The 57,671-nt window shown below is 33.5% G+C and carries 53 protein-coding genes and 2 tRNA genes (1 of these 55 running past the window's edge); 23 read left to right on the top strand and 32 right to left on the bottom strand.

What is annotated here, in order from left to right; all coding sequences use genetic code 11:
- The 13 genes from avs4 to H7350_RS16765 all read right to left on the bottom strand — a co-directional run.
- A protein-coding gene (gene avs4, locus H7350_RS16825; RefSeq protein WP_204347091.1) for an AVAST type 4 anti-phage nuclease Avs4 crosses the window boundary here: on the bottom strand, nucleotides 1-4,375 show its 5' portion. It extends 314 nt beyond the left edge of the window; 4,375 of the gene's 4,689 nt are visible here — the first part of the coding sequence; it begins with the start codon at nucleotides 4,373-4,375; the stop codon falls past the left edge of the window.
- A 186-nt stretch (nucleotides 4,376-4,561) separates the two neighbouring features.
- A complete protein-coding gene (locus H7350_RS16820; protein ID WP_204347090.1) occupies nucleotides 4,562-4,807 on the bottom strand; it encodes a hypothetical protein in 246 nt (81 codons plus the stop codon).
- A 50-nt stretch (nucleotides 4,808-4,857) separates the two neighbouring features.
- Complete coding sequence (locus tag H7350_RS16815; protein WP_204347089.1) at nucleotides 4,858-5,136, bottom strand: hypothetical protein; 279 nt, start codon at nucleotides 5,134-5,136, stop codon at nucleotides 4,858-4,860.
- Between the two features lie 690 nt (nucleotides 5,137-5,826).
- The gene (locus H7350_RS16810) at nucleotides 5,827-6,435 is read right to left on the bottom strand and encodes a hypothetical protein (RefSeq protein ID WP_204347088.1); all 609 of its coding nucleotides are present in this window, start codon (nucleotides 6,433-6,435) and stop codon (nucleotides 5,827-5,829) included.
- A 153-nt stretch (nucleotides 6,436-6,588) separates the two neighbouring features.
- A complete protein-coding gene (locus H7350_RS16805) occupies nucleotides 6,589-7,044 on the bottom strand; it encodes a hypothetical protein (RefSeq protein ID WP_235989384.1) in 456 nt (151 codons plus the stop codon).
- Between the two features lie 11 nt (nucleotides 7,045-7,055).
- Complete coding sequence (locus H7350_RS16800; protein ID WP_204347087.1) at nucleotides 7,056-7,631, bottom strand: hypothetical protein; 576 nt, start codon at nucleotides 7,629-7,631, stop codon at nucleotides 7,056-7,058.
- A gap of 145 nt (nucleotides 7,632-7,776) precedes the next feature.
- Nucleotides 7,777-8,424 carry a hypothetical protein gene (locus tag H7350_RS16795; protein ID WP_204347086.1) on the bottom strand — a complete coding sequence of 216 codons (648 nt, stop codon included), beginning with the start codon at nucleotides 8,422-8,424 and terminating at the stop codon, nucleotides 7,777-7,779.
- A gap of 614 nt (nucleotides 8,425-9,038) precedes the next feature.
- A complete protein-coding gene (locus H7350_RS16790; protein ID WP_204347085.1) occupies nucleotides 9,039-9,458 on the bottom strand; it encodes a hypothetical protein in 420 nt (139 codons plus the stop codon).
- Between the two features lie 148 nt (nucleotides 9,459-9,606).
- Nucleotides 9,607-10,215, bottom strand: coding sequence for a hypothetical protein (locus tag H7350_RS16785; RefSeq protein WP_204347084.1), 609 nt, complete (start codon nucleotides 10,213-10,215; stop codon nucleotides 9,607-9,609).
- 596 nt (nucleotides 10,216-10,811) lie between these two features.
- On the bottom strand, nucleotides 10,812-11,975 hold the full coding sequence (locus H7350_RS16780; RefSeq protein ID WP_204347083.1) for a tyrosine-type recombinase/integrase: 1,164 nt from the start codon (nucleotides 11,973-11,975) through the stop codon (nucleotides 10,812-10,814).
- Nucleotides 11,976-12,083: 108 nt separating this feature from the next.
- Nucleotides 12,084-13,937 carry a M1 family metallopeptidase gene (locus H7350_RS16775; RefSeq protein WP_204347082.1) on the bottom strand — a complete coding sequence of 618 codons (1,854 nt, stop codon included), beginning with the start codon at nucleotides 13,935-13,937 and terminating at the stop codon, nucleotides 12,084-12,086.
- Nucleotides 13,938-14,033: 96 nt separating this feature from the next.
- On the bottom strand, nucleotides 14,034-14,270 hold the full coding sequence (locus tag H7350_RS16770; protein WP_204347081.1) for a hypothetical protein: 237 nt from the start codon (nucleotides 14,268-14,270) through the stop codon (nucleotides 14,034-14,036).
- Nucleotides 14,263-14,718 carry an SRPBCC family protein gene (locus tag H7350_RS16765; protein ID WP_204347080.1) on the bottom strand — a complete coding sequence of 152 codons (456 nt, stop codon included), beginning with the start codon at nucleotides 14,716-14,718 and terminating at the stop codon, nucleotides 14,263-14,265. The genes H7350_RS16770 and H7350_RS16765 overlap by 8 nt, the downstream gene beginning before the upstream one ends.
- A 311-nt stretch (nucleotides 14,719-15,029) precedes the next feature.
- Between H7350_RS16765 and H7350_RS16760 the strand changes: the two genes are divergently transcribed.
- The 5 genes from H7350_RS16760 to H7350_RS16740 are packed head-to-tail and all read left to right on the top strand — an operon-like array spanning nucleotide 15,030 to nucleotide 20,831.
- Nucleotides 15,030-16,973: a peptidylprolyl isomerase gene (locus H7350_RS16760; protein WP_235989383.1), complete on the top strand. Its 1,944-nt coding sequence runs from the start codon at nucleotides 15,030-15,032 to the stop codon at nucleotides 16,971-16,973.
- Between the two features lie 4 nt (nucleotides 16,974-16,977).
- Complete coding sequence (locus H7350_RS16755; RefSeq protein ID WP_235989382.1) at nucleotides 16,978-17,829, top strand: peptidyl-prolyl cis-trans isomerase; 852 nt, start codon at nucleotides 16,978-16,980, stop codon at nucleotides 17,827-17,829.
- Nucleotides 17,813-19,252 carry a peptidylprolyl isomerase gene (locus H7350_RS16750; RefSeq protein WP_338105789.1) on the top strand — a complete coding sequence of 480 codons (1,440 nt, stop codon included), beginning with the start codon at nucleotides 17,813-17,815 and terminating at the stop codon, nucleotides 19,250-19,252. The genes H7350_RS16755 and H7350_RS16750 overlap by 17 nt, the downstream gene beginning before the upstream one ends.
- A 1-nt stretch (nucleotide 19,253) precedes the next feature.
- The gene (locus tag H7350_RS16745; protein WP_204347077.1) at nucleotides 19,254-20,207 is read left to right on the top strand and encodes an AAA family ATPase; all 954 of its coding nucleotides are present in this window, start codon (nucleotides 19,254-19,256) and stop codon (nucleotides 20,205-20,207) included.
- Nucleotides 20,208-20,249: 42 nt separating this feature from the next.
- Nucleotides 20,250-20,831 carry a hypothetical protein gene (locus H7350_RS16740; protein WP_204347076.1) on the top strand — a complete coding sequence of 194 codons (582 nt, stop codon included), beginning with the start codon at nucleotides 20,250-20,252 and terminating at the stop codon, nucleotides 20,829-20,831.
- 53 nt (nucleotides 20,832-20,884) lie between these two features.
- Here H7350_RS16740 and H7350_RS16735 read toward each other — a convergent pair whose 3' ends face one another.
- Both H7350_RS16735 and H7350_RS16730 read right to left on the bottom strand, forming a co-directional pair.
- The gene (locus H7350_RS16735) at nucleotides 20,885-21,445 is read right to left on the bottom strand and encodes an SCO family protein (RefSeq protein ID WP_204347075.1); all 561 of its coding nucleotides are present in this window, start codon (nucleotides 21,443-21,445) and stop codon (nucleotides 20,885-20,887) included.
- Between the two features lie 43 nt (nucleotides 21,446-21,488).
- Nucleotides 21,489-22,631, bottom strand: coding sequence for a hypothetical protein (locus tag H7350_RS16730; protein WP_204347074.1), 1,143 nt, complete (start codon nucleotides 22,629-22,631; stop codon nucleotides 21,489-21,491).
- 77 nt (nucleotides 22,632-22,708) lie between these two features.
- Between H7350_RS16730 and H7350_RS16725 the strand changes: the two genes are divergently transcribed.
- The 5 genes from H7350_RS16725 (at nucleotide 22,709) to H7350_RS16705 (ending at nucleotide 28,728) form a co-directional block, all read left to right on the top strand.
- Nucleotides 22,709-23,845: an acyltransferase family protein gene (locus H7350_RS16725; RefSeq protein ID WP_204347073.1), complete on the top strand. Its 1,137-nt coding sequence runs from the start codon at nucleotides 22,709-22,711 to the stop codon at nucleotides 23,843-23,845.
- Nucleotides 23,846-24,036: 191 nt separating this feature from the next.
- Nucleotides 24,037-26,307 (top strand): aconitate hydratase, encoded by a 2,271-nt coding sequence (locus H7350_RS16720; protein WP_204347072.1) that lies wholly within the window; start codon nucleotides 24,037-24,039, stop codon nucleotides 26,305-26,307.
- A 122-nt stretch (nucleotides 26,308-26,429) separates the two neighbouring features.
- The gene (locus tag H7350_RS16715; protein ID WP_204347071.1) at nucleotides 26,430-27,101 is read left to right on the top strand and encodes a Crp/Fnr family transcriptional regulator; all 672 of its coding nucleotides are present in this window, start codon (nucleotides 26,430-26,432) and stop codon (nucleotides 27,099-27,101) included.
- A gap of 72 nt (nucleotides 27,102-27,173) precedes the next feature.
- Entirely contained in the window at nucleotides 27,174-28,055 is an 882-nt protein-coding gene (locus H7350_RS16710) for an anti-sigma factor (protein WP_204347070.1), read from the top strand.
- Nucleotides 28,056-28,101: 46 nt separating this feature from the next.
- On the top strand, nucleotides 28,102-28,728 hold the full coding sequence (locus tag H7350_RS16705; protein ID WP_235989381.1) for a TlpA family protein disulfide reductase: 627 nt from the start codon (nucleotides 28,102-28,104) through the stop codon (nucleotides 28,726-28,728).
- Here H7350_RS16705 and H7350_RS16700 read toward each other — a convergent pair.
- The 7 genes from H7350_RS16700 to H7350_RS16670 form a co-directional block, all read right to left on the bottom strand.
- Nucleotides 28,715-29,860 carry a lycopene cyclase family protein gene (locus tag H7350_RS16700; protein WP_204347069.1) on the bottom strand — a complete coding sequence of 382 codons (1,146 nt, stop codon included), beginning with the start codon at nucleotides 29,858-29,860 and terminating at the stop codon, nucleotides 28,715-28,717. The genes H7350_RS16705 and H7350_RS16700 overlap by 14 nt on opposite strands.
- Before the next feature lie 15 nt (nucleotides 29,861-29,875).
- Nucleotides 29,876-30,325, bottom strand: a complete 450-nt coding sequence (locus tag H7350_RS16695; protein WP_204347068.1) for a sterol desaturase family protein — start codon at nucleotides 30,323-30,325, stop codon at nucleotides 29,876-29,878.
- A gap of 5 nt (nucleotides 30,326-30,330) precedes the next feature.
- Nucleotides 30,331-31,170 carry a phytoene/squalene synthase family protein gene (locus H7350_RS16690; RefSeq protein ID WP_204347067.1) on the bottom strand — a complete coding sequence of 280 codons (840 nt, stop codon included), beginning with the start codon at nucleotides 31,168-31,170 and terminating at the stop codon, nucleotides 30,331-30,333.
- A 1-nt stretch (nucleotide 31,171) separates the two neighbouring features.
- Nucleotides 31,172-32,638 (bottom strand): phytoene desaturase family protein, encoded by a 1,467-nt coding sequence (locus H7350_RS16685; protein WP_204347066.1) that lies wholly within the window; start codon nucleotides 32,636-32,638, stop codon nucleotides 31,172-31,174.
- Between the two features lie 53 nt (nucleotides 32,639-32,691).
- Entirely contained in the window at nucleotides 32,692-33,591 is a 900-nt protein-coding gene (locus H7350_RS16680) for a MerR family transcriptional regulator (protein WP_204347065.1), read from the bottom strand.
- A 123-nt stretch (nucleotides 33,592-33,714) separates the two neighbouring features.
- Nucleotides 33,715-33,798, bottom strand: a tRNA-Leu gene (locus H7350_RS16675).
- A gap of 55 nt (nucleotides 33,799-33,853) precedes the next feature.
- Nucleotides 33,854-33,926 (bottom strand) — tRNA-Lys (locus H7350_RS16670).
- Between the two features lie 129 nt (nucleotides 33,927-34,055).
- Here H7350_RS16670 and H7350_RS16665 point away from each other — a divergent pair.
- The gene (locus H7350_RS16665) at nucleotides 34,056-34,574 is read left to right on the top strand and encodes a shikimate kinase (RefSeq protein ID WP_204347064.1); all 519 of its coding nucleotides are present in this window, start codon (nucleotides 34,056-34,058) and stop codon (nucleotides 34,572-34,574) included.
- Here H7350_RS16665 and H7350_RS16660 read toward each other — a convergent pair.
- The gene (locus H7350_RS16660) at nucleotides 34,566-35,069 is read right to left on the bottom strand and encodes a phosphoribosyltransferase family protein (protein WP_204347063.1); all 504 of its coding nucleotides are present in this window, start codon (nucleotides 35,067-35,069) and stop codon (nucleotides 34,566-34,568) included. The genes H7350_RS16665 and H7350_RS16660 overlap by 9 nt on opposite strands.
- Nucleotides 35,070-35,123: 54 nt before the next feature.
- Entirely contained in the window at nucleotides 35,124-35,507 is a 384-nt protein-coding gene (locus H7350_RS16655; protein WP_204347062.1) for an RNA-binding S4 domain-containing protein, read from the bottom strand.
- A gap of 127 nt (nucleotides 35,508-35,634) precedes the next feature.
- On the opposite strand from H7350_RS16655, the gene H7350_RS16650 reads away from it, so the two are divergent.
- On the top strand, nucleotides 35,635-36,582 hold the full coding sequence (locus H7350_RS16650) for an FKBP-type peptidyl-prolyl cis-trans isomerase (RefSeq protein WP_204347061.1): 948 nt from the start codon (nucleotides 35,635-35,637) through the stop codon (nucleotides 36,580-36,582).
- A gap of 69 nt (nucleotides 36,583-36,651) precedes the next feature.
- Here the strand turns inward: H7350_RS16650 and H7350_RS16645 are convergent, their stop codons facing one another.
- The 3 genes from H7350_RS16645 to H7350_RS16635 all read right to left on the bottom strand — a co-directional run bounded on the left by H7350_RS16645 (nucleotide 36,652) and on the right by H7350_RS16635 (nucleotide 39,208).
- On the bottom strand, nucleotides 36,652-37,242 hold the full coding sequence (locus H7350_RS16645) for an outer membrane beta-barrel protein (RefSeq protein WP_204347060.1): 591 nt from the start codon (nucleotides 37,240-37,242) through the stop codon (nucleotides 36,652-36,654).
- Between the two features lie 142 nt (nucleotides 37,243-37,384).
- Nucleotides 37,385-38,341 (bottom strand): transketolase family protein, encoded by a 957-nt coding sequence (locus H7350_RS16640; RefSeq protein ID WP_204347059.1) that lies wholly within the window; start codon nucleotides 38,339-38,341, stop codon nucleotides 37,385-37,387.
- A gap of 21 nt (nucleotides 38,342-38,362) precedes the next feature.
- Nucleotides 38,363-39,208: a transketolase gene (locus H7350_RS16635; protein WP_204347058.1), complete on the bottom strand. Its 846-nt coding sequence runs from the start codon at nucleotides 39,206-39,208 to the stop codon at nucleotides 38,363-38,365.
- Nucleotides 39,209-39,430: 222 nt separating this feature from the next.
- Between H7350_RS16635 and tgt the strand changes: the two genes are divergently transcribed.
- From tgt to H7350_RS16580, 11 genes are all read left to right on the top strand, one after another.
- A complete protein-coding gene (tgt, locus tag H7350_RS16630; RefSeq protein ID WP_204347057.1) occupies nucleotides 39,431-40,561 on the top strand; it encodes a tRNA guanosine(34) transglycosylase Tgt in 1,131 nt (376 codons plus the stop codon).
- A 1-nt stretch (nucleotide 40,562) separates the two neighbouring features.
- Complete coding sequence (locus tag H7350_RS16625) at nucleotides 40,563-41,633, top strand: LptF/LptG family permease (RefSeq protein ID WP_204347056.1); 1,071 nt, start codon at nucleotides 40,563-40,565, stop codon at nucleotides 41,631-41,633.
- On the top strand, nucleotides 41,620-42,519 hold the full coding sequence (locus H7350_RS16620) for a DMT family transporter (protein ID WP_204347055.1): 900 nt from the start codon (nucleotides 41,620-41,622) through the stop codon (nucleotides 42,517-42,519). The genes H7350_RS16625 and H7350_RS16620 overlap by 14 nt, the downstream gene beginning before the upstream one ends.
- 75 nt (nucleotides 42,520-42,594) lie before the next feature.
- Nucleotides 42,595-43,548 carry an acetyl-CoA carboxylase carboxyltransferase subunit alpha gene (locus tag H7350_RS16615; RefSeq protein ID WP_204347054.1) on the top strand — a complete coding sequence of 318 codons (954 nt, stop codon included), beginning with the start codon at nucleotides 42,595-42,597 and terminating at the stop codon, nucleotides 43,546-43,548.
- Nucleotides 43,549-43,714: 166 nt separating this feature from the next.
- Entirely contained in the window at nucleotides 43,715-45,253 is a 1,539-nt protein-coding gene (gene dnaB, locus H7350_RS16610) for a replicative DNA helicase (RefSeq protein WP_204347053.1), read from the top strand.
- The gene (locus tag H7350_RS16605; RefSeq protein ID WP_204347052.1) at nucleotides 45,231-46,142 is read left to right on the top strand and encodes a hypothetical protein; all 912 of its coding nucleotides are present in this window, start codon (nucleotides 45,231-45,233) and stop codon (nucleotides 46,140-46,142) included. Before dnaB ends, H7350_RS16605 begins: the two co-directional genes overlap by 23 nt.
- 101 nt (nucleotides 46,143-46,243) lie before the next feature.
- Nucleotides 46,244-47,290, top strand: a complete 1,047-nt coding sequence (locus H7350_RS16600; RefSeq protein WP_204347051.1) for an AI-2E family transporter — start codon at nucleotides 46,244-46,246, stop codon at nucleotides 47,288-47,290.
- 192 nt (nucleotides 47,291-47,482) lie between these two features.
- Nucleotides 47,483-48,667, top strand: a complete 1,185-nt coding sequence (locus H7350_RS16595) for an asparagine synthetase B (RefSeq protein ID WP_420825374.1) — start codon at nucleotides 47,483-47,485, stop codon at nucleotides 48,665-48,667.
- A gap of 58 nt (nucleotides 48,668-48,725) precedes the next feature.
- The gene (locus H7350_RS16590) at nucleotides 48,726-49,028 is read left to right on the top strand and encodes a hypothetical protein (RefSeq protein ID WP_204347049.1); all 303 of its coding nucleotides are present in this window, start codon (nucleotides 48,726-48,728) and stop codon (nucleotides 49,026-49,028) included.
- Between the two features lie 83 nt (nucleotides 49,029-49,111).
- Nucleotides 49,112-49,390 (top strand): EF-hand domain-containing protein, encoded by a 279-nt coding sequence (locus tag H7350_RS16585; RefSeq protein WP_204347048.1) that lies wholly within the window; start codon nucleotides 49,112-49,114, stop codon nucleotides 49,388-49,390.
- A gap of 11 nt (nucleotides 49,391-49,401) precedes the next feature.
- Nucleotides 49,402-50,478, top strand: a complete 1,077-nt coding sequence (locus H7350_RS16580; RefSeq protein WP_204347047.1) for an adenylate/guanylate cyclase domain-containing protein — start codon at nucleotides 49,402-49,404, stop codon at nucleotides 50,476-50,478.
- 36 nt (nucleotides 50,479-50,514) lie between these two features.
- Here H7350_RS16580 and H7350_RS16575 read toward each other — a convergent pair whose 3' ends face one another.
- From H7350_RS16575 to thrS, 5 genes are all read right to left on the bottom strand, one after another.
- Nucleotides 50,515-53,772 (bottom strand): amidohydrolase family protein, encoded by a 3,258-nt coding sequence (locus tag H7350_RS16575; protein ID WP_204347046.1) that lies wholly within the window; start codon nucleotides 53,770-53,772, stop codon nucleotides 50,515-50,517.
- Between the two features lie 162 nt (nucleotides 53,773-53,934).
- On the bottom strand, nucleotides 53,935-54,279 hold the full coding sequence (gene rplT / locus H7350_RS16570; RefSeq protein WP_204347045.1) for a 50S ribosomal protein L20: 345 nt from the start codon (nucleotides 54,277-54,279) through the stop codon (nucleotides 53,935-53,937).
- Between the two features lie 103 nt (nucleotides 54,280-54,382).
- Complete coding sequence (gene rpmI, locus H7350_RS16565) at nucleotides 54,383-54,580, bottom strand: 50S ribosomal protein L35 (protein ID WP_040250651.1); 198 nt, start codon at nucleotides 54,578-54,580, stop codon at nucleotides 54,383-54,385.
- 54 nt (nucleotides 54,581-54,634) lie between these two features.
- Complete coding sequence (gene infC / locus H7350_RS16560) at nucleotides 54,635-55,180, bottom strand: translation initiation factor IF-3 (protein WP_420825373.1); 546 nt, start codon at nucleotides 55,178-55,180, stop codon at nucleotides 54,635-54,637.
- A gap of 33 nt (nucleotides 55,181-55,213) precedes the next feature.
- Nucleotides 55,214-57,157 carry a threonine--tRNA ligase gene (gene thrS / locus H7350_RS16555; protein ID WP_204347044.1) on the bottom strand — a complete coding sequence of 648 codons (1,944 nt, stop codon included), beginning with the start codon at nucleotides 57,155-57,157 and terminating at the stop codon, nucleotides 55,214-55,216.
- Nucleotides 57,158-57,671: the final 514 nt, after the last annotated feature.

Genomic DNA, 57,671 nt, shown 5'->3' with positions numbered 1-57,671 from the left:
ATGCATTTGCATAGAGCGATAAGCTATCCATTTTTAAACTATGCCATTCTTCAATTCCATCATTCCACCAACGCCATGCTAAAAAGTAGTTTATAATTACTTGTTCTAAATAGTAATTACGAGATATTGAGCATATTGATATAATTTTTGGATAAAAACTATTCCATACATACCAAAACTGCTCATATCTGTTTAATTTGTCTTCTGCTGACACAAATTCTCCTATGAAAGAAGCTGCTTCTTCAGTGGCCTCAAAAGAATTAATAATAGGATTAAGATATAAATCTATTTCTTCTGTTTTTCTAAGTAAAATAAAAGTTGTTAGTTTCTTGAAAATTTGATTTCGTAATGAGTAGATTTTAGTATTATCTCCATATTGTCTTTCATATTCTCTTCTGTCCATCAAGAGACGAGAAGCTAACAATGGTAGTGTTTTATTAATTATATCCAGATGAATTCTGTCTTTTGTTTTAGAAGGAATTAATTGATAGACGATTCCTAAATCATGTATGTCTAATTGGTCAATATCCTCAATATTAAATGATAGCTTAGTAAAGGCAAAATCCGATGTTTTTTTATCAAATTCTTCTAGTATTGAACTTTTAGATATACCTCTTCCAAACCCTATTTCTTTTCTTTTTTCAGATTCTATGCTTTTATAAATAGGCGTAAGTTTTATATAACCCAAAAATATTGCTTGAGCTTCTTTTGGGTTTTCTTCCCATAATTTTGATTGATTGATTGATTCAATCACATAATCGCATACTCTTTTATAGTTACCGATAGGTGATTTATCAAATAATGCCATGAGCATAAGTGAAAGATAGTCTTCTTTTTTATTTGGCAATTCTTGGATTAATCTAGGTATAGCATGTAAAGAAGCTTCAACTCCATCACTTATTTGATAGTTGTAATCATCAGAAAACAATCTGGATATTGATGAAAGAATAATATTTTCGCAGAAATGTTTGTCTTCCTTTGATAGTATTTTAGAATGTTCAATTATTAGTTTTGAACAAACAAAAAATGGAATATCACTATCTAGTCTAAATATCCTTTTGCCTAATTTTAGTTCTTCAATGAGTTGTTTAGTTTCAATTAGAGCCTGCTGTGGATTGGTTTCATATTTTTCATATTTATTTTCACCTGAGCTATGCATAAAATTAGCCCATAATTTTAGAGGAGTATATTTAAATTCTTCATTAATTTGACTAATAGTATCTTCACTATTTTTCCTTATTTTTTCTGGTAATTCTTTAGGTGAGAATTCAACTAAAAGCTTGTTATTTTCTTGTTCAGTAACTTTTGATTTGAGATTTCTTCTATCCACTCTGGATAGAACTAGAATGAAATAATCGTTAGAAACGGAACTTTCTGAATACTTAATTTTATGAGTATCAATTATATCATAAATTTTATTTATGAAATTTGTATTTTCTTCAGGTGTAAATCCTTTTACACCATTAAATTGGTACATAAGGCATAAGCTTTCTAAACTTATTTTTCGGTGCTCATATTCTGATGATTTTATTCTCTCATCTGTGTAAAGTACGTCTCTAGTTCTGTCTAACCCGTATCCAATAGAAGTGGTTGATTTTATATGAAATTCAGATGAACATCTGCTTAAATCGAACCTAAATAGTTCTATTGTTTTAAATAGAATTAATGATGTTTCATGAAATTTATCTGGATTTGCTAAAGTTAAACTACAAATTATAGAAGTTAAAGAAGCCGATTTTGATTCAGTAAGAATTTTAAAAATAATAGGCCATAATACTTTCGGTTCTAAAACATTTGCAAACTCTAAAAGAGTTTTTTCGAGAGCCATATGGATACATTGTAATATACTTGGGCCTGAAATCCCTCTATACAATTCCCATAATGTCGAATTTATATGTTGCTCAATAATTTTACCATCTACTTCTAATTTTATTTCTAACAAATCACCATTTCCATAAGATGATTTTTTATAGTTTTCTAATGCTTTATTAGTAAAACGAATTATGAAATCTAGAGTGTTCCAAAAGTCACTTTCAAGTAGCCAGTATATTGGTGTTTGATTTGCACTTGCTGGAAAATAATCAAAACTACGATGTTTAGATATTAAGCCATACTTGTTTTCAATACTATCTCTATCATATCCAAAATCATCACGTTTTTTCTCACGTTTTTGCCAAAACAGATTACATAATTCTATAACTGACAATGGAAGCACTTTTATGACTTCCTTTGCTAAGTAGGGTTTTACTAAAATTTTCGAACACAGACCATGGTATGGATCATTATGATACAGCCACTTATTTTCTAAAACTTTATCGAAAGTTTCTTTTAATTCTGACTTTATCTCGTAGGCAGCATTAAAAACTACTTTTAATAAATTTTCTTCAGCCTTGTCATGTATATAAAAGTTTTGCTCAGTTTCAGTCTTTTTAATGACGCTGAATGCCAGTAATCCAGAGTGTTTAGTGGTTTCTCCTTTTTTATTATAATTACACCAATCCGTAATAAGTGGTAATACTAAGTTTAGATTGGCATCTAAAAATTCAACTTTATATTTAAAAACAAAGGCTATGGTTTCTTCCCAGCCTTTACCTTTTGGCTTTATTATATCAATACTTTCAAAAGAAGAAATATCAGTACAGGCAATTCTTAAAAGGAAAAGAATTCTTTTTAGAATTTGGAATTCCTGAGCTTTAATCTCATTTTCAAAAAACTTAAAGAACGTCTCTGAATAATCTGAAAGCAAGACAGAAATTAATAACTCATCTTTCCAAAATTGTACAATTGAACTTTCACTAAAAGCTTCTTTTATAAAAGCTTCAATTTTCTGATTGTTTTCTGACAATTTATTGGACAACCAGAATCTGAACGCCCTTCGTATTGGCAAAGAATCTCCTAGCTCGACAAAAAAACTTTTAATATCTGTATAGTTGATATAGTTGCGAGAGATAATTTTATCTAACGTCCATTCTTCGTAAATATCATGGGTAATAAAATAACCATTATGGCTTTCATCATACCCTAATATTTCATCTTGTTTCAATTGAAATATTGCGGTTTGAGGTAAATCATCTGCATTTATATAAAAGTGACCTGACTCACATCTTTTTTTTGCTATATGGATAATACATCTTTCTCTTTCTAAGTGTAAGTTGTCTATTTGAATAAGATTGTTTTGAACTCTTTTTTTCCAAAGCAAATCAACAAAGGATTGAAGACTACCGTTCTTATCAATATTTGGATAGAATTCGATATAATCACTTAGATAAAATAGATTTCTTAGTCTTTCAATAAATTTATGGTTCTCAGGTAAAGAAAAATCAAAAGTTTTTGAAATTGATTTTAATTCATCAATAGTTATTAAAGGAATGTCATGAACTATAAATGACAACTTATAATTCTCTCTTATATGAAAGACTAAATCATTCAGATAGGAATAGCGGGTCGTAAAAATTATATTCCATCCAGCCTCATTCAGCTTCTGCAATAAAGTATTTAAAACATCACTGTTTTTGACTTCAGCGAGTTTTTCAGCTGAATCAATTACGAAAATTTTATTCGGTTCATTTTGATAAGCTTCAATAAACTTGGTAAAATTATAATTGTTGTCAAATTTGAATAATTCATTGATATGGTTAACATTCAATTCTGAAGCCTTAAAAAGGCAAATAGGAATAACCCTGTTTTGTAGACTATAATATTCTTTAAGAAGAGCGGTTTTTCCACAACCTCCTTCACCGGAAATAATTATATTTTCTTTACTATTTGAAGCTTTTACGATTTCTTGTACTATCTCACTTCTATCAATCTTAATTTTTTTATCCCCAAAGGGAATTTCAGTTTGAATTGCTTGTAAAATATTATCATTATGACTTTTTACTTCATCAATTAAGGTTCCTTCATTTGGTTCGAGGCTAAAAAAATCTTCGTAGATGTATTTATTTTCGGGTAATGCCAGTTGAAGTTCGAAATGACTTGGTACACGCCAAATTATTTCTAGTTTAAGCTTTTTAGCTTCGGACTCAATATCGATATGATATTTTGACTTTTTTTTTCCTTTTTTTGTGCTTTCAGAGAACTCTTTATTCAAATAGAATAGAATCTTATTCAATTTTGGGTTTTCTCTTTTAGATTTCCTAATTGATGAAATTATTTCTGATTTTTTACCAGAAAGAGGAACTGTATAATACTTGGCCTGAAATCCATAAAACTCTCCATCTTTTTCTAGAGGTTCTGTTTCAATTCCAGTTTGATTTTTAAAACGAAATAATCCAATTCTATTTCCCAACTCAGCACAGAAAAGCAGATAAGACATTTGTTCAAATGCCCACTCTTCTCGTTTATCATATTTTAAGCGGAAAATATTCCAATTCATATTTCAATTAACTTGCCTTTTGATTATCTCAAAGTTTGAGTTTGCCACTTGCTGCCAACGTGTTAGTGTATGGCTTGTTGCGTTGGCGAGAACTAAGTTAACAAAAGAAACCGAACCAATAGGAAAATCCGCTAGGATTTTCCGAGTACACACAAACAAAGCAATTGGTTATACACGTTGTTGTGGTTATGTGCGAACCAGTTTAGGTTTCCAATATAGCCAAACTATATGAGTTGTAATTCCAGCAAATGTTCCAAAAATCCAGCTACCTAATGTTATTCCAAGAATTGGTAATCCACAATTAATTCCATCTTCAGTAGTTTCTGGAATAAAATAAGCAGGAAAAACAAAGTAATATATAATTAGTATTCCAATCAAAATAAAGGCAGAAATAGAATCATTTCTGAATTTTTTATAACTAAAATAATTCAATAGAAATTGAATTAAAGAAAATCCTATGATAAAAAGTAAAATCATTTAATTCAGCTTTTGTTTACGTAAAATCCTTTTTCTTTTGTTTCTAGATTTTCTATTATTAGTTCTTTACCATAACAGAAAATTACTTTGGCTTTTCCTTGATTTGTTTCAATTATTCCACTGTTAACTTTAAAAGAGTTTTTTGATAACCAATCTCCAATATGGTTTCCTTCAGTATATTTCCAGTCTTGTTTTTCAATGTAAGCCGAAGAATTACTGTAAAAGCCTAAAACAAAAACAATTCCGATTATTACACTTAATATTTTAAAAATCCATTTCTTCATTTTTTCGAAAAGGTTCTTTAGAGTTCATTCTTTAGCATTAACTACAACGTATTGTGTATGATTTCGTGCGATAGAAAATCGATAGATTTTCCGTTGCCTCGAAATTATAGATTAAATATAAGAATTAAAAATTGAAGCAATTTTTAAGCATGAATTATACACGCTGTTAGCCACTTTAGGGCAACACGAACCTTTGGATGTGAAAAAGAAAACTGATTATCACATGCAACCGAATCAGAAATGCTTTGATGAATTTGGCAGATACACCCAAGAACCCGTTACGATCATAAAAAAGTACAGGTCACATTCAAGCATTTAGGTTGCAACATTGATTTAAAGACAGACACCTTTTTTGGAAAAGAACGAATCATAACGCACCACTAAAATTGGCAAGTATGTATAAGATTCCGACAAGTTTGAAAAATACACGAACCACAGAGCGTTTGGTTCTTCAAAAAAGGATAGAAGGGAAGTTTTTAAATCAAATCCGAAACATTTGTGCTAGAAACTACTTTAGATAAAACACCAGAATTTTGCTCATGCACTATTGTTGCTAACGTATTTGTGTATGGCTAGTTGCGTTGGCGAGAACTAAGTTAATAAAAGAAACCGAACCAGTAGGAAAATCCGCTAGGATTTTCCGAGTACACACAGACCAAGCAATTGGTTATACACGTTGTTGTGCATAGTTTATTTTTTATTTTCCTGAATTGCTAAATAACACCTGTAGCTAAATTCGTTCATGATATTATTTATTATTTTATCAAGGTTAATTCCAGCGTTTGTATAAGCCACAGTACCTTTTATGATATAGCCTTCTCTTGGTTCTTGAGAAAATTGATATTCCGATAAAATTCTACTTTTAATATTATCACTTAAATATAAGTGACCAATTACTTTGATTTTTATCTCATTTTTTTCAAAATATCCCATAATTCCCTCACTTGGATCATTATATAAAACTTGAATCATTTCAGTTTCATCAGAGAATATTATTGAGTCAATGACTATGGATTTACTTTTGTCTAATTCAACTAATTCGAAATTTCTCTTAGTAAGTTTCTTTCTAAGAGTTTTTTCCGCTTCTTCAATTTTATTTGAATCTTCAAAGAAATATTTAAGAGTTGAACTTGAATCAAATTCTTTAACCACAATTGGGTTAAACATAAATTTTATTTCTTGTTTTTCAGGTAACTTTTTATTCTTCCATTTGAAATCGTTCTTTACATTATGAAAATGTAGCAGATTGCAAGATGTTAAAATTAAAAGCAATATTATTAAGGCAATATTTTTTTTCATCAAAAATTGTGCACAACGGTTTTGTGTATGGCTAGTTGCGTTGGCGAGAACTAAGTTAATAAAAGAAACCGAACCATTAGGAAAATCCGCTAGGATTTTCCGAGTACGCACAGACCAAGTAATTAGTTATACACGTTGTTACCTACAGTATTTTTATTCCGTAAATAATTCCTTAGGTACGCCGTAAGTTGCCGCATACATTAATTCTTTTTCGCTCTTTTTGAATTCTGAGAATGCCTTTCTGTACCAATTCGGATTTGTAGCTAAGCTATTGTATTCCTCAGCAACTTTTACTCCATAATAATGTCCGTTAAACCAAGGTTCGATTCCATAAATTGCTATTCCGTTTTTTTCTATTCGGTTGAGTACAATTTCAAAATCTGATTCTGAGAAATAATATATAGATTCAGAGTCGAATCCGTCATTAAGGTTTTTCAATCCGTTAAATATGTTTGCTTTTAAGAATTCATATTCTTTTTCTTGATCTTCCTCACTATAATCTGCTAATTCCAATTCTGCTTGTTCAAAAGTTAAAGATTCGGTTTTCTTTTTATCGTTACAACACAATATTAAAAAGGCTATTAATGTTAAAAGAAGTGATTTTTTCATAAACCGTAATTCTAATTCAAATGTGCATATATTAAATTCAAGAATACTTTTCGATACATAATCATTTGGAATTTTTCATCTGGGATTTCATTCATTCCTTTTATTAATTCAGTGATATCAGAGATGAAAAATCCGTTTGCTTCAGATTTCCAATAACCGTCTCTGAATTTGTATTGCCAACTATTTTCATCAATTATTTTCAAATTAGTTATTAAATAATCATAGCAACGACTGTGACCTCCTCTTGGGAAAAGTATATTTGGATCATAACCAAGATGATTTTTGAATTTTTCAAAGAATTCTGGCTTAATCAAGTTTAACTTTACATTATTTAATAAATGAGTGTATCCTTTCTTTGAGATTTCTTTCAAATAATCTTCTTGAATTAAATAGTTTTCTAGTAGACTGTGAATGTTCCTTATGTATGGAAGTTTTTCTTCATCAAGTTTATATAAAGTAATAAGTTCTTCATTTCTTAATTTAGAACATAACTCAAACTTTTCGTCTGCAATTGATTTAGTACTATGATTAGTTGTACCACAAGCTGTGATTAGAGTTAGAACTATTATTTGAAAGATCTTTTTCAATATTGTAGGTAACGGTTTTGTGTATGATTTCGTTGTGTTGGCTAGGTCTAAGTTAGTAAAAGGAAACGAACCTATGGAAAATTCCGCAGGAATTTTCCGAGTACACATGAACCAAACAATGAATTATACACGTTGTTGTAAGTAGTTATTTCTTTCTAGTGATTTTGTATATAACAAATACAATAATAATAAATACTAAAAAGTAAGGAGTATAGTATCCTACAAGGTAAGATAATTTAAAAGTTTTCGACTTTCCTTTATATTGACTAATTTCTACTTCTTTGTTAATTTCTTTTGAATTGAAAAAGAAATCTTTTTCTTCAAGATCAAAGAATTCATTATTAATATAATTAAAAGAATAAGCGTAATTATTTAGAATAAATATTTCAAACTCCGTTGAATTGTTAGTTTTTATCTTCATTCCTGAAAAGCTATCTAGCTCGATTTCAATTTCATTTGTGATTTCTAAGTTTCTACTTTTACTTATCCCATTAGCAAATCCTTCATAATATTCTAAAAGTGATTTTTTATCGTGAGGAAGATTTGATAAATTTTTGTCGCTTGAATTACTTTCAATTAAAATTCTTTGAGCTATATAGGTCGAATTATCAGCTGTTGTATAAACTAGACGCATTTTTTTTCCTTGCGTAATTGTATCTAGTATATAAATATTTTCACCAGGCATTTTTACAGAAAAAATTGAATCTATTTCATATCTATTCCATTCTTCTTCCTGAGAATAAAGAGAAACTGAACATAATATAATTAATAAAAAAAGCAGACAATTTTTCATAAATTACTTACAACGGTTTTGTGTATGGCTTGTTGCGTTGGCGAGAACTAAGTTAACAAAAAGAAACTAGCCAATAGGAAAATCCGTAGGATTTTCCGAGTACACACAGAATAGCAATTAGTTATACACGTTGTTGGCAACTGGCTTTTTTTTATTAGTGATTTTCTTAATTATAATTCCGCTAATAAACGTCGAGATTATTGACAAAAATAAAATCATTCTGTAATTCACGTTATTTTGATGATATTTTAAAACTCCGTTATTTATTATTGGATTGGTTATGGTTGTTTTTATAAACTGACTTTCGAGATAGCAAAAAAGACAGTAAAAAGTCGGAATTGAAATCAGATATACTAAATTCAGCCCGATTATTTTGGTAAGAGAACTAACTTTTCGAGATGTGAAATAAATTCCGATTGGGATTAAAGTCAAAATGAAAGCAATGTCCGTTTCAAAAAGTCTAAAGTCCTTTCCTCCATAAAATCCTAGTTCATAATTCGCTAAATATTTTACTGTTCTACGAGTCAAAATCCGATAATCCAATTCGTATCGCATTCCGAAAATAAAAGTCAGAATTATGATGAATATTAGTATAATTAGTTTTCGATTGTTTTTCAGCATTTTCTTTTTAAGAATAAATAGAAGCCAAACTGAACGAGTAAATTTGGAATCAAAAAAAATAGAAGAATTATTGTAAAAAAGTATAAATATTCAAAATCAATTGAAATTTCGTTTTGAGAAATACTTATCCACGTCACGATTATTACCATTAATAATAAAAGAGTAATTCCAATTTTAATACTCGGTTTGAATATCTTTTTTATGACGTCTTTTGTAATCTCGAAGTTTTTATATTTTCCATATCCATCTCCATAAAAAGCAAGAGCAGCAAGAGGTATTAAAGCTCCTGCAATAACTCCAAAACTAGAATGACCTTGAAATGATGAATAAATCAAAATTCCGCCAACAATTGCGTTAATTATTCCAGCAATAACTATCGCTAGATTTATGTAATGATTTTTCAGTAATGCCATTTTACAGCTTGTTGCCAACGGTTTTGTGTATGGCTCGTTGCGGAAAATCCGCGAGGATTTTCCGCCGTAAAACGAAGATAGCAAATTGCAATGAATTCCGATTAGGAATTCAGCCGCAATGAGCTATACACGTTGTTACCACACGTTTTTATTTTTTTAATTCAGTCAACTTATAATTGTCATTCGGGTTTTCAAACCTTTTTAATTCAATACTATTTTTATCTTGTTTTGTTATAACAAAGGGTGGAAATTCTTCGATAAAGAGGATTTGAAATCCACTATGCTCAATTAATTCCCATTGATGATTGAATTCGTATGATGAATCCTTAAATATGGAATCATTCCTAAAATAAACCGTATCCGTTTTTTTTCCATTACTAAATAAAAATTTCTTCCCAGCAATATTTATTTTCTGACCAAATTTAAGTGAGTCATCTATTCTATGAAAAGTTCGGAAACCAGATTCGTATTGTTTTGATTTAACTCTTAGAGAATCGTTTTCAATTCCGATTATTTCGTAAGTGTTAAATTCCGATTTGATTAGGTTTAGAGCATTTAGGTAAAATCCATTTCTCTTTTTAGTCAGTTCGTATTTTGGTCCTTGTTCTGAATATGAATAATTGGCAAGTGTGAATATGCGTTCATTCGCCATATATAATTCCATATCAGGATATTCGTTATACATACCAATCCAAGTCCCTTTCAGTTTATTATTAGTTAGTAAAATAGAAAGAAAAAGAATTGCGATAATACTCAAAAAGATTACTGATATGTACTTTATTTTTCTCAAATGTGTGGTAACGGCTTCGTGTTATGATATGTTGCGTTGGTAAGGAACTAAGTTAGTAAAAAGTCACGAACCAGAGGAAAATCCGCAGGATTTTCCGAGTAAGCTATTAATAGCAATATATTATACACGTTGTTAGCCACTTTAGGGCAACACGAACCATTGGATGAGAAAAAGAAAACTGATTATCACATGCAACCGAATCAGAAATGCTTTGGCGAATTTGACAGATACACCCAAGAACCCGTTGCGTTTATAAAAAAGTACAGGTCACACTCAAGCATTTAGGTTGCAACATTGTTTTAAAGACAGACACCTTTTTTGGAAAAGAACGATTCATAACGCACCACTAAAATTTGGCAAGTATGTATAAGATTCCGACAACTTTATAAAGGTACACGAACCACAGAGCGTTTGGTTCTTCAAAAAAGGATAGAAGGGAAGTTGTTTAAATCAAATCCGAAACATTTGTGCTTGAAACTACTTATGATAAAATACCGAAATTTTGCTCGTGCACTATTGTTGCTAACTAGTTATATCAAAACAAATATAACCAAAATTGGATGCTATTTTCCGGATATGACAAGTTTTTGCTTTTCATTTGCGGTTGACATAAACTGCTTAACAGCAATGTCTAACGGACTCTTAATATACAATAAATCCTTTTTTGCGACATGAGTATAAATCATCGTCGTTTCTGGCTTCGAATGCCCTAAAAGTTCCTGAATATACCTCAAGTCAATACCATTTTCTAATAAATGTGTTGCATAACTATGTCGTAAAGTGTGAGGCGTCACACGCTTGTGTATATTTGCTAACCTACAGGATTGCCTTAAAAATTGACGAACGCTCTCTGCGCTGTATCTTTGTTGATTACGACCTTCAACAAAATAACAACTAGGAGCATAGGTGCCTAAATAGTTTCGCAACAACGGCAAAAAGCTCTCAGCAATAATCACGTAACGATCTTTACGTCCTTTTGAATTTTTAATTATGATTTGCCGTCTGTTAATATCAATATGCTTAAGCTCCAAATTAATTAATTCACTAATCCGCAATCCGCAAGAATATATGATTGCTATAACCGCTCTGTGTTTTAAGTTTTTGGTAACTCTTATCAAATAAATCACTTCTTCTTTAGATAAAACAGTGGGTAAATAACGGTCTCTGTTAGGACGTATAAGATCTATTGCACTAAATGTAACTTCAGGATAATAAACTTTGAAAATCTTTAAGGCACTTATAAATTGCCGTTGCTTGCTTATCGAATATTTCCGTTTTATATAAACATCTTCAATATATAATTCTATTTGTCGATTGGTTAATTCTGGAGTTAATACCTGATGATAATACGCTAAAAAATCACTTATCAAAAAGGTATAGGTGCTAATTGTACTATCACTATAACGTTTCCCTTTTAAATAGCTATAAAACCCATTTAAAATTTGGCGCTGTGTATTTGTTAATTGCGAAGTATCATGTTCAAGTACTATAGAAGGTGTTTGCTTGACTTCCAAATCATCAATAGTATATTCATGAAATGTATTGTGAATAGTTTGTAAAATTTCCGGTGAACGTTTAACATACCAGCAAGACATTGATGCACTCCATTTTCTGTTCGGAATTGTACGTGCTAATTCGATAATTTTCCAGTTGAAATCAAAGTAAATTAAAATCTGTTCTGCTTTATTATAATATTTGGTTTTCAGTGTAATAACAGCATTTTTCATAGGATAGGGTAAAAATTTCTAACCTATAAATATAGGAAAAAATCGACACTTATGCAATTAAAGTGAGTCTTAATTATTACTGCGGAAATGGGCTGAAATCAGTTAAATTTACTCATTATAACCTAACATCTCATCAATGGTATTTGCAGTCACCGAATGGTAGTTTGGTCTGGATTTTTTATATATCGCTAAAGCTTCATCAACCTTATCATTTCGTTTATAGGCTTTAAACAAAGTCGAAACATACCAACGTCGACCGACACGAATTAAAAAATCTTCAATATTTTGGTCCACGTTATTGCCATGATAATCATGATTAATAGCCTGCTCATACCATACCATTGCAATATGAGTATTGCTCGAATTGGTAAAATTAAACGCCTTATCAAAACGTTCTAAATCTTCAGTAGTGATAGTTTCAGGGAAATTTCTAATAAAATACACCCATTCTTGTGTCGTCCAGTCTTTAGTTTTCGAAACATCGACAACCTTATTCGCTATAAATTCATTTAAAACACGTTCGGCATTGTCAAATTTATCAGAAACTATCTTAGCTTGATTTTCAGGTACACCTGGTTCGTAAACCCATTCGTTAACGTTAAAATCAACATTGTTGGGTTCTAAAAGATTCGTGTTGAGGTAATCAATAAATCCTTCGGTTGTCACTGTTGAAAAAGCATTGGTTTTAAAATAGCCTTTTAGGAACGCATCAAATTTTTCGCGACCAACAGTCTCTTCAAGGGTTCTTAAAAACAAATAGCCCTTATCGTAGGCAATGCTATTCATACCATCATCTGGATTTTTATTAGATAAATCGAGCTTTAATTTTGTCATTTCAGGCTCATCCTTAAATCCTTCAACTTCTTCTTCTAAATCTTGTCGTCCGATAAGCGCAATCATATTGGCGCGATCTTTTCCGTATAAAGCTTCCATAATTCTAACTTCAAAATAAACCGTAAACCCTTCATTAAGCCAGAAATCGTTCCAGGTCGCATTCGTAACAAGATTCCCAGACCATGAATGTGCTAACTCATGTGCAATTAAGGATGTTAAACTCTTGTCTCCAGCAATAACAGTTGGAGTCGCAAATGTGAGACGCGGATTTTCCATGCCTCCAAACGGAAAACTAGGCGGTAAAACAATCACATCAAATTGCTCCCAGTCGTAAGCTCCGTATAAATTTTCGGCTGCAACGACCATTTTTTCCATATCACTAAATTCAGAATGTGCTTTGTCAATCATCGATTTTTCGGCATATACTCCAGTTCGGTGACTTACCGCTTTATATTCTAAATCACCTACAGCTAAAGCCATTAAATATGGTGAAATGGGTTGATTCATAGTGAACTTATAAACACCATCTGCAGTTTTTTCTTTCGGATTTTGAGCACTCATAACTGCCATCAACTCTGAAGGTACTTTTACAGTAGCATTGTAGGTGATTCGAATTTGCGGACTATCTTGAATTGGAATCCAGCTACGTGTTAAAATGGCCTGACCTTGGGTGAATAAAAACGGATGGGTTTTGTCTGCAGTTTGTTGCGGATTCAACCATTGTAAGGCTTCTGTTTTAGACGTTGTTTGATAATGAACAGCCACTGTTTTTGTGTCTTCGGAAATTTTAATTGTTAAAGCTTGTCCTAATTGTTCATCGAATGCGCCTAACTCAAATTCGGTGTTTTGTCCGTCAGCTTCAACAGAAGCAATGTTTAAAAACTTAGCGTCTAATACGATTTCCGTAGCATTATTATTTTCAATAGTATACGTCGCTACACCATCGATAATTTGCTTGTCAAAATTAACATCTATGTCTAAGTCTAAATGCTTGATTGCTGAGGTATTAGGTTTTGCGTATGAATGTAGTTCTTCAACGTATTTCGGCGTTGTAGGTTCTGCTTTTTTATCATCGTTACAGCTAAAGGTTAATACCAGTAAGGCATATAATAGTGTGCGTGTTTTCATAATGTGTATTTGAGTGTCTTTAGTCATTTTAATAGTGCAACGTAAAATAGAATTTTATGTTGAGTTACGTCTTGTGTTTTTAAGAAAAAAGTAAAATTATTCAGAATATAATTGCCCTCTATGCGGTTTTAGTGCATCTCTAATCGGTTTCATTTCATCATCTGTTACAACCATAAATGCAATGCTATGAGCCTCATTGATGAGCTCAAATCCTGTAATATTAAGTTGGGTATTTTGAATAGTGATATATTCCTTGAGGTGCTTTTCGTGATGTTCAGCAATCTTTAGGGCATCAGGACCACGAAAGTCCCAAATAAGTTTAAGTTTACGCATTGGCTACAGAGGTTCCGTTTTCGGCGAAGTTTTTAAAATCCTGCATGTATTTTAAGGATTGCTTTTTAAATGTTCCTGGCATAATAAAAAGTAAAATTCGCATCACCAAATTTAGTGGTAAAAATTCACTTTTGGAAGTCCATTTCGTAAATCCTTCACTGGTTTTTTCAAAATAATTTTCTTGTACGTTATGCATACTTTTTGTTGTGTAGTTTGCATGGAATTCGTGAGGAAAATTACGTTTGGTAATGGTTTCAATGAGTTCCATTTTACGATTCCCAAACTTGTATTTGAGTTTCATTTTTGCGCCTAATTCACCAGGATCACCCGATATGTGTTCGGCAGAAACCAATCCGCGCTGCCAGTGCTTCATGTTTTCAACATTGTCCATCTTTTTTATGAACTCATCTAAAGGAACATTAACCTTTATTTCTGTAGTATATTTCATTTTGAATTTTAGAGGGATAATTCTTCACTAATATAAGTAGATTCCTATGAATTAAAGCGATTAAAAGTTTAATAGCAATAATTTTAGTTGAGTGGTCATTTTCTTTGAACTTTAAAATCTTTAGACCATATATTTTCAATACTAAAACCAAATCGTATACGTTTGCAACATGCCACTTGTTTTATATATGAATTGTATTATTTTTGCTGAAATTAGCATGTCAATTCAATTATAGAATACAGATAACTATAAAAACATGTTTTTGATTTTAATAGTTGTATTTAACTCATAAAAAGAATAAATAAATGCAGATGAAATTAATAATAACCACAGTTTTTCTTTGCTTTGCTTTGATGTCTCACTCACAGGTAAAAAAGGATGATGTACTGTTTACAGTAGATGACACGCCTGTTAAAGCAACCGATTTTATTAGAGTTTATAATAAAAACTTGGACTTAGTTAAAGATGAGTCTCAAAAGGATATCGATGCCTATTTAGAGCTTTTTGTAAGCTACCAGCTTAAAGTTAAAGAAGCGAGACGATTAGAACTTGACAAAGATGCGAAGTACATCAGAGAGTTTAATAATTATAAAAAGCAGCTGACCAAAAACTACATGTCTGATAACAAAGTTACAGATGCCTTAGTTGAAGAAGCTTATGAACGCACCACTAATGATGTTAAAGTATCTCATATTTTAGTTCGTATTGATGAATCTGAAACTGATACTCTTGCTGTTTATAACCAATTATTACAATTGAGAGATCGAGTCATTAATGAAGGTTATGCCAATGTTCAAAAGTCTGTACATAACGGAAAAACAATTTTTGCTGAAGACTTAGGATATTTTGGAGGTTTTAAAATGGTCTATCCTTTTGAGTCCGTAGCTTTCAATACTCCAGTAGGAGAGGTGTCAATGCCATTTAGAACCCGTTTTGGATATCATATCTTAAAAGTATTTGATAAACGACAAGCCTTAGGTGAAGTCACTGTAGCGCATATTATGGTGTCTAATAAACAAAAGGATAGTACAGTTGTTCCTGAAACGCGTGTTCGTCAAATTTATAAAAAGCTTGAACAAGGGGAAACATTTGAGGCCTTAGCTAAGCAGTTTTCAGATGATAAAAGCTCAGCAAATAAAGGCGGAACTTTATCACCATTTGTAGGCGGACAATTAGGTTCTAAAGCCTTTGAAGATGTGGCGTTTTCATTAGAGCAACCAGGCGATGTGTCTACACCGTTTGAAACCGATTATGGATGGCACATTGTTAAATTGATTCGTAAAAAAGGAATTCAGCCTTTTGAAGATGTTAAAGCAGAACTCGAAAACCGAGTAAAACGCGACTCGAGATCTAAGTTGATTAACTCAGCGATGGTAAAAAAGTTAATGACCAAATATAATGTAAAACAACATTCAGAAGGTTTAGATTACTTTAAAACAATTATAACTGAGGCCTATTTAAATCAGGCCTGGAAAGCTCCTGAAGATATGAATGCAAAACAACCTCTCATTACTATCGACGGACGAAAAGATGTTGTGTATCAGGATTTTGCTAACCACCTTCTTAAATCCCAACGGCAATATTATAATAGAAAAGTGGAGTTGAACACTATTATAGACACGGAATATAAAACATTTTTAGAGAATGAAGTTTTAAAATTCAGAGAAGATAATCTGGAGTTTGAAAATGAAGATTTTGCTTTTGTATTAAAAGAATATAGAGATGGATTGTTGTTATTTGATCTTATGGAAAAAGAAGTATGGAATGCTGCTTCTAAGGATTCTGTTGGGTTAGAGGAGTACTACAATGCTCATAAGTCTGATTACCTTTGGGATGATCGCGTTGAGGCTGTCATCATGTCCTCGGCATCTCATGCTGTGATTGAAAAAGTGAAAAATGAATTGTCTAAAGGTGTTTCCGAAGAAGATATCTTATCAGATATGAATACAAAAGACGATTTAAAGGTCATTTCTACATCAGATGTATTTGAAAAAGGCCATCGTGCACTACCCGAAAATTTCCAGTTTAAAGAAGGCGTTTCTGAAATCTACAAACACAATGATGCTTTTCATGTTATTATAGTCAATGCTGTGTTGCCTGCCGGACAGAAAACCTTAGAGGAATCCAGAGGAAAAGTTGTAAGCGATTACCAAAACCACATCGAAGAAAACTGGGTTAAATCCTTACATGAACGTTTTAAAGTTAAAATTAACGATTCAGTATTAAAACGTGTAAAAAAACAAATCTTAAATTAAACTATTGAAAAAGCTTTCGGTTGTTATTATTAGTCTGTTTTGTTTAGCATCATGTGATTTTTTTAAAGAGTCAGATGATCGAATTCCTGTGGCCAGAGTTGGTGACGTTTACTTGTATGAAGATGATATTGAAGGTCTGGTAATCGAAGGCGCTCCTGCTCAAGACAGCACTCAAATAGTAACGAGTTTTATTAACCGATGGGCAACACAACAGCTTTTGTTGGATGGTGCAGAGCGAAATTTACCCGAAAGCAAACAAACCGATTTTAATAAGCTTGTAGATCAATACAAAAATGACCTGTATACCAAAGCATATCTAGAAGCATTGGTTAATAAAAGTATTGATACAGTTATGGATGAGGCTCAAGCTAAAAAAGTCTATGAAGCCAATCAGGAATCCTTCAAACTCAATGAAGAATTGGTAAAATTTAGATACATAACAATTCCTCAAAACGCTATAAACGAAGACGAAATAAGGACACGATTTAAACGCTTTGATGCGGACGATAAACGCTATTTAGATTCTATTTCAGTTCAGTTTAAAACCTATTCACTAAATGATTCTATTTGGGTCAAAGCTTCGCAAATCACTGAAAAAATTAGTGTGCTCAATTCTGAAAACAAAAAAGAACTGTTAAAAAAATCTAATTTTGTACAACTCAAAGATTCATTAGACCTATATTTGATGCAAATAAAAGACGTGCTGTCTCAAAACGATTTAGCGCCTTTAGAGTACGTAATGCCTACAATTAAACAGATTGTAATTAATAAAAGAAAATTAGAGTTGATTAAACAACTTGAAAAAGATATTACCAAAGATGCAATTAAAAACAAACAATTTGAAATCTACAATTAAATCGACATTTGCGACACTAGTATTGTGTGTGTTAGCAGTGAATTTATCTTCTGCTCAAGAAATTATTGAAGATGTCGTAGATACGTCTAAAAAACAATTGGATTCTACCCAAACTACTACAGGTCGAAAAAAAGTTGATGGTGTTTCGGCAGTAGTTGGTGATTTTGTGGTTTTAGATTCTGATATAGATAAAGAATATATTCAGCTTCAGGCAAGAGGTGTATCTATTGCAAGTATTACCAGATGTGAGTTATTTGGAAAGTTGCTGGAAGATAAATTATATGCACACCACGCAATTCAGGATAGTATCACAGTTAACGAATTAGAAATTCGCTCAAATATTGAACAGCAAATAAATGCATTCTTAGAACAAAAAGGTGGTTCTATGCAGCAGTTGTTAGAGTTCTACAAAAAGGATACAGAGCAGAGTTTGCGTGAAGAAATGTTTGAAATTAATAAAAATGCCAAACTAGCTGCCGACATGCAACGTAAAATTATTGAAGATGTTGAGGTAACTCCAGAAGAAGTTAGAGAGTATTATAATAGTATCCCAAAAGATTCATTACCAGAGTTTGGAACCGAACTTAAAGTCGCTCAAATTGTAGTTATTCCTGAAATTACTGAAGCATCAAAACAAGCTGTTATTGACAGGTTAAAAGAATTTAAAGCAGACGTTATTGAAAATGGAGCAAGTTTTACGACTAAAGCTGTATTTTATTCTGATGATAAAGCAGCGCGAAGTAAAGGAGGAATGTACACCTTAAACAGAAAGCGTCCTCAAATGGTTAAGGAGTTTCGCGATGTGGCATTCTCACTTCAGGAAGGCGAAATTTCAGAGCCTTTTGAAACCGATTTCGGATACCATATCATCTTACTTGAAAAAATCAGAGGACAAGAATATGATGTCAGACATATCTTATTGCGTCCTGAAATTACCGAAGCATCTATTCAGGCTGCAAAAGAAAAAATCACTAAGGTTAGAGAGCAAATTGTTGCTGGTGATTTAACCTTTGCTGATGCTGCTCGTGAATTTAGTGACGAAGAAGAAACTAAATATGAAGGCGGACAACTGATAAATCCATATACTCAAGATTCTAGTATGGAATTGACAAAAATGGATCCAGAACTTTACGGACAAATTCAGGATTTGAAGGATGATGAAATAAGTCTTGTACTCGAAGATCAGGATAGAATTAATCCGGTGAAATTTAAAATCCTAACCGTTACTGATAGAATCGATGAACATCAAGCTGATTTTGCACGTGATTATCTAAAAATTAAAAACCTGGCTTTACAGGAAAAACAATTTGAAGAAATCAAAAAATGGCAAGAAGAAAAAATATATGATACCTATGTTAAAATCAATGACGATTATAAAGGATGTGATTTTAATAGTAACTGGTTAAAAACAGAAAAGAAATAATATGTCTGATGTCGCTGCAATAGAACAGTTTGTAAAAAAGTATAATGCCCTAAAAACCGAAATTGCCAAAGTTATCGTTGGTCAGGATGAGGTTGTAAATCAAATTCTTATTTCGATATTTTCTGGAGGTCATTCCTTACTCATTGGAGTTCCTGGTTTGGCAAAAACCTTAATGGTAAATACGATTGCTCAAGCCTTAGGATTAGATTTTAAGCGTATTCAATTTACACCAGATTTAATGCCTAGCGATATTTTAGGTAGTGAGATTTTAGATGAAAACCGACAATTCAAATTTATAAAGGGACCTATTTTTGCAAATATCATTCTTGCAGATGAAATTAACCGTACACCACCAAAAACGCAAGCCGCTTTATTAGAGGCAATGCAAGAGCGTGCTGTAACTGTTTCAGGACATCATTATAAATTAAGTTTACCCTATTTTGTATTGGCAACGCAAAACCCAATTGAGCAAGAAGGAACCTATCCGTTACCTGAAGCGCAATTAGACCGTTTTATGTTTGCTATTAATTTAGAATATCCGTCGTTCGCTGAAGAAGTTCAAGTGGTGAAATCGACAACTACAGATGTTCAGCAGACTGTAAATGCTTTGTTTTCAGCTCAAGAAATTATCGATTTTCAAAATGTGATTCGACGTATTCCTGTTGCAGATAATGTGATAGAGTATGCCGTAACGATGGTGAGTAAAACCAGACCGAAAGCATCAACAGCTTCAGAGTTAGTTTCCGAATTTGTAGATTGGGGAGCAGGACCAAGAGCTTCTCAAAACTTAATTTTAGCGGCAAAAACTCATGCTGCAATAAACGGCAAATTTTCTCCGGATATTGAAAATATTCAGGCTGTGGCATCTGGTATTCTACGTCATAGAATTATCAAAAACTACAAAGCTGAAGCCGAAGGCATTACAGACGATCAAATCATCAAAAGCTTATTCTAATAACTTTTGTATTTTAGACCCTAAATCTAAAACACAAAATTTATGAAATTTAAATTACTTGCCTTAGCCTTAGTTGTATTCACATTCATGTCATGTAGTAGTGATGATAGTAGTGGTGATTCGCCATCAGGAGGAACAGAATCCTTTATTGTTATTAAAAATGGTGTCACATTTGAAGGCGAAAATATTAATAACACACTAATTATCACGTCTCAAGGCGATCAAGGAGCCAGACGTTTAGACTTGCGTTGTGACATAGATGGCGGAACGTTTATTTTGTCGATTTCAAACTGGGAATTTCAAAATCCTCCTGCAGATGGCGTGGTTGTAAAATCATATAATACCAATACCGAAATGGGACCAGATACAGATTGTGAATCTATTAATGGTACAACGTATTGCGATGAAGCTTTAGTAACCTTTCTCATTGGTCAGGAAGTCTTTATTTCAGAATTAAACGATCTTGAAGATATCGGAGATATCACTATAACAAGTAATGATGCTTCAAACTTAGAAGTGTCTGGAACTTTTGATGTGCTCTTAAGAAATTTTAATTCTCAAGATGAAGAATATATGACGTATACAGGAACATTTACAAATGTAAGTTATTCGGTATTTCAATAAGTAATACCTTATATAGACCAAAAAAACGATTATCATTTCTGGTAATCGTTTTTTTATTGCTTCAATAATTGAGCTATATCTGATTTTAAAAGCTGAACTTCGTCATCAATAAGAATATTATAAAATCCGCGTATATATTGATTCTTGTCAATTAAAGCCACATAGCTCGAATGGTAAAAGTCGGTACCATCCTCATCATTGGGTTTAAAATTTGTTTTCAGCTGTTGTGCTATCTTTTCTAATTCTGTTTCTGACACTGCTCGTAATAACTGCCACTGCTTGGTATTTATATCATGTCGCTTAGCGTATTGCTGAAGTCGCGCTAAGGTGTCATTTTTAAAATCTATAGAAATCGAAAATTGTTTAAACTGGTTTTCTTCGGAAAAGGCTTCTGAAAGTTCCTGTTGCTTGATACGCATTGGCGGACAAATAGAAGGGCAGGTCGTAAAGAAAAAATTCATAGTATGCACAATACCTTTGGTAGATTTACCCGAAATAGTATCTCCATCCTGATTTACTAGCGAAAAGTCATCAATGGTATATAGTTCTTTGTTTCCGTCTTTAAAATTGTAGCTTAAAATAGGAAGTTCTGAAGCTGATTCCTTGCAAGCCATTACGCAAAAAAGAGTAAGTAAAAGGATTTTAAATTTCAAGAGGTCAAAGTTTTAGTGCACTTATCTTATCATGCATTTCAGGATCGTAATAAAAAATAGCCATACTCGCCATCATTTCTTGATTCTTTTCAGTGGTGTTATCAACATCAAGTAACATTTCATATTTATGATCTTCATATAGCCAAACACCTTTCTGACTAGAAAATGAAGGTGTAGTTTTTAATCCGATTTTATCTGTGAAATTTTCACTTTTACAATCATAAATGACTTCACCTGTAGTTTTGTCTCGTAGCTGAAAACGATTAGCAAACGGGTGTAAATGCGATGTGATTTGATGTAATCGTATGCTGTCTTTAATTTTTAATTGTTCGGTAGTGTCGTATACATAATTATAGGCTCCTGGTTTGATAATCCAGTGACCAGATAAGGGATTTCCTTTCGTGTCTATGTAAGTGTGATTTTTTGTTTCCACAGGAATACAGGCATTAGGAAGGAGTTCTGTCGGACCTTGATACGGGTTTTCAGGATCAAAAGGAAACATCATAAATACCGTTTTTGGCTGTAAGGGAATTAATGTTTTTTCACTGTTTTTTACATAGCCAATTTTGATTTTATGCTTGATGTGAAATGTAGAATCTGTGATGTTATGGTTAAGTGCCTGTGCATTAATAAATAAACGTTCATTTGAAAATACAGGGAAACCAAATCCGTCAGGTAATTCGAAATCTTCTACACCATTACTTATCGAAGTGATTCTTGGATATTGAGAATTGATGCGATTGGTCATATTCCAACGGTTATAATGCTCGGCATCGCGATATTCAAAATTAGTATGACAAACAAAATCATTAGACATTTGACGCGATTCATCCGAAGACACCGCATTAGTTTTAAATGCTGTTAAAAATAACAACTCCTCTTTTGTGTCGTCAATAACGACATACTGATCTGATTTAGGACCTTCCATAGATTTATAAATATTACTAATTACAAAGGTTGGAGAGGTAAATACAACACTGTTATCGCTGAGGTCTTTTTTCCATTCAGAATCTACTATATTTAACGTGTAATAAATTTTAGACTTGATGAGTTCCTGGTGTCTTGTTTTTAAAGATTTGAAATAAATAAATCCGCCAGCGAGCACCAGAACAAGAAAAATTAATATAAATTTAAACGTCTTACGCATCAGTTTTGTGTATAATCAAATGTAATGAATCGTCTAGTATAAAAAAAATATAGCTGGGCATAGGTTGAATCATATAAATGAAAATAGATTACGAAAAGCGCATTTTTGGTTTAGATATTATGAGAGCTGTTGCTATTTTGCTAGTTGTAGCCTCGCATGCAGTTTGGATTTTTCCGCCAGCAAAAAATGTACTTACTGACTTAATGAGTATTGCAGGTGTTTTAGGCGTAGAAATATTCTTCGTACTGAGTGGTTTTTTGATAGGAAGATTGATTTATCGTCTGTTTGTAAATGATGATTTTAATTTTAAAAGTGTAAGCTATTTTTGGGTAAGACGCTGGTTTAGAACGTTGCCCAATTATTATTTAATTCTGTTATTTAATCTGGTTTTAGCTCTGTTTTTAGGAACTGTTTTGCCTGATCACGTATGGCAGTATGCCTTCTTTATTCAGAATTTTGCTTGGGAAATGCCGCTCTTTTTTGGTGAATCCTGGAGTTTGCCTATCGAAGAGTTTGCGTATATCATCGGACCATTATTACTATACCTTGTACTATTTTTTAAACTGAAAATTAACAGATCCAGATTATTCTTTTATGTGACAGGTGTGATTCTACTGTTCTTTTTTATCACCAAAGTGTTTTATAACACTAGTCACCCAAATGCGAATATGATATTTTGGAATGTAAATTTAAAAGCGGTGACCATATATAGAATCGATGCCATTTATTATGGTGTTTTAGCAGCTTATGTATCGATTAATTGGGTTTCATTTTGGAAACGTTATCGTTATTTATTTTTAATACTTGGAGGTCTTATGTTTTTAGGGTTGAATTTTGTAGTGCCTATGAAACAGATCTTTATAGAAAGTCATCCCTTTTTTTGGAATGTACTTTACCTACCGATTAACTCCATAGCAATTGCATTCACACTTCCGTTTTTATCACAGCTGAAATCGGCACCTAAATTTATTTTGATACCAGTAACTCTCATTAGTTTGATTTCTTATTCTATGTATTTAATTCACTATTCTGTAGTGATGCAACTCATGAAACATTTTTTTCCTACGGAAGCGTTGTCAACATCAACACTTACAATCTATCTTACCATATATATTGTGGTGACAATAATGCTATCGTATATATTGTATATACTTTTTGAACGACCAATGACCAATCTTCGTGATTCTGATAGAATTAAGAATCATTTTAAATAAGATGTATTTGTTAATTTAATAATTTTGACCTATTTTTTTTGTTAATATTTCATTTTAAGTCTAAAAAATAATGGTTTTAGTGAGTTATGTTTAATGTTTTTAGCATTTTGTTACATATTTTTAAATATGTTTTAAAATTCGTAATTTTGCGAGACTTTTTAATACGATAATTAACCCTTTAATAAATATATATGGCTTTTGATATAGACATGATAAAAAAGGTTTATGCTAATATGACTGAGCGTGTAGATGCAGCTCGTGATATTGTTGGTAAACCATTAACACTTTCAGAAAAAATATTATACTCACATCTTTGGGATGGCAATCCAACAAAAGCTTTTACTAGAGGTAAAGACTATGTCGATTTTGCACCAGATAGAGTAGCGTGTCAGGATGCAACAGCACAAATGGCTTTATTGCAATTTATGCAAGCTGGAAAGCCTAAAGTGGCTGTTCCAACAACTGTACATTGTGATCACTTGATTCAAGCTAAAAATGGAGCAACTTCAGATTTGCAACATGCTATCAATACGAGTAACGAAGTGTTTAATTTCTTAGAGTCTGTTTCAAATAAATACGGAATTGGTTTCTGGAAACCTGGCGCAGGAATTATTCATCAGGTAGTATTAGAAAATTATGCATTTCCTGGCGGAATGATGATTGGAACCGATTCTCACACCGTAAATGCAGGTGGATTAGGAATGGTTGCCATTGGTGTAGGTGGAGCAGATGCTGTTGATGTGATGGCTGGTATGGCTTGGGAGTTGAAATTTCCGAAGTTAATTGGTGTAAGATTAACAGGTAAATTATCTGGATGGACAGCACCTAAAGACGTTATTCTTAAAGTAGCTGATATTTTAACTGTTAAAGGTGGAACAGGAGCTATTGTTGAATATTTCGGACCAGGAGCTACAGGAATGTCGTGTACGGGTAAAGGAACCATTTGTAATATGGGAGCCGAAATTGGAGCGACAACATCAACATTTGGTTATGACGAATCTATGGAGCGTTATTTACGTGCTACAGATCGTCCAGATGTTGCCGATGCTGCAAATCAAATTAAAGACTATTTAACTGGTGATGCTGAAGTATATGCGAATCCAGAATTATATTTTGATCAGGTAATTGATATTGATTTATCAGAATTGAACCCGTTATTAAACGGTCCGTTTACACCAGATTTATCAACTGCTGTTGGTTCAACTATGAACGAAAAAGCTAAAGCTAACGATTGGCCATTAAAAGTAGAATGGGGATTAATCGGGTCGTGTACCAATTCTTCTTATGAAGATTTATCACGTGCATCATCTGTAGCACAACAAGCTTTAGATAAAGGTTTAAAAACGAAAGCAGAATTTGGAATCAATCCTGGTTCTGAAATGGTACGATATACAACAGAAAGAGACGGAATTCTTGAAATCTTTGAAAAATTAGATGCTAAGATTTTTACGAATGCTTGCGGACCATGTATTGGGCAGTGGGCTCGTTATGAAGATCCTAAAAATGCACCTAAAAACAGTATCGTTCATTCATTTAACAGAAACTTTGCGAAGCGTGCCGATGGAAATCCAAATACGCATGCCTTCGTCGCATCTCCTGAAATAACAGCTGCAATTGCTATTGCTGGTCGCCTGGATTTTAATCCGATGACTGATAAATTAATCAACGAAAACGGAGAAGAAGTAATGCTTGATGAACCAACAGGATGGGAATTACCTCCTAAAGGTTTTGCAGTGGATGATAACGGATATTTAGAGCCTATGGCAGACGGAAGTGGTGTAGAAGTTAAAGTTGCTTCAGATTCTGAACGTCTACAATTACTAACACCTTTCGAACCTTTAGGTGATTCGATTACTGGTGCTAAACTTTTAATTAAAGCCTTCGGAAAATGTACAACAGATCATATTTCTATGGCTGGACCTTGGTTACGTTTCCGCGGACATTTAGATAATATTGCAAACAATACTTTAATTGGTGCTGTAAATGCCTTTGGAAAGAAAACCAACTTTGTTAAAAACCAATTAACAGGTGAATATGGAGGTGTGCCAGATACTGCTAGAGCTTATAAAGCTGCTGGAGTTAAATCGATCGTTGTGGGAGATCATAACTACGGAGAAGGATCATCTCGTGAGCATGCTGCTATGCAACCACGTCATTTAGGTGTTGCAGCTGTGATTGTAAAATCGTTTGCACGTATCCACGAAACCAACCTTAAAAAACAAGGAATGTTAGGATTAACTTTTGCAAATGAAAGTGATTACGATTTAATTCAGGAAGATGATACGTTTAACTTCTTAGATTTAAACGAGTTTGCTCCAGACAAGCAATTAACAATTGAAATTGTTCATGCTGATGGAACAAAAGATACTATTAAAGTAAACCATACGTATAACCAATCTCAAATTGACTGGTATAATGAAGGTTCTGCTTTAAACTTAATTAAAAAAGAAAATGCTGCTTAGCATTTTAAAAGTTATTTAATTGATGAAGCCCTTGATTTTTTCAAGGGCTTTTTTTGTTAACGACTTGTAAGGATTCTAAAGTTGATGCGACTGCTAAAATATCTAACTCAAAAACTTTCGAAATGCAGTCCATGTGGTTCTTTGATGATGTCAACCTATTTAAGGTGCTTTGTCCTCATAAATTCAAAGCCTATAAAAAAGATCATGATTTTGATGCCTACAAGAAAAAAGACTACATCTACTTTGAAGACGACTCAGCCAATAAAGTCTACCTTATTGAAAAAGGAAAAGTAAAAATTGGCTATTACACTGATACTGGTGATGAAGTCGTAAAAGCCATTTTATCTAAAGGCGAGTTATTTGGAGAAAAAGCCATTCTTGGCGATAATAAGCGTGATGAATTTGCGCAATCTATAGATAATAAAACGTCTATTTGCCCAATAGGAGTGTCAACAATGCACGACTTAATGCGAGACAATCAAACCTTTAGTTTTAAAGTCTATAAGTTTATCGGATTTAAATTTAAAAAGTTAGAACGCCGACTTCAGTTGCTTTTGTTTAAAGACACCAAAACACGGCTTGTAGAGTTTTTAGATGAATTGTGTTCCGATTATGGTTACGACTGTCAGAAAACAGGAGACCATGTGATTAAACATCCATACACCCAAAAAGATATGGCTTCTTTAATTGGCACATCCAGATCGACGCTCAACATTCTTCTCAACGAACTTAAAGAAGAGAATTACCTCAATTTCAATAGAAAAGAAATCAGAATTTTAAAAAAAATCGCTTAGTGTTAGCTAGCTAACATTTTATGAAGCTGCAACCTTATAATTTTGAAGTATAAATTTTAAAATTATAAAGCGATGATTAAAAAAATGTTTTTAGCAGTAGTAGCAATGGGTATGTTTGCTACATCTTGCAGTAGTGATGATGACAATAGTTCAAATCCTACAAACTCAGAATTAATTCTTAACCTAAGCGGATTAGAAGCGCTTGGTAATGATTTTGTCTATGAAGGTTGGATTATAGTAGATGGTGCTCCCGTTTCTACAGGAACCTTTTCAAGTGTTGCATTTCCACAGACCTTTTCAGTAGATACTGAACAATTAAACAGTGCCACAACATTTGTACTGTCTATCGAACCAGCAGTTGATCCAGATCCTGCACCAGCCGCTACAAAAATTTTAGCAGGCGATTTTTCAGGAAACTCAGCAAGTGTAGATTCTAATGGTATTGTTGCCAATTTTAGTGCTTCGACAGGAACCTACATTTTGGCAACACCAACAGATACTGATGATTCTAATGAAGAAAGTGGTGTTTGGTTTTTAGATAATTCGAGTGGAAGCCCTGTTACTGGTTTAGATTTGCCAACCTTAACAGATGGCTGGGTGTATGAAGGCTGGGCTGTCATCAATGGGACACCAATTAGTACAGGAACCTTTACAGATCCTTCGGCTGCCGATGCTAATGCCGCGACATCAATGTTTAAAGGTGATGCTAACAACGGACCAAATTATCCTGGAGAAGATTATTTGCAAAATGCTCCAGCAGGAATGATATTTCCAACAGATTTAAGAGGACAAACGATTGTGATTTCTGTAGAACCTAGTCCAGATAATAGTACCATGCCATTTACCTTAAAGCCTTTAGCACATATGGTGCCTACCGATGCTATGACACATACAGCACTTTCTTTAGGAACAGGACCTGTGACTGTAATTACAGGATCTGTAACAAGAAACTAATTTAAGGATTAGTAGCATACAACATTTAGAGTTTTTGTTGTTAGATTTGAAACGTATTACCGACTATGGTAATGCGTTTCTTATTTGTATCCCTATGGCAAAATCTAAAAAAGCAAAAATTTATAATCTTATTTTTATAGCTGTTATTGTAGTGCTTATTGTACCACAAACACGACAGCCGATTCAAGTTTTACTTAATAAAGGACTTGCATTGATAATAAAACCTTCTATAATTGATACTTCGGAACGGATTCAGCTAAAAAACTATAACTGGCAATTACAAACAGTTGATGGAACTGATTTTAATTTTTCTGCTGCGGAAGGTAAAGTGGTTGTCCTAAATTTCTGGGCGACATGGTGTCCGCCTTGTATTGCTGAAATGCCAAGCTTAGAAAAGCTGTATCAAGATTACAAATCTAATGAGGATGTTATATTTTTATTTGTGTCAAATGAAGACAGTGATAAACTCCATAAATTTATGATGGATAAAGATTACAGCTTTCCTGTATACCAACCTTTGACGCAATATCCTTCAGAATTTGAGGTGTCATCCATTCCGAGAACGTTTATTATCGATAAAAATGGAGCGATTGTAATTGATAAATCTGGTGCAGCCGATTGGCATAGTGATAAGGTTACCAAAACGATTGATGATTTGCTTAAAGCGTTTTAAAAAAGGCTTTGATAAATGACCAGGAAAAAAGAGAGGTCATTATTTTAAATTCTTCAGCAAAGGTAGATTCTTCATCTAAAAATCGAAACATAGTCTGTACCGAATTTTTATCATAAAATTGCTGAAAAATCCATTCACCTTTGTGGTTTTCATCTTTCAAGACTTTAAGAAACACCTTGTCGTAAAACTTGTATTTTCTTCGGAATAAGCCATGAGATGGTAAACGTCCCGATTTTAAATTTTCAATAATGAGCGCTACTTTTTTTTCAGTGTGTTTAAATGAATATCCAGTAGAACCTTTTACCCATCCGCCACCAGTACCAATTTTAGTAATGTTTTGAGTGTTAAACTTTCCGAAGTTATAGTTCGTCATAGGAATCTGGCCTGTTTCAGTTTCTATAATCGTGTAGTTGTCAATCTTTAAATAGTCTGTGATATAGGTTTTGATATAGTCGTCATAAACAGCGTCATCAACTACATGTTCAGTAAAATAGGTGAACTCTACTAAGGCTTCTCTTTTTGAAAAGGGTAACACATAAGTGAAGCTGGTTTGCTTGCCATCTTTTAAACGATAGTCCATCATTGTAAAATGGTCATCATCAAAAGTATCCTCATCGGTTTGTATTACCCAACCTTTAAAATGTTGAACAATAGAAATATAGTTTGTCTTTTCTTCGGAAAATGCCTTGGGGACGCGACTATCAAATACATGCGTTGCTGTATAAGAATTTGTTTCGGTAGTAACAGTCACTTGTTGTCTTTCAGAAACAGCGATTACCCGATCAACAATACGATGAATGTTAGACTGCTGATGGAGCTGTGCTTTAGCTTCCGAGTAAAAATCTATTGCACGAATGGTATTATAGGTATATGGTTTAAGGTGTAAATCAATGTTCTTTTTTGAAGTTTTTACGGAAGCTTTACTCCAGGATTTATGAATGATAGTATCCCATTGTGAAGGTTTAGTTTCCCAGAAACTCCAAGTTTTATCATTGGTGTTTTTTTCGGAAGGGTCAATAAGCGCAATTTGTTTGTCTTTAAAAAAAGAATCTGAAGCCAGTTTTAAAGCTAACTGAAAGCCCGCTAAACCATTTCCTATGATGATATAATCGAAATGGGAAAACTTAGTCATATGATAGAAAAACTGCTATTTTTTAAAGTATTTGAAAGGTACGAAAAGCATCCCAAAACACTCGCCTTTGTCTTTACCTAAGTGCTTATGGTGGATTTTATGCGCACGCCTCACACCTTTAGCATACCAGTTATTGGCATTTCGGAAGAGTTTAAACCGCTGATGGATAAAAATATCATGAACCACAAAGTAAGTCGCGCCATAAGCCATAATGCCCAATGCAATTGGTAAACAATACCAGACATTTTCGTAGCTCCATAAGTAAAAGCAGATCATGCTTACAATTGCATAAAATATAAAAAAGGCATCGTTACGTTCAAACCAGCTGTCGTGATCTTTGTGATGATGGTCTTTATGTAAACTCCACAAAAAGCCGTGCATCACATATTTATGGGTAAACCATGCCATAAATTCCATTGTGCAGAAAACACCTAAAAAAATAAGAATCCAATATATCGTTTGCATGCGATTTACATTAAATTAAGTTGATATTTGACATAACTTCTGGTCAGCAACTCAAACTTTTTATAGTTAGGTACTCTAATTCGGGTGGATTTAATCTCCAAGGCTGGTGTTTTTTTGAGTTTTTTGAGTAACTGACTGTAGTATCTGTAAGCCATAAAGACACCAAATTTGGCTTCGATTGGTAATTTTTTAATGCCTTGTAAACCCTTGCTAAAATCATTTTCAATGTCGGAGATGATAGCGTGTTTGGAGTTTTCATCTAACTGACTCAGGTCAGTATTTGGAAAATATGAGCGACTTAAATCTTCATAATCTGCTTTTAAATCTCTCAGAAAATTTACTTTTTGAAACGCAGAACCTAAACTCATTGCTGAATCTTTTAGTGCATCGTATTTATCTTGGTCGCCTTTTACAAAAACCTTTAAGCACATGAGTCCGACAACATCTGCTGATCCATAAATGTATTGCTTGTATTCTTCAGTAGTTAAGTAATTCTGTTTATGTAAGTCTAAACGCATGCTGTTCATAAATGCGTCGACTAGGCTTTTGTCAATATTGTATTTATGATAAGTGTCTTGAAACGAATTTAAGATTGGGTTTAAGCTTATTTTATGCTGAAGGGCTAATTCTAAATCTTTTGAAAAATTATCAAACAAAAGTTCTTTATCATAATCATGAAAAGTATCAACAATTTCATCTGCAAATCTTACAAACCCGTAAATATTATAAATATCCTGACGAATGGCGTTGGATAGCATTTTGGTAGCCAATGAAAACGAGGTGCTGTAAGACTTGGTAACTGTCTTACTGCATTGGTTCGAAACGGAGTCAAAAATAGCTTTCATATTAATTGCTGTGGTGTTTTTTAATGAGTTCTGCCACTAATTTTCCTGAAATTAGCGATGGAGGAACTCCTGGTCCTGGAACCGTTAGTTGTCCTGTGAAATATAAATTACTGACCTTTTTACTTTTTAATTTAGGTCTTAAAAATGCAGTCTGTAAGAGCGTGTTAGCCATTCCGTAGGCATTTCCTTTGTATGAATTATAATCGTTAATAAAATCATTGACACAAAAGGACTCTTTAAATATAATATTTTTTTTAACGCTTTGAGAGGTAAGACTTTCAAATCGCTCAATAATTTTGTCAAAATAAAGCGTTCTTAACTCTGGAGTATCTTCTAAACCTGGAGCAAGTGGAATTAAGAAAATACCAGCTTCTTTTCCATTTGGTGCAGCATGATCATCTGTAATAGAGGGGAAACTCGCATAAAATAAAGGATTTTCAGGCCATTTAGGTGTGTCGTATATAGCTTTAGCATGTACATCAAAGTCAACATCAAAAAATAAAGTATGATGATTAACGTTTTTTAGTTTTTTATCAAAACCAACATAGAATAATAGGGAAGAAGGTGCAAATGTTTTTTTCTCCCAATAATTTTGAGAATATTGTACATACTTTGAATCTAAGAGTGTTTCGGTATGATGATAATCAGCACCACTCAAAATGATATCGCTTTTATAATTAATTCCATTTGTAACTATTGACACTGCTTTACCATTATCTACGATAATTTTGTCGATAGAGTTTTCTGTTTTTATAGTCACACCTAAACTTTTGGCTAAAGCTTCTATAGCCAGAATGACTTGATACATTCCTTTTTTAGGGTGAAATGTTCCAATTCCGAAATCGGCATAATTCATAAAGCTATAAAATGAAGGTGTGTCATCTGGTTTAGCACCTAAAAATAGTACTGGAAACTCAAGAATCATGGCTAGTCTGTCATTTTTAAAAGCCTTTCTAACGTCTTTTTTGATTGTACTAAAAAACTGCCCGATTTTTTTCATAGTGACAGGCGTGACCAATTCAAAAGGTGATACACCAGGTCTATATACTAAATCTTTAATAGCTACATCATAATTGTTTTGAGCGTTGTCAATAAATTTCATCAATTGTTTTGAACTTCCGGGTTCTTCTTTTTCAAAAGCAATGCAAATTTTTTCTAAGGTATCCTCAATGGTGATATAGTCCTCCTTTCCGAAGTATACACTGTAAGCCGGATTTAGTTTTTCGAGCGTATAATACATATCTGGAGTGGTATTGAAATCGGCAAAAAAGCGTTCAAATACATCAGGCATCCAATACCAAGTTGGTCCGATATCGAAGGTGAACCCTTCTTTTTTTAGTTGCCTTGCGCGACCACCAACCGTTTTGTTTTTTTCAAATATGGTCACCTCATAACCATCACGTGCAAGGTAGCAAGAAGCGGCGAGCGCAGAAAAACCAGATCCAATTATTGATATACGTTGTTTCATTGTTTAACAAATATATAAAAAAGTTAAACAAAATTAACTTTCGTAGATGTTTTTTAGAGTTTTTTAACTAAGCTTTCGATGGTATCAAACGCTGTAACATGTTTTGGTAATGATTTAAGATTAGCCTCATTTAGCATTCTCCCAAGAACCCAGAGTTTTGTATTTGGGTTGGTTAGGATTTTGTCATAAAATGTATTAAGGTAGTTTTCGATATGATCCTTTTCAGGTTTTACGGTAAAATACGATACAAATGTGATAGAGTCATAATACTCTAAAACATCTTCAAGACTTGTAACAGGAACACTTTGACCAAGATATATACTTTGTTTGCCCTTTGCTATAATTTCATAGTTAAGCATCATGAGTCCAAGTTCATGTACTTCATTATCGGGAAGAAATAAGACGAAAACATCTTTGGTGTTACTTTGGTTCTGGGCTTGTAGTATTTCGGTATTTACTAATATTTTTTGCCGAATTAAAGTCGTAGCAAAATGTTCATGAGCAGGAGTAATCGTATCGGTTTGCCATAACAAGCCAATTTCAGAAAGTAAAGGAATAAAGTCTTGGTAAAAGATGTCTGTAAAAGATTTTTCTTTTTCTAAAGCAGTGTAAGTATCATAAAATAATTTTTGATCAAAGTTTATCATTGCAAGCTTAAAGGTACTCAATATATGATCGTTTGTTTTATCCTTTTGTGCAACATCTCTAACAAGATCAGGAATTTTAGAACTCTCAATGGCAGCTAGCTTTGAAATTTTATAACCATTATTATTTAAATAACTGATATTTAGTAACTTTTGGAGGTTGTTTAAGTTGTAATATCTAATATTGGTATCAGTTCGTTCAGGTTCTAGTAAGTTATATCTTTTCTCCCAGATTCTAATGGTGTGAGCCTTGATGCCAGAGAGGTTTTCAAGATCTTTAATACTAAATCTACTTTTAATATTGTTCATTTTTAGCTTAAAAAGGTTAAACAAAAATAAGCTTTTTTTGAACTTGAACTAAAATTTAGGTTTTTTTTAATAAAAATAAAGGGGGAAGTTATTGCATTTGGTGATGTGCTAAATAAAATAAAGTGCGCACGAGAAGACTCGAACTTCCACGGACTAATGTCCACTAACCCCTCAAGCTAGCGCGTCTACCAATTCCGCCACGTGCGCATTATTTCAGTAAAGATAAAAAAAAAGTTAAGCGAGTGCTTAACGATTTTTATTGTGACCAGTCTGGGGCTCGAACCCAGGACCCTCTCCTTAAAAGGGAGATGCTCTACCAACTGAGCTAACTGGTCAATAAGTTTCTCTAACGAGGGTGCAAATATAAAACGTTTAATTAATATTCCAAACCTATTATTAGATAATTTTTTGTTTTTTTGTCATTAAATATCTTATGTTTTTAATAATCAATTTATAAGGAGAAAATGATACTATTTTTAGTTGGATATATGGGCTCGGGAAAATCGGTAGTTGGTCAGCAGTTATCAGAAATTTTAGGTTATAATTACATCGATTTTGATGATTATATAGAACGAAAAGAAAACGCGACAATAAGAACGATTTTTGAAACTAAAGGAGAGATTTATTTTAGAAAAGCTGAAAGTAGCTACCTTAAAGATTTGAGTAAACTGAAAGAAACTATAGTCTCTCTTGGTGGTGGAACACCTTGTTATGGTGATAATATGCAAACATTGCTCAATACAAAAGAATCGGTATGTGTATATCTTAAAGCTTCTATTCCGACATTGACAAAGCGTTTATTTAATGAGAGAGCTAAGCGGCCCTTACTAGCTCATATAGATTCGGAAAGTATGTTAAGTGAATTTATAGGTAAGCATATATTTGAACGTGCGCCATTTTATGAGCAATCGAGCTTAAGTATTCAAACCGATGATAAGTCGATATCTGAAATTGTAGAAGCCATTGTATTGAAGTTATTTTAAATAGGCTTCAAATTGTTTTCCTGATAGTATAATTTCAACGTGTTCATTTAAAGATGTAGATAGTGAAATTCCTTTAAAATCAGCTTTCACAGGATATTTTTTATGATTTCTATTGACTAAAACCGCAGTTTTAAATTGCTTTAGAGGTACATCTAAAAAGTGTTTGACACCATAAATTAAAGTACTACCAGAATTTAATACATCATCAATAAGTACAATAGATTTATGACTGTACTCCTCCTTACTTAAGGATGTTTTTATTTCAGTTAAGGGATTTTTTTTGTCAATTGTAACTTTACAGAGGATAGGTTTTAATTCAGAAATTTTTTCAAGATTTGACTTTAGTTTTTTAGCTAATATATAGCCATTAGCTTCAATTCCAGCCAGTATAATTTCGTCTTCATACACATTACTTTCATAAATTTGATAGGCAATTCGTCTGATTTTATGTTGAATTTCCTGATGATTCAGTATTGTGTTTTTAGTAATAGCCATACAATCTTATATTTCCTCAAAGATAAAAAACAGTTTCTTTATTTTGATTGTAAATTAGGACTTATCTTCTTCGGGAGCATCATAAAAGTCATCAATATCTCTTCGATCCTTTTTGGTAGGTCGACCAGTCCCTTTTTTTCGATAGTAATCTTTTGAATATTTTAAAAGCTCTTGAGCTTCAAATGCTTCTTTAGGTGTAACATCTGTTCTGTAAATATCTACAAGTTTTGCACCAACACGACTTTCAGGTAAGTCATTAACAATAATTTGATAATTAATCTGGTCTTTTCTAAATTCAATTTTATCAGTAGCATAGACTTCTCTGCTTGGTTTAACAACCTGTCCATTCACTTTAACATGACCTTTTTTACACGCATTAGTAGCGATGCTTCTTGTTTTACAATATCGTATACACCAAAGGTATTTATCTATTCGCATATGAAAACTGTGAAATTGACGTTAATAGTATTGCACAAAAGTATTATATTATTGTATCTTGCGCGATAAAAATAAGCAATATTGAACGATTCAAATCTAATTTGAATTAAAGAAAAATTTAGTCACTATGAATTTAAAAAACTGTCTGATTGCTGCATTGGTTTTTGTGATAACCTTTACAGCATGTAAACCTGATGATCCTACATTTATTCCTGTGCCTGATAGAGATAGAACAGAACAACAAGTGGTTGATAGAGATTCGCTCATAGGGTATATGGAAACACATTATTATAATTCTGGTGAACTAAGTACTCCAGGAGTTGATTATACGATTGATGATATCGTCATTACAGAATTACCTCAGGATGATAACGGGAACTACTTGGATTTACCAAATCCTGATGAGAACACACTTTTAATTGATGCCGTTCAAACCTATACAAGAACTTATTTTGATGTAGAATACGAGTATTATGTACTGACAATTAATGAAGGTGGAAGCGATTACAATCCTAATTTCACCGATTTGGTTGAGATTGTGTATTCAGGTAACACGTTAGATGAAGAAGTGTTTGATAGTGCCATTAATCCTAATAGTCCATTTGATATGGTTAATTTAATTGAAGGATGGCGACAGGTCATTCCAAAATTTAAAACTTCTGCGTCGTTTACAATTAATCCAGATGGAACAGTAGAATATTCAGACTACGGAATAGGAGTGATGTTCCTACCTTCAGGATTGGCTTATTTCTCTAATCCTCCATTCGGAATTGATGTGTACTCAAATTTAATTTTCAAGTTTGAATTATACAGAGCACAAGAAAATGATCATGATCAAGATGGTATTCCTTCTCAGTTTGAAGATTTAAATGGGAATATGAATATTGATGATGATGATACAGATGAAGATGTTATTCCTAATTACTTTGATGCTGATGACGATGGTGATGGCGTATTAACGATATACGAAGATTTAGATGAAGATGGAGATCCTAGAAATGATGATTCTGATGGTGATGGTATTCCAAATTATTTAGATGAAGACTCAACCGAATCTAATCAGGACAATAGTTAAAAAATTAACTTATAGAACAAAAAAAAAGACGTTATAATTAGCGTCTTTTTTTTGATGTAAATCATTCGTCTACAAAGCAACTGATAAGCTCAATATCAATTGATCTGGTCTGGTGTCTATTCTACTAATAACACCAGGTCCAATATTGTTCCCTATAAATGTGGCTTCGTTGTCACTAAAGCCTCTTTCATAACGTAAATCAATGCCTATTTTATTAAGGTTTAATCCAATACCGAAATTCAATCCGACAGAAAAATCATCTTCCACATTATCTATACTGATACCATCAAATTCGGTATCTAGGATATATTGAAGTGAAGGACCACCGAAAACACTAATAGGACCGATAACTTTAACACCAAATAATAGTGGTGCATCAATCTTTTTCATGTTAAAATCGTCACTATTATAATCACTTTTTGTACTGGTGTAAACCAATTCTGGTCTAAAGTATAGGTCGTTACCAATTTTCCCAAAGACACCAATATGGTAACCTATATTTCGGTCTGGGTGTTGAGCGTTGTCTCCAATAGATTCAAAATAATCGCCATTGGCGTTGTAGTTTAATCCGCCTTTAATTCCAAATGCGCTTCCGTCTTGTGCTTGAGCACCTAAACAAAATAACGTTAATAAAAATGTGCTAATAATCAATTTCTTCATAATATTCGTTTTTTTGATTTTGAAGTATAGTATCAAAAACGTTGCCAAACGGTAATTATTTTTAAAGGCTACTAAATTTTAAATAATAAAAGGAGCAGTCAAAAAAAAAATCTAGCGTTTTACAGCTAGATTTTTTTAAGTTTTAATATTTCCTTTTCAAGACTGTTTCCGCAGCTTTAATAATCGCATTGGCATTGAGCCCGTATTTTTCCATGAGTTGTTCGGGAGTTCCAGATTCACCAAAAGTGTCTTCTGTTGCAACAAACTCTTGTGGAGTAGGCTTATGTTTAGCTAGAACTCTGGCTACACTTTCTCCTAAACCTCCTAAATAGTTATGTTCTTCGGCAGTTACAATACAGCCTGTTTTAGCAACGGAGTCTAAAATGGCTTTATCATCAAGAGGTTTAATCGTGTGAATATTTATAACTTCAGCTGAAATTCCTTTATCGTGTAATGTTTTAGATGCTTCTAGAGCTTCCCAAACCAAATGACCTGTAGCGACGATAGTCACATCTGTTCCTTCAGTTAATTGCACAGCTTTACCAATTTCAAAAGTTTGGTTTTCAGGAGTGAAATTTGCCACTTTTGGTCGTCCGAAGCGCAAATAAACAGGTCCGTGATGCTCAGCTATAGCAATGGTTGCAGCTTTAGTTTGGTTGTAATCACAAGTATTAATTACAGTCATGCCTGGTAGCATTTTCATTAAGCCAATATCTTCTAAAATCTGATGCGTTGCTCCGTCTTCACCTAAGGTTAATCCTGCATGAGAAGCACATATTTTAACGTTTTTATCAGAGTAGGCCACACTTTGTCTTATTTGATCATAGACACGTCCTGTTGAAAAATTGGCAAATGTTCCGGTAAATGGAATCTTTCCTCCAATAGTCATTCCAGCTGCTAAACCAATCATATTGGCTTCAGCGATTCCAACTTGAAAAAAGCGTTCAGGATGATTGGCTTTGAAATCATCCATTTTTAGTGACCCAATTAAATCTGCGCATAATGCCACAACATTTTCATTGGTTTTTCCTAATTCGGTTAGTCCAGCTCCAAAACCTGAGCGAGTATCTTTATTTCCTGTATTTGTATATGTTTTCATTGTAATGTTCTAGATTGATGATTAGTAGTCTCCTAAGGTTTCTGCATTTTGAGCAAGACCAATTGCTAACTGCTCATCATTTGGTGCTTTTCCATGCCAAGCGTGCGTATGCATCATAAAGTCAACGCCATTACCCATAACGGTTTCTAATAGCACGCAAACCGGTTTTCCTTTTCCGGTAAGAGATTTTGCTTCAGCCATTCCTTTTAAAATAGCTTCGATATCATTCCCTTTTTCAATGGTAACAACAGTCCATCCAAATGCTTCGAATTTAGCTTTAAGACTTCCCATTGGTAGCACGTCGTCGGTAGCGCCATCAATTTGTTGTCCGTTCAAATCAATTGTAGATATGATGTTATCAACCTTGTTTGCTGCAGCATACATAATACCTTCCCAGTTTTGACCTTCTTGCAATTCGCCATCACCATGTAAACTGTACACAAGGTGAGAATCCTTATTTAACTTTTTAGTTTCAGCAGCACCTAAAGCGACACTAAATCCCTGACCAAGTGATCCTGATGCAACACGAACACCAGGCAAGCCTTCGTGAGTTGTTGGGTGACCTTGTAATCTGGAATTGATTAATCTAAAAGTGTTCAATTCATCAACTGGAAAGTAACCTGACCTGGCAAGGACACTATAAAACACCGGAGAAATATGACCGTTTGATAAAAAGAATAAATCTTCACCTATTCCATCCATCTCAAAGGTGTCTTTTCTATCCATAATGTTTTGGTATAGTGCAACGAAAAATTCTGTACATCCCAATGAACCTCCTGGATGACCTGAGTTTACTTTGTGTACCATTCGTAAAATGTCTCTACGAACCTGAGTTGTTAAGTCTTGTAATTGTTGTGTATTTGGCATATAAAAAGTGTGAGTAATTTAGCCCCAAAAATAAAGTTTTCATAAGGCTAATCAAAAATAGAAGCAAGTCACTTATTAACGATTTTGGTCAGTTGCTAACAATTTAAAAGCGATTAGAAATAATGTGTCAATATTTTAAGTTTTTGAAGACATAATTTTATTAAATGTTTAAGACCATAATACGTCTATATAATTATCTTTGCCAACTGATGACTTTTTTTTATGAAATTTGAACTTAAAGCAAACGATCCTCAAAGTAAAGCTAGAGCTGGAGTAATTACTACAGACCACGGACAAATTGAAACACCAATATTTATGCCTGTTGGGACTGTTGCTTCAGTTAAGGGTGTACATCAGCGAGAACTTAAAAATGATATTAATCCAGATATTATATTAGGAAATACCTATCATTTGTATTTAAGGCCGCAAACACCAATTTTAGAAAAGGCAGGAGGCTTGCATAAGTTTATGAATTGGGATAGAAATATTCTAACCGATTCGGGTGGATATCAGGTGTATTCACTGTCTGCCAATCGAAAGATTAAAGAGGAAGGTGTTAAATTTAAATCTCATATAGATGGTAGTTACCACGTGTTTACTCCAGAAAATGTGATGGAGATTCAGCGAAGTATTGGTGCGGATATCATCATGGCTTTTGATGAATGCACGCCTTATCCATGCGATTATAATTATGCAAAACGTTCAATGCATATGACACATCGCTGGTTGGAGCGATGTTTAACTCATTTGGATAAAACTCCTTTTAAGTATGATTATGAGCAAACATTTTTTCCCATTGTTCAGGGAAGTACCTATAAAGATTTACGTCAGCAATCTGCTGAATATATCGCTAATGCAGGTGCGCAAGGAAACGCTATTGGCGGACTTTCAGTAGGAGAACCCGCTGAAGAAATGTATGCGATGACCGATGTGGTTTGTGAGATCCTTCCGTGGGAAAAACCAAGATATTTAATGGGTGTAGGTACACCAATAAATATATTAGAAAATATTGCTTTAGGTGTAGATATGTTTGATTGTGTCATGCCAACTCGTAATGCCAGAAACGGAATGTTATTTACTGCTCATGGTTCTATCAATATTAAAAATTTGAAATGGGCAGATGATTTCTCACCTATTGATGAGATGGGCATTACTTTTGTAGATACCGAATACAGCAAAGCATATTTAAGACATTTGTTTACGGTAAATGAATTACTAGGGAAACAAATTGCTACCATACACAATCTTGGTTTTTATATGTGGTTGGTAAGAGAAGCTAGAAAGCATATATTAGCAGGAGATTTTAGAACCTGGAAAGATAAAATGGTGAAACAAATGGATAAGCGCTTGTAATTTGAAGATACTCGATTGGTACATACTGAAACGCTACTTGTTTACATTTTTAATGATGTTACTGTTGTTTATTCCTATAGGAATTACAGTTAACCTTGCTGAAAAAATTGGTAAAATTTTAGAAAAGGAAGTGCCTTTTGGAGCAGTGGCTCAATATTATTTAGACTTTACCATCTATTTTGCTCACTTGTTATTTCCTATATTTTTATTCTTATCAGTCATCTGGTTCACTTCTAAACTTGCAAATAACACTGAAATTGTGGCTTTTTTGAGTTCAGGAGTTTCTTTTTGGAGGTTTTTAAGGCCATATATGATTGGAGCAACGATAATCGCAGCTTTTGCCTTAATTATGGGCTTGTTTTTGGCACCTAAGGCAAGTAAAGGGTTTAATGAATTTAAATACAAGTATTTAAAAAATAATTCAAACATCATTCAAACCAAAAATATTTATAGGCAGATTAATGATAACGACTATATTTATGTAAGTGATTTTACACCGAGTACCAAAACAGGACGTAACTTTAGCTTGGAGCACTTTGAAGGCAATGCTTTAAAATACAAAATTACAGCAAACTCTATTAAGGATAATGATACGTCGTACCGATTAATGACTTACACAAAACGTACGTTTGGTGCACACGAAGATATTATTGAAACAGCGAGACGAAAGGATACCATATTTCCTTTTGAAGCTGAAGATTTAACGCCTGAAGAATATATTGCCGAGACACTTCAATACAATGACCTGATTAATTTTATCGAAAAAGAAAAGCGCCGAGGGTCTTCTAATATTGGTCGTTACCTTGTTGTCAAATACAAAAAATGGAGCTTGCCAGTTTCTGTGTTTATATTAACCATAATCGCTGTAGCCGTATCTTCAATTAAGCGTCGAGGCGGCATGGGTGTAAACTTAGCATTCGGCATCACGATAGCCATGATTTATGTGTTTTTTGACAAAGTATTCGGAGTGATGGCTGAGCAATCAAGTTTTAATCCGCTTTTTGCAGTATGGTTCCCTAATATCGTTTTTGGTATCTTAGCAGCATATCTGTTGTACAATGCCAAACGCTAAAGTTAAAAATTACCTTCATCTACATCTCTTGGTTTTTATTGCTGGCTTTACAGCAATACTGGGCGAATTAATATCAATCGGTTCGACAGCATTGGTATGGTATCGAATGTTTATAGCAGGAATTTTAATGTATATATACATTAAATTAATTAAGCTGAAAATTCAAGTTCCTTTTAAAACAAAACTGAAATTTTTTGGAGCAGGCATAATCATAGCTTTGCATTGGATTACGTTTTTTGAAGCCATCAATCAATCTAATGTGTCTATTACTCTAGCCATGTTTTCAACTGGTGCTTTTTTTGCTTCGTTTATTGAGCCTTTAATTTACAGGCGCAAAATCATATGGTATGAGATAGTTTTCGGAATGATTGTAATTCTTGGCGTATTTTTAATTACTCAAAGTGAAATTAAATATATCTACGGAATCATACTGGGTTTAGTATCAGCACTTTTTTCGACAGTATTTGCAGTTATTAATGGACGCTTTATTGCCAATCATCGGGCTACTGTAATTTCATTTTATGAGTTTGCTAGTGGTGTTGTCTTTCTCTCCTTATTTATTGTGTTGTTTCAAGACGGATTCTCAACAGATTTTTTCCTTTTAAGTATATCAGATTGGGGTTATCTACTGATACTTGCTTCAGTATGTACTGCATATGCGTTTATCGGATCGGTAGATGTGATGCGATATATAAGTCCGTTTACTGTTATTCTAACCTATAACTTAGAACCCTTGTACGGGATAGCTATGGCATTGATATTGTTTCCCGAAACGGAAATCATGAGTACACAATTTTATTATGGCGCTTTTCTGATTTTATCTACAGTTTTAGCCGATGGTATCCTTAAAAATTACAAGACTTATAAAAAAAGAAACACCTTATAAGGTAAACCCAATTAATAACTGATATAAAGTTTTTATATTTGCAGGTACTAACTTAAAAATTAAATCAAAATTTCAATGGAATATTTAGATTTTGAATTACCCATAAAAGAACTTCAGGACCAACTTGAAAAATGTCAGTTAATAGGTGAGGAGAGTGATGTTGATGTCACCCAAACCTGTAAAAAGATTGAAAAAAAGTTGCTTGAAACCAAAAAAGAGATTTATAAAAATTTAACGGCCTGGCAACGTGTTCAACTCTCAAGACATCCAGATCGACCTTATACTCTAGACCATATTAAAGCACTATGTGGCAATACGTTTTTAGAATTGCATGGTGATCGAAATGTTAAGGATGATAAAGCCATGATTGGTGGCTTAGGAAAAATAGGCGACCAAACCTATATGTTTATCGGACAGCAAAAAGGGTTTAATACCAAAACACGTCAGTATAGAAACTTTGGAATGTCTAACCCTGAAGGATATCGTAAAGCGTTGCGTTTGATGAAATCTGCTGAAAAATTCGGAATTCCTGTAGTGACCTTAATAGATACACCTGGTGCTTATCCTGGATTGGAGGCTGAAGAACGCGGACAAGGAGAAGCGATTGCGAGAAATATTTTAGAAATGGCACGACTTAAAGTGCCTGTAATTGCTATAGTAATTGGAGAAGGAGCCTCTGGTGGCGCATTAGGTATTGGAGTAGGTGATCGTGTATTAATGTTAGAAAATGCTTGGTACTCTGTAATATCTCCTGAAAATTGTTCTTCTATTTTATGGCGAAGCTGGGATCAAAAAGAACAGGCTGCTGAAGCATTAAAACTTACCGCAAGTGATGCTAAAAAGTTAAAAGTTGTCGATGCAATTATTAAAGAACCGCTTGGAGGCGCACATGCCGATAGAGCAGCGACTTTTAAGGCGGTAAAAGAAGCCATCGAAAAGAATTACGAAGAACTTAAAAACTTATCACCAAAAGATTTGGTAAACCAACGTATGGAAAAATACTTGGGAATGGGAGTTTTTAAAGGTTAATCCTTATAAAATAACGCATTTAAAAAACTGAAACTTTTTGTTTCGGTTTTTTTTGTCGCTATTAACAATATAATCAAGTTATTAACAGTTAAATTGTTGATGACTTGTTAAGATTGAAAATGATAAAAAGTCAATTTTAGTTTACAATTTATTTACATTCGCAGATATGAAGCAACCCAACCCAATACAAGGCTATCAAGTCGATAAAAGTACAATTATAAGTTTAGAAAAAGGAAAAATACCTCCTCAAGCTATTGATTTAGAGGAAGTTGTGCTTGGAGCGATGATGATTGACAAAAAAGGTGTCGATGAGGTTATTGACATCTTAAGTGCTGAAGCTTTTTATAAGGAAGCTCATAAACATATCTTTGAAGCAATTTTCAAATTATTTGAAAACAGTGAACCAGTTGATTTATTAACTGTTTCTAGTCAGCTAAAAAAAGATGCGAAGTTGGATTTAATTGGAGGTGATTTTTACCTCATTTCTTTAACCCAACGCGTGTCATCTTCGGCACATATTGAATTTCATGCACGTATTATTCTTCAAAAATACATTCAGCGTAGTTTGATTAAAATTTCTAACGAAATTATCGAAGAAGCCTATGACGAAACTAAAGATGTTTTCGATTTATTAGATAATGCAGAAGCTAAACTTTATGAAGTTACTCAGGGCAATGTCAAAAAGTCTACAGAAACAGCTCAAAGTTTAGTGATCCAGGCGAAAAAGAAAATTGAAGAAATTTCAAATAAAGAAGGCTTAAGCGGAATTCCTACAGGCTTCACAAAATTAGATAAGTTAACATCAGGATGGCAACCGAGTGATTTAATCATTGTTGCTGCACGACCTGGTATGGGTAAAACAGCCCTCACCTTAACCATGGCGAGAAATATTGCCGTCAACTCAAATATTCCTGTTGCATTTTTCTCCTTAGAGATGTCATCTGTACAGTTGATTACACGTTTGATATCTTCGGAAACGGGATTGTCTTCGGAAAAGTTAAGAACTGGAAAATTAGAAAAACACGAGTGGGAACAATTAAATGTCAAGGTGAAAACTTTAGAAAAAGCGCCTTTATTCATTGATGATACACCATCACTATCTATTTTTGATTTGCGAGCCAAAGCAAGACGTCTGGCATCACAGTATGGCATCAAAATGATTATGATTGATTACTTACAGTTGATGACAGCAGGAGGAAGTCAGAAGAGTGGAAATCGTGAACAGGAAATTTCTATGATTTCTAGAAACCTTAAAGCTTTAGCAAAAGAATTGAGTGTTCCTGTTATTGCTTTATCTCAATTGTCGCGTGCTGTAGAAACACGTGGAGGCAGTAAACGACCTTTATTATCAGATTTACGTGAATCTGGAGCTATTGAGCAGGATGCCGATATTGTAAGCTTTATTTACAGACCCGAATACTATAAAATTGATGAATGGGATGATGATGAGCGCTCTCCAACTGAAGGACAAGGAGAATTCATTGTCGCAAAGCACAGAAATGGTGGTTTGGATAACATTCGATTGAAATTTATTGGTCACTTAGGTAAGTTTGATAATTTAGATGATTTTGATACACCATTTGGAGAGTTTCATTCAAAAATGAATGCTGCCGCAAATGATGATACCTTTAAGCCTGATAACTTCCCTTCAGCACAGGATGCTTTTGGAACACCTGAGGATGATGATAATGACGTCCCGTTCTAAATTAAAGCTGATATGCTCAGCTTTCGTATGCTGCTTAAGCGCTGTCCTATATGCTCAAAATGACACGTATTTTGATAGGTTACAGGCAGTAGTAAACTCGACAGCTATTTTTTATAATGTTGATGGTATAGAAATTACATCGCAATCTTTTAGTTCAAAATTCAACGAGAAAGAATTAAAAAAGGTACTAAGAGCTTACAAAATTAAGCGAAAGGACGTCAAAACTATTGACCCTGAATTGCCTATCAATCATTATGTTTATGATAAATCTGAGCTAATAGCAGATAACCTTACTCTTCATACTATATATTATATTCTGGACTTTAAAACAAAGGTAAAAGTTATTTCATTTTCCTATGCTAAAGACAGAAATCTAAAATTTGAAAGACAGTTTATAGCAGATGTTATGGACAATGCGATACCTTCAGATGTATTTGTATCTTCTTCGGTTGATAGTCTTGATTTTGCTGGAAGAACATTGGTTTTAGGAGGGAATTGTAGATGGATGAATGTAAGAAATGTACAATGTCCTTATTATGGTCAAATGAACTGGTCACTGCATAAAACTATCGAAGATGCTAAACAAAATTGTGATACTCATTTATTAATTACTAAGCATAAAAAAGGAGGAAAAGTGATTTCTGAAACATCAGTGCCTGTAGTTTTTGAAGGAAAAGAAACAACAGCCAAATCTGTTACTTATGATTTCACTGGTGTAAAATCATTGCTTGTTGGAATGTCTGGCGGAAAAACGTTAACCATTTATTACATCGCAGAAGAAATCAGAGGTCGTAACATAAGTTGTGTATTGAGCTTCTGGAATAATGACCAAATAAACGACTCTGGTTTGCCAGCACTTTTAGAAGAGGTCATGACATTGAAAAACTAGAGAATTTTATATTTATTTTCAAAAACACGTTTTGTTTCTGTCACTATAACAACATTTTACCCTAAATTTGTTTTTGCTATTAAGAAAAGACCATTTGCCTCATGTTAGAACAAAGACGCACGACTAATATCCTACTGCTGTTTATCGTAGTCCCTTTAGTATTTTATTTACTAAAGATTTTATCGTTTATTTTCATTCCGTTGATTTCCTCAATGTTTATTGCATTATTGTTTTTGCCACTAATGCGTTGGCTAGGAAGGAGAAATGTACCTCGATTGATTAGTATCATTATTGTTATTGCTTTAATTGTTATTGGTGTATTTATCGGTGTAGAGTTAGTACAACTATCTAGTAAACAAATCTTGTCGAATGATACTGGTTTCTTTGCAAAAGCGGAAGTAAAAATCAATGATTTAATGCTCTATATGCAAGATAAAGTTGGGATGGAATACAATCCTGACGGTAATTTTTTATCACAATTTTTCCAAAAGGAAACAATAGGTTCAACATTTGATTTTGTCAGAAAATTTTTGACCAATATTTTAATGATAACCTTTTTCACAATTCTGTGGTTGTCTGAGTCCATAAATATGCATAAAGTATTGAATAATACCATTTTGAAGCAAAAGCATACGTCTATTAAAGCGTTTATGAAAATAGAGAAGGACTTAATTACCTTTATTAAAGTTAAGTTTTTAGTAAGCTTACTAACTGGAGTTTTTACAGGATTAGCCTGTGTGTTCTTTGATGTAAGCTTCCCGATTTTTTGGGGATTATTTGCGTTTCTAATCAATTTTGTTCAAATGGTTGGTTCCTTTATCTCGGTAATTTTGCTTTCAATATTTGCGTTTGTTGAATTGGATCCAACAAGTACACTATTCTTTTTTATACTGGCAATAACAGGTGTTCAGGTGTTATTTGGTGCTATTCTGGAACCTATATTTATGGGAAAATCATTCTCGATAAATGTCATTACAGTGCTTATTATGCTAATGCTTTGGGGCTTTATTTGGGGAATTCCAGGGTTAATTATGGCAATTCCTATTACCGTATTTCTCAAAATTATTTTAGAGCAATTTCCATCAACTAAAGTTATTGCATCATTACTTTCTGGTCCTGAGCGTTCTATTACGCCTTTAAAGAAATAATGTCTGTTTTTGAAACTTTTAGGTATTTCAGCTAAAAAATACCTAAAACTATATTAAAGCGATAACTTGAGGAATAATTTTTGAGTATATTTCAATTGTAAAAATGAAAGATTACCAATGAAAAAAACAATCGTTTTAATCGTTTTATGCTTTGTGTCTCTACAAGCATTTGCGTCTTATATATTGATTCCAATGGATGTTGAAGGTCAGGATAACCACCTTAAAGCCTATGGTGTTACGTATTGGACCTTAGAAAAACAGTTAAAAGTAAAGTGGTTATTAAACTACAAAGGAGGTTCGTTTTTACTTCCAGATTCTGAAGAAATCCAACGCGAATGTCAAATTCGAGGCGTAAGTTTTGAAGTTATATCCAATTCTAAAGCCGAAGAAATTTTAAACATGATTGCGAGTCCGTCGCAAAACATGGAAGCCGTTGTTTTGGAAAAAGCACCAAAAATCGCTGTATATACACCAAAGGGATTACAACCTTGGGATGATGCCGTAACTATGGTGTTGACTTATGCAGAAATCCCTTATGAAACAGTATATGATGAAGAAGTTTTAAATGATGCTTTATTGCTCTACGATTGGCTGCATTTACACCATGAAGATTTTACAGGACAATACGGAAAGTTTTATAGAGCTTACCGTTCTGCATCTTGGTATATTCAAGAAAAAAAGGACGCTGAAGCTCTTGCAGCGAGTTTAGGTTATTCTAAAGTTTCCGAAGAAAAACTAGCTGTTGCAAAAAAGATAAGAGACTATGTTATTGGTGGAGGTTTTATGTTTGCTATGTGTAGTGCTACCGATAGTTTTGATATCGCACTTTCTGCTGAAGGCGTCGATATCTGTGAACCAATGTTTGATGGCGATGGTAGTGATGCTGGATATCAAAATAAAATAGATTATAGTAAAACGTTCGCGTTTAAAGACTTTTTATTAGAGCGTAGCCCTAACGTTTATGAGTTTTCGTCTATTGATATGACTAGAAAGCGTCGTATTCCTATGACGACAGATTATTTTACATTGATGGATTTTTCAGCCAAATGGGATCCGATTCCGTCAATGCTTTGTCAAAACCATACGGCTTTAGTAAAAGGATTTATGGGACAAACAACATCATTTACACGAGAAGAAATTAAATCGAATGTCTTAGTCATGGGTGAAAATAAAACCAATGGTGAAGCCAAATACATTCATGGTATTAAAGGGAAAGGCTTTTTTACGTTTTATGGCGGACACGATCCTGAAGATTACACCCATAAAGTTGGTGATCCTAAAACAGAATTAGACTTGCACCCAACGTCTCCAGGTTACAGATTAATACTTAATAATGTGCTCTTTCCTGCCGCTAAAAAGAAAAAGCAAAAGACATAATTATATTATTTTTAAGTGTATATTTAGTGCTAGTATTTTAATAAAACCAAAACTATTTATGAAAAAATTAATGATTTCAATGTGTTGTCTTGCTTTATTGTCAACCTCTTGTGGAAGTGATGACGATGGCGATGACGGACTTTCATGTTCTGAAGCAACTCAAAATACGGTAACAGCTTTAACAAACTTTACCAATTCTGAATCTGAGCCAGGCTCTTATGAAGATTTGTGTAATGCCTATAAATTGGCTTTGCAGCAACAAAAAGAAGCTTGTGGAGATAGCTCAGGTACCATACAAAGTATTATAGATGGACTCGGTGATTGTGTTGATGATGTATCAACCAATGAAGAAAATAACTAAGCCAAATAACAATGATGAAAAGCCATTTAAAACTTTAAATGGCTTTTTTTATTTAAATTTATTAGTTCTAAAATCAATAGTGTATGGCGTCTAAAAAGAAAATTTTAAAAAAAATACAGATAGTAATTACCAATCACTTTAATGCTCCAGAGGATGCCTTTAATTTTTTTGATAACGATGGAAATGGAACCTTGTCGAAAAGAGAAATTGCAACATTGCTGAAACAAGCAGAGATCAGCGGATTTATAAGAGGTATGGTATCCAGTAAACTAATTGAAGGATACGATAAAAATGGAGATGAAGAAGTCAATTGGAAAGAATTTAAATCTGCTGTGGATGAAATTGCAAAAAAATCTAAATAAGCTAATTATAGATGTATCATTTAAAGCGGTTTTTTAAGCAATTATTTTTTGCTATCATCTATTGGATATTAGCATTCTCAATATTTATTTTAATACGGTTTATAGCGCATGGAGAAGAGCAAGGCACCATGTTTGTGAATCCTAAAAATGAGGTGCCTATTACCGAATGGATTCATTTTGGAATCATATTAGGTGTGCTTGTTGGAATTTTTTACGCTATTATTGAATTTGTGTTTGATAAGTTTATTACCAAAAACATCTATTTGGGACTTACTATTCTACTTAAAACCTCCATCTATTTAATAGTCCTTATTTTTTCTTTGACGTTTATCATTACGCTTATCGAACTCGATATGGACATAGATTTACCCAATGAAAGAGGCTGGTGGAAAACTAGTGCATTATTTTGGTTAGCAACATCCTACTTTTTCTTAGCGTCTTTTATCTTTTTATTTCTGAAATTGGTTTATGAAAAATTTGGAAGAGGAATTTTAATCAATATGCTTATCGGAAAATACAGAAATCCTACCGAAGAGGAACGTGTTTTTATGTTTGTCGATTTAAAATCATCTACAACAATCGCCGAAGAAATAGGGCATAATAAGTACAGTAAGTTATTACAAGATTGCTTTTTTGATTTAAATAAAATTGTATCGCGCTATGATGGTGATATTTATCAGTATGTTGGTGATGAAGCTGTTATCACTTGGAAATTAAAAAAAGGACTCAAGCATAACAACTGTATTGAATTGTATTTTGCGTTTAAAAAGTTGCTGGAGAAGCGATCAAAATATTATATGAAGACCTATAATTTAAACCCTTTCTTTAAAGCTGGAGTTCACGGTGGAAAATTAATTGTTGCTGAGGTTGGTACCGTAAAAAAAGAACTGGCTTTTCATGGTGATGTTATTAATACAACTGCTAGAATTCAAGATGAGTGTAATAAGTATGATGAATCCTTATTGATTTCCGAAGAATTGTTAAGCAAAATTAAGTTAAAATCTAAATATAAAACTAAGGCTATAGGAGATATACTCCTCAAGGGAAAACAAGATACGCTTAAAATTGTAGCGATTAACGAATACTAAAAAAAACCGATTCAATTAAGAATCGGTTTTTTTGTTTTAATGAGATCCTACATGACACCCACAGCCACTTCGAGTGAAGCTCTGTGAATCTTCATGCCATGGAAATGCTTCGTTGTATTTTGAGTTTTCCCAATAAAATTGAGTGCGTTCTTTTGGATGATTACCAATTTCATTCATTGTTTCAGTATCATACATACGACCATTAATCATCGTATAAATAATACTTTCAGAATGTCTGATATCTTCTAAAGGGTTTTTATCCATAACGATTAAATCGGCAAGCTTTCCTTTTTTAAGAGAACCTATATCATTTGCGGCACCTATATAATCTGCGCCATTAATAGTTGCTGCCTTAAGCGCTTCATGATTAGACATGCCACCTTGTTGGAGCATCCATAATTCCCAGTGAGCACCAAGACCCTGAAGTTGTCCGTGAGCACCAAGATTCACTTTAACGCCAGCATCACTAAGTGCCTTACAAGTTTTAGAAACTAAGATATGACCGTTTTCATATTCTTCATCAGGAATCATGATACGATGTCTCGAACGCGAATCAATAATACCTCTCGGTGTATACTTTAAGAGTTTTTCATTTTCCCAAACGTTGGTGTTTTGATACCAGAACATTTCGCCGTTCATGCCTCCATAATTGACAATAAGTGTTGGTGTATATCCAACATTACTTTGTCCCCAAAGTTCAAGTACATCTTTATATACAGGAGCAACAGGAATATTATGTTCAACGCCTGTATGGCCATCCATGACCATAGTAATATTATGGTAAAATGTCGATCCGCCTTCTGGTACTACAAAAATTCCTTCTTCACGAGCCGCTTGTAACACCTGCTGGCGTTGCTCACGTCTTGGTTGGTTATAACTCTTAACCGATAATGCACCAAAGGCTTTGGTACGTCTAATTGAAGAGCGAGCATCTTCCAGATTATTAATAACGGCTTTGAAATCCCCATCAGCGCCATATAAAATAAAGCCTGTAGAGTAGAGGCGTGGGCCAACTAGTGTGCCGTTTTTTTGTAATTCTGAAAGTGCAAAAACCGTTTCCGAATGTGCAGAAGGATCATGTGCTGTCGTGACACCAAAAGCTAAATTGGCATAAAATTGCCAGTGTTTTTGAGTGGTTAATCCGTAGCGAAATCCACCAATATGTGCATGCGCATCCACCATTCCAGGCATAATCGTTTTCCCAGTAAGGTCATATACTTTAGCATCTGACGGAATGGTTATATCTGAAGCATTTCCGATAGCTTCAATACGATTATCTTGTATAACGATAGTTCCGTTTTCAATAACTTCATCACCTTCCATTGTAATAATGCGTGCGCCTATAAGAGCTATTCGTCCTGAAGGTTTATCTGTTTTGACTTCTAAATTAATTTTGGTACTGTTTTCTACTAATTTTGTGTCTTCGGAAATTTCAGCTGAAAAATATTGATTCCCTAAAGTCCAATGCAACAACTTACTGTCTGTTGACCAATGCAGATTAATACCAGCATCTTTTGAAAGTTTTGTAACAGGAACATATTTACTCTTATCAGTCAAGTCTAAAGTTTGTCCTGATTTAGGCATTGGTGCCATATATACTTTATGTAGATGTACAAATGCAATCCAGTTTCCGTCAGGACTTGGCACCAGAATATTTCCGTGTTTAGATTTTACCAAGGTACGTTCATCAAAGCCATGAAGGTCTACACTTTTGAGTTCTTTAGTTAAGGCTCCAAAAAACTGACCACCATGTTGATAAATAATTCTAGTGTCATCAGTATTAAACATTGGAAAATCCCCTTCCTTAGTAATCAATTCTGGGTTAGAGCCATCAGAATTCATAAGATATAACCCTGTTTTTTTAGTAAACGTTCGGCCTTGTTCGTTATTTCCACCTTCTTTACGATAGACAATATGTTTGCCATTATGAGAATAGGCTGGATTTCTGTAAATTCCTTTTTCCGATGATAGTTTTGTTGGTGTGCCTCCAGATGTAGGCACCGAATAAATGGCGCCTAAATGTTCATCATTCCAGGTGACATAGGTGATTATTTTTCCATCAGGAGAAAATGCAGGCTCAAATTCAAAATCGGTTCCAGTGGTCAAACGTTTCGCTTTTCCGTTAGGTAATTTTTGAATATGTAAATAGCCCAATGCATTAAATACAATAGATTTGCCATCTGGAGACGTCGTGGCATGCCTAATTACTTTGGCGTCAAATGTATCTGGAGCCACAGGCGTATCTACTTCGATCGCTTTAGCAATCTTAATCGTCGCATCTACTTGAAAAGGAATTTCAGTAACCTGAAGCGAATTGATATTGATTTTTTTGATTTTTCCTCCAGACCAAATTACAATAGCCGCATCATTAGGTGTCCAGTTAAAATTAGTATATACACCAAAAATCGCCCAGGCTTCTTGTTGATCTTTATTCAGTTGATCATAGATTGGCCATTCTTCACCAGTTTCTAAATCATGAATATATAATACCGATTTTGTACGAACTCGTTTGACAAAGGCGAGTTTTTTGCCGTCTCTGGATACTTGCGGTCGTGCAGCACCTCCTGGTCCACCTGTAATTCTTGTAATTTCGCCTGTGTCCATATCATAGCGGTTAATCGCATAAATTTGGCTGTTTGGGTCTTTATTGTATTGGAAAAATCCACCAGGATATACATCTTCACTATAATACAGTGACTTTCCATCAGGAGATAGACTCGGTTCATTAAGGTCTTGTTGGTCGTTTTTCTTTTTGGTAAGTTGAATACCACTGCCTCCTGTTTTGTGGTACATCCACAGTTCACCAGCACCAAGGGATCGCCCTGAGGTAAAGTGCTTTCTAGCAATTAAGTAATTGCCGTCTGGTGTCCAAATGGCATTGTTTAATAGTCTGAAATTTTCTTTGGTGATTTGCTTGGCATCAGATCCGTCAGCATTCATAATCCAGATATTATCGCCACCACCAGCATCACTGGTAAATGAAATGTGTTTGCCATCTGGACTGAAACGCGGTTGGATTTCAAAAGCCAGACCTTCTCTTAAAATTTTAGCTTTACCACCATTACTATCTAATTTATAAATATCACCTAGCAAATCGAATACAATAGACTTGCCGTCGGGACTCACATCAAGATTCATCCATGTGCCTTCATTTGTAGAAAGCTTAAGTTCTTTGAAGTCCCAGTTGCCTTCAGGGTTAGAAACATTCCAAGGTTCGGGTTTTTCTTTATCTTGGCTGAAGGTGTAAAAACTAAGGAGTAGCGTGAGGATGGTGATAAGTTGTATACGTTTCATTGAATGGATTTTAATTGTCTTGTAAGTTAGCTATAAAAATTCAAAATACCTGTTAATTTTCGTAGCTGAAATACATTGAGTTTAAAGTTTTGATATAAAAAAACCGATTCATTTCTGAATCGGTTTTATAAGCGAATTGTTGTTATTGTTTAGGCGAAAGCCCTATTTTACTTTGTTTACTATAGCTTCAAAAGCTTCAGGATTATTCATCGCTAAATCGGCAAGAACTTTACGGTTCAATTCGATGTTATTAGCTTTAAGTTTTCCCATAAACTTTGAATAGCTCATTCCGTGTTGTCTAGCTCCTGCGTTAATACGCATAATCCAAAGTGAGCGGAATGTTCTTTTTTTGTTTCTACGGTCTCTGTACGAATATTGCATCGCTTTATCAACCGCATTTTTTGCTACTGTCCAAACGTTTTTACGTCTTCCGAAGTAACCTTTTGCTTGCTTAAGAACCTTTTTTCTTCTGGCTCTTTTTGCTACTGAATTTACTGATCTTGGCATTTCTTAAATTGTTTTTTTGTAGTAGGCGGTCTTAATTGACACTTGCTAAATTATTTTGCCTAACTCCAGGGTTTATAATTTGTTTTAACCGATTAAAACCTTGTTACTTTAAACGTAACATTGTTTTAATATTGTTCTCATCTGCTTTGTGTACCAAAGTGTCATGAGTTAAAGCTAACTTACGCTTTTTAGATTTTTTTGTCAATATATGACTCTTAAAAGCATGCTTTCTTTTAATCTTACCAGTGCCAGTTAGTTTAAAACGTTTCTTAGCACTTGATTTAGTTTTCATTTTAGGCATTATCTCCTGTTTTATTTACGTTTCGCTTATTATCTTATCGCTGAACGTTTCAGCTTATTTTACTTTTTTTGGTGCGATGAACATAGTCATACGCTTACCTTCTAATCGAGGCATTTGTTCAACTTTACCTAACTCTTCAAGATCTTGTGCTAATCTTAATAATAAGATTTGACCTTGTTCTTTAAATATAATTGAACGTCCTTTGAAAAATACAAAGGCTTTTAATTTTGCTCCGTCTTTTAAAAACTTCTCGGCATGTTTCTTTTTAAATTCATAATCATGATCATCGGTTTGTGGACCAAAACGAATCTCTTTGATTGTCACCTTTGTAGCTTTAGATTTTAGAGCTTTATCTCGTTTCTTTTGTTCGTAAAGAAACTTTTTATAGTCCATAACCTTGCATACAGGAGGATCAGCTTTTGGAGATATTTCAACAAGATCTAACCCTTGCTCATCTGCAATGGCTAATGCATCTTTAGTTGTATAAATACCTATCTCTACATTATCACCTACAAGTCTTACCTTTTCGGCTCTAATTTTAGAGTTAATTTTGTGTTGATCTTCTTTTACTACTCGCTTAGAGTTGTGTCTTCTACGTATTGCTATGGCTTATATATTTTAGTTAAACTTATTTTATTTAAATGTTTTTAATGTTTTATTGATTTCAATTTCAACAATCTTCGAGAATTCATCTACACTAATCATGCCTAAATCTTCTCCACCATGTTGACGAACAGAAATCTTGTTTTCTTTCTCTTCATTTTCACCAATAATGATCATGAACGGTATTTTATTCATTTCCGCTTCACGGATTTTCTTACCTATCGTCTCATTTCTATTATCAGCGAGGGCGCGAATTTCGTGATTTTCTAGCAAATTTAAAACTTTTTCGGCGTATTTTTCATATTTCTCACTTAATGATAGTACAATTACCTGTTCTGGCATGAGCCATAAAGGGAAATTTCCACCAGTATGTTCTAGCAATATAGCGATAAAACGTTCCATACTTCCAAAAGGCGCACGGTGTATCATTACAGGTCTGTGAAGTTCGTTGTCACTTCCTTTATAGGTAAGGTCAAAACGTTCAGGAAGGTTATAATCTACTTGAATTGTACCCAATTGCCAGTTTCTTCCTAAAGCATCTTTTACCATGAAATCTAACTTAGGACCATAAAAAGCAGCTTCTCCAGTCTCAACGACATAATCTAATCCTTTGTCAATAGCAGCATTAAGAATGGCGTCTTCGGCTTTTTTCCAATTATCATCGCTACCTATGTATTTCTCGGGATTTTCAGGATCTCTCAATGAAACCTGAGCTTTAAAGTTTTCGAAACCTAATGAACCAAAAACATATAATACTAAATCGATAACTTCTTTAAATTCTTTATCCAATTGATCAGGAGTGCAGAAAATATGTGCATCATCTTGAGTAAAACCTCTAACTCTTGTTAGACCGTGTAACTCTCCACTTTGTTCATATCTATATACGGTACCAAATTCGGCATAACGTTTTGGAAGTTCTTTATATGAAAAAGGTCTTGTATTATATATTTCACAATGGTGAGGACAATTCATAGGTTTAAGTAAGAATTCTTCACCTTCAGCTGGTGTATTTATGGGTTGAAAACTATCTTCGCCATACTTAGCAAAATGTCCAGAAGTTACATAAAGTTCTTTCTGACCAATATGAGGCGTGACTACCATCTCGTAACCTGCCTTTTTTTGTGCAGCTTTTAAAAAATTCTCTAAACGTTCTCTTAATGCAGCGCCTTTAGGTAGCCATAATGGAAGACCTTGACCAACTTTTTGAGAGAAGGTAAATAGCTCTAATTCCTTACCTAGTTTCCTATGGTCGCGTTTTTTTGCTTCTTCTAATAGATGTAAGTATTCGGTTAATTCTTTTTGCTTCGGAAATGAGATACCATAAACTCTGGTTAATTGTTTGTTGTTTTCATCACCTCGCCAATAAGCTCCTGCTACAGACATGATTTTTACGGCTTTAATTATTCCGGTATTAGGAATGTGACCACCACGACATAAATCAGTAAAAGTAGAATGATCGCAGAAAGAAATTGTACCATCTTCTAGGTTCTCAATAAGCTCTACCTTGTATTCATTATTTTGTGATTTATATAATGATAAAGCATCTCCTTTTGAAACGGCTCGCATTTTAAAATCATGCTTACCTCTGGCAATCTCTAGCATTTTATGCTCTATAGACTTAAAATCTTTTTCAGAAATAGAATGTTCTCCAAAATCAACATCATAATAGAATCCATTTTCAATAGCTGGACCGATAGATAATTTGATTCCTGGATACAACTCCTCTAATGCTTGTGCTAAAACGTGAGACGTTGAATGCCAAAACGCTTTTTTGCCTTCATCATTAGACCATGTATATAGAACTAAAGAACCATTAGTGGTTAATGGAGTAGATGTCTCTACAGTTTCATTATTGAAATTTGCTGAAATAACATTTCTTGCAAAACCCTCACTAATACTTTTTGCAACATCCATCGGAGTTGTTCCTTCTTCAAAAGTTTTAATAGTGCCATCAGGCAATGTAATATCTATCATAATAGTACCTAGTAATTAAGTTGGCAAAGATAAGATGATAAATATTGACATACAATATATGTATATATAAATCTACAAACCTATCTGAGTAATATTATGATGATTGGCAAAAAGGGTATTTGTTTTAATATAAAGTCCTCATATTAAGAGTTTAGAGTAATGATAAAAATAAAGTTAAAAAAAAGAGTAAAAAAGTTTTGGAAAGAAGAAAATAAGGGTTGTATATTTGCACCCGCTAAACGGAACAAGTTTAGTTACGTTCATAAGTATTTTGATTAGAGTTTTGGGGTTAAAAAAATAATTTCAAAAAAAAAAGTCAAAAGATATTGTGGGAATAAAAAAAGGGTTTTATATTTGCACCCGCTTAAGTGATAAAGTGCTTAAGAGAAGATAAGAAAAAGTTCATTAACATATTGAATTGACAGCGTAAGAGGATTATTGGAAACGATAATTTTCGAGACAAAAGAATAGACCATTTTGAGTACTGAGATATAACAATTTCGATTAGTTGTTA

The sequence above is a fragment of the Psychroserpens algicola genome (assembly GCF_014526325.1).
Lineage (GTDB): Bacteria > Bacteroidota > Bacteroidia > Flavobacteriales > Flavobacteriaceae > Psychroserpens > Psychroserpens algicola.
Note: the sequence above shows the minus strand (reverse complement) of the source record. Positions and strands in the feature narration are given on the sequence as shown.

Excerpts from the sequence above, each read along its gene's own strand:
- H7350_RS16655 (WP_204347062.1), bottom strand. The coding sequence starts at position 35,507 with ATGCGAATAGATAAATACCTTTGGTGTATACGATATTGTAAAACAAGA.
- H7350_RS16640 (WP_204347059.1), bottom strand. The coding sequence starts at position 38,341 with ATGAAAACATATACAAATACAGGAAATAAAGATACTCGCTCAGGTTTT.
- H7350_RS16760 (WP_235989383.1), top strand. The coding sequence starts at position 15,030 with ATGAAATTAATAATAACCACAGTTTTTCTTTGCTTTGCTTTGATGTCT.
- H7350_RS16790 (WP_204347085.1), bottom strand. The coding sequence starts at position 9,458 with ATGGCATTACTGAAAAATCATTACATAAATCTAGCGATAGTTATTGCT.
- H7350_RS16585 (WP_204347048.1), top strand. The coding sequence starts at position 49,112 with ATGGCGTCTAAAAAGAAAATTTTAAAAAAAATACAGATAGTAATTACC.
- H7350_RS16795 (WP_204347086.1), bottom strand. The coding sequence starts at position 8,424 with ATGAAAAATTGTCTGCTTTTTTTATTAATTATATTATGTTCAGTTTCT.
- H7350_RS16590 (WP_204347049.1), top strand. The coding sequence starts at position 48,726 with ATGAAAAAATTAATGATTTCAATGTGTTGTCTTGCTTTATTGTCAACC.
- H7350_RS16615 (WP_204347054.1), top strand. The coding sequence starts at position 42,595 with ATGGAATATTTAGATTTTGAATTACCCATAAAAGAACTTCAGGACCAA.
- H7350_RS16765 (WP_204347080.1), bottom strand. The coding sequence starts at position 14,718 with ATGAAATATACTACAGAAATAAAGGTTAATGTTCCTTTAGATGAGTTC.
- H7350_RS16680 (WP_204347065.1), bottom strand. The coding sequence starts at position 33,591 with ATGAACAATATTAAAAGTAGATTTAGTATTAAAGATCTTGAAAACCTC.
- rplT (WP_204347045.1), bottom strand. The coding sequence starts at position 54,279 with ATGCCAAGATCAGTAAATTCAGTAGCAAAAAGAGCCAGAAGAAAAAAG.
- H7350_RS16665 (WP_204347064.1), top strand. The coding sequence starts at position 34,056 with ATGATACTATTTTTAGTTGGATATATGGGCTCGGGAAAATCGGTAGTT.
- dnaB (WP_204347053.1), top strand. The coding sequence starts at position 43,715 with ATGAAGCAACCCAACCCAATACAAGGCTATCAAGTCGATAAAAGTACA.
- thrS (WP_204347044.1), bottom strand. The coding sequence starts at position 57,157 with ATGATAGATATTACATTGCCTGATGGCACTATTAAAACTTTTGAAGAA.
- H7350_RS16740 (WP_204347076.1), top strand. The coding sequence starts at position 20,250 with ATGAAATTTAAATTACTTGCCTTAGCCTTAGTTGTATTCACATTCATG.
- H7350_RS16735 (WP_204347075.1), bottom strand. The coding sequence starts at position 21,445 with ATGGCTTGCAAGGAATCAGCTTCAGAACTTCCTATTTTAAGCTACAAT.
- H7350_RS16810 (WP_204347088.1), bottom strand. The coding sequence starts at position 6,435 with ATGAAAAAAAATATTGCCTTAATAATATTGCTTTTAATTTTAACATCT.
- H7350_RS16720 (WP_204347072.1), top strand. The coding sequence starts at position 24,037 with ATGGCTTTTGATATAGACATGATAAAAAAGGTTTATGCTAATATGACT.
- H7350_RS16605 (WP_204347052.1), top strand. The coding sequence starts at position 45,231 with ATGATAATGACGTCCCGTTCTAAATTAAAGCTGATATGCTCAGCTTTC.
- H7350_RS16580 (WP_204347047.1), top strand. The coding sequence starts at position 49,402 with ATGTATCATTTAAAGCGGTTTTTTAAGCAATTATTTTTTGCTATCATC.
- H7350_RS16805 (WP_235989384.1), bottom strand. The coding sequence starts at position 7,044 with ATGAAAAAATCACTTCTTTTAACATTAATAGCCTTTTTAATATTGTGT.
- rpmI (WP_040250651.1), bottom strand. The coding sequence starts at position 54,580 with ATGCCTAAAATGAAAACTAAATCAAGTGCTAAGAAACGTTTTAAACTA.
- H7350_RS16745 (WP_204347077.1), top strand. The coding sequence starts at position 19,254 with ATGTCTGATGTCGCTGCAATAGAACAGTTTGTAAAAAAGTATAATGCC.
- H7350_RS16635 (WP_204347058.1), bottom strand. The coding sequence starts at position 39,208 with ATGCCAAATACACAACAATTACAAGACTTAACAACTCAGGTTCGTAGA.
- H7350_RS16730 (WP_204347074.1), bottom strand. The coding sequence starts at position 22,631 with ATGCGTAAGACGTTTAAATTTATATTAATTTTTCTTGTTCTGGTGCTC.
- H7350_RS16650 (WP_204347061.1), top strand. The coding sequence starts at position 35,635 with ATGAATTTAAAAAACTGTCTGATTGCTGCATTGGTTTTTGTGATAACC.
- H7350_RS16725 (WP_204347073.1), top strand. The coding sequence starts at position 22,709 with ATGAAAATAGATTACGAAAAGCGCATTTTTGGTTTAGATATTATGAGA.
- H7350_RS16690 (WP_204347067.1), bottom strand. The coding sequence starts at position 31,170 with ATGAAAGCTATTTTTGACTCCGTTTCGAACCAATGCAGTAAGACAGTT.
- H7350_RS16710 (WP_204347070.1), top strand. The coding sequence starts at position 27,174 with ATGATTAAAAAAATGTTTTTAGCAGTAGTAGCAATGGGTATGTTTGCT.
- H7350_RS16775 (WP_204347082.1), bottom strand. The coding sequence starts at position 13,937 with ATGAAAACACGCACACTATTATATGCCTTACTGGTATTAACCTTTAGC.
- H7350_RS16695 (WP_204347068.1), bottom strand. The coding sequence starts at position 30,325 with ATGCAAACGATATATTGGATTCTTATTTTTTTAGGTGTTTTCTGCACA.
- H7350_RS16715 (WP_204347071.1), top strand. The coding sequence starts at position 26,430 with ATGCAGTCCATGTGGTTCTTTGATGATGTCAACCTATTTAAGGTGCTT.
- H7350_RS16685 (WP_204347066.1), bottom strand. The coding sequence starts at position 32,638 with ATGAAACAACGTATATCAATAATTGGATCTGGTTTTTCTGCGCTCGCC.
- H7350_RS16780 (WP_204347083.1), bottom strand. The coding sequence starts at position 11,975 with ATGAAAAATGCTGTTATTACACTGAAAACCAAATATTATAATAAAGCA.
- H7350_RS16600 (WP_204347051.1), top strand. The coding sequence starts at position 46,244 with ATGTTAGAACAAAGACGCACGACTAATATCCTACTGCTGTTTATCGTA.
- H7350_RS16645 (WP_204347060.1), bottom strand. The coding sequence starts at position 37,242 with ATGAAGAAATTGATTATTAGCACATTTTTATTAACGTTATTTTGTTTA.
- tgt (WP_204347057.1), top strand. The coding sequence starts at position 39,431 with ATGAAATTTGAACTTAAAGCAAACGATCCTCAAAGTAAAGCTAGAGCT.
- H7350_RS16815 (WP_204347089.1), bottom strand. The coding sequence starts at position 5,136 with ATGAAGAAATGGATTTTTAAAATATTAAGTGTAATAATCGGAATTGTT.
- H7350_RS16660 (WP_204347063.1), bottom strand. The coding sequence starts at position 35,069 with ATGGCTATTACTAAAAACACAATACTGAATCATCAGGAAATTCAACAT.
- H7350_RS16700 (WP_204347069.1), bottom strand. The coding sequence starts at position 29,860 with ATGACTAAGTTTTCCCATTTCGATTATATCATCATAGGAAATGGTTTA.
- H7350_RS16770 (WP_204347081.1), bottom strand. The coding sequence starts at position 14,270 with ATGCGTAAACTTAAACTTATTTGGGACTTTCGTGGTCCTGATGCCCTA.
- H7350_RS16595 (WP_420825374.1), top strand. The coding sequence starts at position 47,483 with ATGGATGTTGAAGGTCAGGATAACCACCTTAAAGCCTATGGTGTTACG.
- H7350_RS16575 (WP_204347046.1), bottom strand. The coding sequence starts at position 53,772 with ATGAAACGTATACAACTTATCACCATCCTCACGCTACTCCTTAGTTTT.
- H7350_RS16620 (WP_204347055.1), top strand. The coding sequence starts at position 41,620 with ATGCCAAACGCTAAAGTTAAAAATTACCTTCATCTACATCTCTTGGTT.